The sequence below is a fragment of the Dyadobacter luteus genome (assembly GCF_003383615.1).
In the GTDB taxonomy this organism is placed as follows: Bacteria; Bacteroidota; Bacteroidia; order Cytophagales; family Spirosomataceae; genus Dyadobacter; species Dyadobacter luteus.
Genome location: NZ_QNUL01000026.1, coordinates 1 through 57671 on the forward strand (window position 1 = coordinate 1; position 57671 = coordinate 57671).

General features: G+C 42.6%; 50 protein-coding genes (1 of these 50 running past the window's edge). 17 read left to right on the forward strand and 33 right to left on the reverse strand.

Translation table 11 applies throughout. From position 1 onward, the window contains the following. Window positions 1–265 precede the first annotated feature (265 nt). Window positions 266–4081, forward strand: a complete 3816-nt coding sequence (locus tag DSL64_RS23025; RefSeq protein WP_115833305.1) for a PVC-type heme-binding CxxCH protein — start codon at window positions 266–268, stop codon at window positions 4079–4081. A gap of 82 nt (window positions 4082–4163) precedes the next feature. Here the strand turns inward: DSL64_RS23025 and DSL64_RS23030 are convergent, their stop codons facing one another. The 5 genes from DSL64_RS23030 to DSL64_RS23050 form a co-directional block, all read right to left on the reverse strand. Next, window positions 4164–4592, reverse strand: a complete 429-nt coding sequence (locus DSL64_RS23030; protein WP_199539479.1) for an organic hydroperoxide resistance protein — start codon at window positions 4590–4592, stop codon at window positions 4164–4166. A gap of 29 nt (window positions 4593–4621) precedes the next feature. Beyond that, window positions 4622–5059, reverse strand: a complete 438-nt coding sequence (locus DSL64_RS23035) for a MarR family winged helix-turn-helix transcriptional regulator (RefSeq protein WP_115833306.1) — start codon at window positions 5057–5059, stop codon at window positions 4622–4624. Window positions 5060–5170: 111 nt separating this feature from the next. Continuing rightward, a complete protein-coding gene (locus tag DSL64_RS23040) occupies window positions 5171–5695 on the reverse strand; it encodes a ferritin (RefSeq protein WP_115833307.1) in 525 nt (174 codons plus the stop codon). A gap of 117 nt (window positions 5696–5812) precedes the next feature. Further along, a complete protein-coding gene (locus DSL64_RS23045; RefSeq protein WP_229217198.1) occupies window positions 5813–6070 on the reverse strand; it encodes a hypothetical protein in 258 nt (85 codons plus the stop codon). Between the two features lie 526 nt (window positions 6071–6596). Beyond that, complete coding sequence (locus DSL64_RS23050; protein WP_115833308.1) at window positions 6597–8270, reverse strand: glutamine--tRNA ligase/YqeY domain fusion protein; 1674 nt, start codon at window positions 8268–8270, stop codon at window positions 6597–6599. A 160-nt stretch (window positions 8271–8430) separates the two neighbouring features. On the opposite strand from DSL64_RS23050, the gene truA reads away from it, so the two are divergent. Then, window positions 8431–9180 (forward strand): tRNA pseudouridine(38-40) synthase TruA, encoded by a 750-nt coding sequence (gene truA / locus DSL64_RS23055; RefSeq protein ID WP_115833309.1) that lies wholly within the window; start codon window positions 8431–8433, stop codon window positions 9178–9180. On the opposite strand, the gene DSL64_RS23060 is transcribed toward truA, so the two are convergent. From DSL64_RS23060 to DSL64_RS23080, 5 genes are all read right to left on the reverse strand, one after another. Next, window positions 9173–10129 carry a 3-keto-disaccharide hydrolase gene (locus tag DSL64_RS23060; protein ID WP_115833310.1) on the reverse strand — a complete coding sequence of 319 codons (957 nt, stop codon included), beginning with the start codon at window positions 10127–10129 and terminating at the stop codon, window positions 9173–9175. The genes truA and DSL64_RS23060 overlap by 8 nt on opposite strands. 91 nt (window positions 10130–10220) lie before the next feature. Then, the gene (locus DSL64_RS23065; RefSeq protein WP_115833382.1) at window positions 10221–11810 is read right to left on the reverse strand and encodes an aldehyde dehydrogenase (NADP(+)); all 1590 of its coding nucleotides are present in this window, start codon (window positions 11808–11810) and stop codon (window positions 10221–10223) included. A 100-nt stretch (window positions 11811–11910) separates the two neighbouring features. Continuing rightward, a complete protein-coding gene (locus tag DSL64_RS23070) occupies window positions 11911–12873 on the reverse strand; it encodes an AAA family ATPase (protein WP_115833311.1) in 963 nt (320 codons plus the stop codon). A 67-nt stretch (window positions 12874–12940) separates the two neighbouring features. Further along, window positions 12941–14311, reverse strand: coding sequence for a peptidylprolyl isomerase (locus tag DSL64_RS23075; RefSeq protein WP_115833312.1), 1371 nt, complete (start codon window positions 14309–14311; stop codon window positions 12941–12943). 84 nt (window positions 14312–14395) lie between these two features. After that, window positions 14396–16690 carry a peptidylprolyl isomerase gene (locus DSL64_RS23080; RefSeq protein WP_115833313.1) on the reverse strand — a complete coding sequence of 765 codons (2295 nt, stop codon included), beginning with the start codon at window positions 16688–16690 and terminating at the stop codon, window positions 14396–14398. 348 nt (window positions 16691–17038) lie between these two features. On the opposite strand from DSL64_RS23080, the gene DSL64_RS23085 reads away from it, so the two are divergent. Further along, window positions 17039–17515, forward strand: a complete 477-nt coding sequence (locus tag DSL64_RS23085) for a hypothetical protein (RefSeq protein WP_115833314.1) — start codon at window positions 17039–17041, stop codon at window positions 17513–17515. On the opposite strand, the gene aqpZ is transcribed toward DSL64_RS23085, so the two are convergent. The 6 genes from aqpZ to DSL64_RS23115 all read right to left on the reverse strand — a co-directional run bounded on the left by aqpZ (window position 17512) and on the right by DSL64_RS23115 (window position 23752). After that, a complete protein-coding gene (aqpZ, locus tag DSL64_RS23090) occupies window positions 17512–18195 on the reverse strand; it encodes an aquaporin Z (protein WP_115833315.1) in 684 nt (227 codons plus the stop codon). The two genes, DSL64_RS23085 and aqpZ, sit on opposite strands and share 4 nt — an antisense overlap. Window positions 18196–18287: 92 nt before the next feature. Next, window positions 18288–18677 carry an SMU1112c/YaeR family gloxylase I-like metalloprotein gene (gloA2, locus tag DSL64_RS23095; RefSeq protein WP_115833316.1) on the reverse strand — a complete coding sequence of 130 codons (390 nt, stop codon included), beginning with the start codon at window positions 18675–18677 and terminating at the stop codon, window positions 18288–18290. A 47-nt stretch (window positions 18678–18724) separates the two neighbouring features. Continuing rightward, entirely contained in the window at window positions 18725–19909 is a 1185-nt protein-coding gene (locus DSL64_RS23100; protein ID WP_374755843.1) for a DUF5009 domain-containing protein, read from the reverse strand. Window positions 19910–20038: 129 nt separating this feature from the next. Beyond that, the gene (locus tag DSL64_RS23105; RefSeq protein WP_115833318.1) at window positions 20039–21757 is read right to left on the reverse strand and encodes a GMC oxidoreductase; all 1719 of its coding nucleotides are present in this window, start codon (window positions 21755–21757) and stop codon (window positions 20039–20041) included. A gap of 91 nt (window positions 21758–21848) precedes the next feature. Then, on the reverse strand, window positions 21849–22448 hold the full coding sequence (locus tag DSL64_RS23110) for a gluconate 2-dehydrogenase subunit 3 family protein (protein ID WP_115833319.1): 600 nt from the start codon (window positions 22446–22448) through the stop codon (window positions 21849–21851). Between the two features lie 233 nt (window positions 22449–22681). Then, on the reverse strand, window positions 22682–23752 hold the full coding sequence (locus DSL64_RS23115; protein ID WP_115833320.1) for an acyl transferase: 1071 nt from the start codon (window positions 23750–23752) through the stop codon (window positions 22682–22684). A gap of 110 nt (window positions 23753–23862) precedes the next feature. On the opposite strand from DSL64_RS23115, the gene DSL64_RS23120 reads away from it, so the two are divergent. Beyond that, the gene (locus DSL64_RS23120) at window positions 23863–24447 is read left to right on the forward strand and encodes a hypothetical protein (protein ID WP_115833321.1); all 585 of its coding nucleotides are present in this window, start codon (window positions 23863–23865) and stop codon (window positions 24445–24447) included. Window positions 24448–24452: 5 nt separating this feature from the next. Here DSL64_RS23120 and DSL64_RS23125 read toward each other — a convergent pair whose 3' ends face one another. Next, a complete protein-coding gene (locus DSL64_RS23125) occupies window positions 24453–25667 on the reverse strand; it encodes a sensor histidine kinase (protein WP_229217199.1) in 1215 nt (404 codons plus the stop codon). Window positions 25668–26084: 417 nt separating this feature from the next. Here DSL64_RS23125 and hemA point away from each other — a divergent pair, with 417 nt between their 5' ends. Continuing rightward, window positions 26085–27344, forward strand: a complete 1260-nt coding sequence (gene hemA / locus DSL64_RS23130) for a glutamyl-tRNA reductase (RefSeq protein ID WP_115833323.1) — start codon at window positions 26085–26087, stop codon at window positions 27342–27344. A gap of 399 nt (window positions 27345–27743) precedes the next feature. Here the strand turns inward: hemA and DSL64_RS23135 are convergent, their stop codons facing one another. Next, window positions 27744–27971 carry a hypothetical protein gene (locus DSL64_RS23135; RefSeq protein WP_115833324.1) on the reverse strand — a complete coding sequence of 76 codons (228 nt, stop codon included), beginning with the start codon at window positions 27969–27971 and terminating at the stop codon, window positions 27744–27746. A gap of 106 nt (window positions 27972–28077) precedes the next feature. Next, window positions 28078–28269: a hypothetical protein gene (locus tag DSL64_RS23140; protein WP_115833325.1), complete on the reverse strand. Its 192-nt coding sequence runs from the start codon at window positions 28267–28269 to the stop codon at window positions 28078–28080. A 280-nt stretch (window positions 28270–28549) separates the two neighbouring features. Here DSL64_RS23140 and DSL64_RS23145 point away from each other — a divergent pair, with 280 nt between their 5' ends. Next, window positions 28550–30160 carry a sensor histidine kinase gene (locus DSL64_RS23145; protein WP_115833326.1) on the forward strand — a complete coding sequence of 537 codons (1611 nt, stop codon included), beginning with the start codon at window positions 28550–28552 and terminating at the stop codon, window positions 30158–30160. A gap of 39 nt (window positions 30161–30199) precedes the next feature. Next, on the forward strand, window positions 30200–30952 hold the full coding sequence (locus DSL64_RS23150) for a LytR/AlgR family response regulator transcription factor (RefSeq protein WP_115833327.1): 753 nt from the start codon (window positions 30200–30202) through the stop codon (window positions 30950–30952). Window positions 30953–31054: 102 nt separating this feature from the next. Here DSL64_RS23150 and DSL64_RS23155 read toward each other — a convergent pair whose 3' ends face one another. The 8 genes from DSL64_RS23155 to DSL64_RS23190 all read right to left on the reverse strand — a co-directional run bounded on the left by DSL64_RS23155 (window position 31055) and on the right by DSL64_RS23190 (window position 39168). Further along, the gene (locus DSL64_RS23155; protein ID WP_115833328.1) at window positions 31055–32392 is read right to left on the reverse strand and encodes a DEAD/DEAH box helicase; all 1338 of its coding nucleotides are present in this window, start codon (window positions 32390–32392) and stop codon (window positions 31055–31057) included. 156 nt (window positions 32393–32548) lie between these two features. After that, window positions 32549–33199, reverse strand: coding sequence for a porin family protein (locus DSL64_RS23160; RefSeq protein ID WP_115833329.1), 651 nt, complete (start codon window positions 33197–33199; stop codon window positions 32549–32551). A gap of 195 nt (window positions 33200–33394) precedes the next feature. After that, a complete protein-coding gene (locus DSL64_RS23165) occupies window positions 33395–34729 on the reverse strand; it encodes an APC family permease (protein ID WP_115833330.1) in 1335 nt (444 codons plus the stop codon). Window positions 34730–34769: 40 nt separating this feature from the next. Beyond that, the gene (locus tag DSL64_RS23170; protein WP_115833331.1) at window positions 34770–35846 is read right to left on the reverse strand and encodes a hypothetical protein; all 1077 of its coding nucleotides are present in this window, start codon (window positions 35844–35846) and stop codon (window positions 34770–34772) included. 35 nt (window positions 35847–35881) lie between these two features. Then, window positions 35882–36796, reverse strand: a complete 915-nt coding sequence (locus DSL64_RS23175; RefSeq protein ID WP_115833332.1) for a hypothetical protein — start codon at window positions 36794–36796, stop codon at window positions 35882–35884. Between the two features lie 14 nt (window positions 36797–36810). Beyond that, complete coding sequence (gene purN / locus DSL64_RS23180) at window positions 36811–37380, reverse strand: phosphoribosylglycinamide formyltransferase (RefSeq protein ID WP_115833383.1); 570 nt, start codon at window positions 37378–37380, stop codon at window positions 36811–36813. 116 nt (window positions 37381–37496) lie between these two features. Beyond that, entirely contained in the window at window positions 37497–38192 is a 696-nt protein-coding gene (locus DSL64_RS23185) for a TapB family protein (RefSeq protein ID WP_115833333.1), read from the reverse strand. A gap of 94 nt (window positions 38193–38286) precedes the next feature. Then, on the reverse strand, window positions 38287–39168 hold the full coding sequence (locus DSL64_RS23190) for a geranylgeranylglycerol-phosphate geranylgeranyltransferase (RefSeq protein ID WP_115833334.1): 882 nt from the start codon (window positions 39166–39168) through the stop codon (window positions 38287–38289). A gap of 192 nt (window positions 39169–39360) precedes the next feature. Here DSL64_RS23190 and bshA point away from each other — a divergent pair, with 192 nt between their 5' ends. From bshA to DSL64_RS23205, 3 genes are all read left to right on the forward strand, one after another. Next, window positions 39361–40497: an N-acetyl-alpha-D-glucosaminyl L-malate synthase BshA gene (gene bshA, locus DSL64_RS23195; protein ID WP_115833335.1), complete on the forward strand. Its 1137-nt coding sequence runs from the start codon at window positions 39361–39363 to the stop codon at window positions 40495–40497. Between the two features lie 49 nt (window positions 40498–40546). Further along, a complete protein-coding gene (locus DSL64_RS23200) occupies window positions 40547–41866 on the forward strand; it encodes an NAD(P)/FAD-dependent oxidoreductase (protein ID WP_115833336.1) in 1320 nt (439 codons plus the stop codon). Between the two features lie 129 nt (window positions 41867–41995). Beyond that, entirely contained in the window at window positions 41996–42238 is a 243-nt protein-coding gene (locus tag DSL64_RS23205) for a DUF4834 domain-containing protein (protein ID WP_115833337.1), read from the forward strand. A 64-nt stretch (window positions 42239–42302) separates the two neighbouring features. Here DSL64_RS23205 and DSL64_RS23210 read toward each other — a convergent pair whose 3' ends face one another. Further along, window positions 42303–42764 carry a GNAT family N-acetyltransferase gene (locus tag DSL64_RS23210; RefSeq protein WP_115833338.1) on the reverse strand — a complete coding sequence of 154 codons (462 nt, stop codon included), beginning with the start codon at window positions 42762–42764 and terminating at the stop codon, window positions 42303–42305. Window positions 42765–42897: 133 nt separating this feature from the next. On the opposite strand from DSL64_RS23210, the gene DSL64_RS23215 reads away from it, so the two are divergent. Then, window positions 42898–43818 (forward strand): DUF4886 domain-containing protein, encoded by a 921-nt coding sequence (locus DSL64_RS23215; protein WP_115833339.1) that lies wholly within the window; start codon window positions 42898–42900, stop codon window positions 43816–43818. Window positions 43819–43888: 70 nt separating this feature from the next. Here DSL64_RS23215 and DSL64_RS23220 read toward each other — a convergent pair whose 3' ends face one another. From DSL64_RS23220 to DSL64_RS23235, 4 genes are read right to left on the reverse strand one after another with little or no spacing between them, the layout of a single operon-like run. Beyond that, window positions 43889–44350: a YMGG-like glycine zipper-containing protein gene (locus tag DSL64_RS23220; protein WP_229217200.1), complete on the reverse strand. Its 462-nt coding sequence runs from the start codon at window positions 44348–44350 to the stop codon at window positions 43889–43891. A gap of 37 nt (window positions 44351–44387) precedes the next feature. Continuing rightward, complete coding sequence (locus tag DSL64_RS23225; RefSeq protein WP_115833340.1) at window positions 44388–44807, reverse strand: DUF6157 family protein; 420 nt, start codon at window positions 44805–44807, stop codon at window positions 44388–44390. 16 nt (window positions 44808–44823) lie between these two features. Next, window positions 44824–45030 (reverse strand): YwbE family protein, encoded by a 207-nt coding sequence (locus tag DSL64_RS23230; RefSeq protein ID WP_115833341.1) that lies wholly within the window; start codon window positions 45028–45030, stop codon window positions 44824–44826. 24 nt (window positions 45031–45054) lie between these two features. Continuing rightward, window positions 45055–47292, reverse strand: a complete 2238-nt coding sequence (locus tag DSL64_RS23235; protein WP_115833342.1) for an FUSC family protein — start codon at window positions 47290–47292, stop codon at window positions 45055–45057. Window positions 47293–47519: 227 nt separating this feature from the next. Between DSL64_RS23235 and DSL64_RS23240 the strand changes: the two genes are divergently transcribed. The 6 genes from DSL64_RS23240 (at window position 47520) to ppk1 (ending at window position 56525) form a co-directional block, all read left to right on the forward strand. After that, window positions 47520–48101 carry an HPP family protein gene (locus DSL64_RS23240; RefSeq protein ID WP_229217201.1) on the forward strand — a complete coding sequence of 194 codons (582 nt, stop codon included), beginning with the start codon at window positions 47520–47522 and terminating at the stop codon, window positions 48099–48101. 12 nt (window positions 48102–48113) lie between these two features. Next, window positions 48114–49376, forward strand: a complete 1263-nt coding sequence (locus tag DSL64_RS23245; protein ID WP_115833343.1) for a chloride channel protein — start codon at window positions 48114–48116, stop codon at window positions 49374–49376. A gap of 77 nt (window positions 49377–49453) precedes the next feature. After that, window positions 49454–50008: a GNAT family N-acetyltransferase gene (locus DSL64_RS23250; RefSeq protein WP_115833344.1), complete on the forward strand. Its 555-nt coding sequence runs from the start codon at window positions 49454–49456 to the stop codon at window positions 50006–50008. A gap of 150 nt (window positions 50009–50158) precedes the next feature. Continuing rightward, complete coding sequence (locus DSL64_RS23255) at window positions 50159–51847, forward strand: EpsG family protein (RefSeq protein ID WP_115833345.1); 1689 nt, start codon at window positions 50159–50161, stop codon at window positions 51845–51847. A 252-nt stretch (window positions 51848–52099) separates the two neighbouring features. After that, window positions 52100–54055, forward strand: coding sequence for a DNA topoisomerase (ATP-hydrolyzing) subunit B (gene gyrB / locus DSL64_RS23260; RefSeq protein WP_115833346.1), 1956 nt, complete (start codon window positions 52100–52102; stop codon window positions 54053–54055). Between the two features lie 163 nt (window positions 54056–54218). Further along, on the forward strand, window positions 54219–56525 hold the full coding sequence (gene ppk1, locus DSL64_RS23265; RefSeq protein ID WP_115833347.1) for a polyphosphate kinase 1: 2307 nt from the start codon (window positions 54219–54221) through the stop codon (window positions 56523–56525). Between the two features lie 60 nt (window positions 56526–56585). On the opposite strand, the gene DSL64_RS23270 is transcribed toward ppk1, so the two are convergent. Then, on the reverse strand, window positions 56586–57671 hold the 3' end of the coding sequence (locus tag DSL64_RS23270) for a bifunctional UDP-N-acetylmuramoyl-tripeptide:D-alanyl-D-alanine ligase/alanine racemase (protein ID WP_115833348.1). Its footprint extends 1386 nt past the window's final position; 1086 of the gene's 2472 nt are visible here — the last part of the coding sequence; its start codon lies beyond the right edge, outside the window — the gene reads right to left on this strand; it ends in the stop codon at window positions 56586–56588.

Here is a 57671-nt window from a genome sequence, read left to right on the forward strand (position 1 = left end):
CGAAACACGGGCTGCTGTCCAACCCTGTTAAACAGCTATCTCAAATTTGCACTTTTCCCAACAATTTCAAAGATATGTGCGCGGCGGACCGTCCCTCCTAGGAGGGGATTTCGCTGCCAACTCCCTCCAGCCCAGGGTAGCAGACGCTTAACTCCTCTCTTTAGGGGTAGGTATTTACACACCAAACTATTTTGTAATATCTATAATTAAAATCAGATAAAAATTAACTTTATGAAGTATTGATTTCTATTTTCCACATTCCAACATGACTAAATCCTTACCCTTTTTAGTACTATTCCTGCTACTGAATTTAAGCTACCTTTTCCGCCCGACAGGGGAAAAAGGTATGAAGACATCCGATCCGGAGGTGGAGCTTCATATTATTCAGGATACATCTGCTGCAACAATCAGTGTTTTCAGAGGCAAAGAATCAAAACCGATTCTGGTTCAAAATGCCAAGGCTAATTTCAGACCTTATTTACATCCGATTATCTCGCCCGATGGCAAAGGTGTATTGACCGAATATAGTCCGGGGCATCACAAGCATCAGACAGGTATTTATTGGGGATATACAAGGGTGAATGGCAGAGATTATTTTCATCATCCGGAAGGCGATTATTGGAAACGTGTATCTGCTACAGTTACTGAAGATAAAGGGGAGACTGTAAAGTGGCAAACCGTATATAACCTTTTGGATTCCACAGGTAAGGCGGTTTTGACCGAGACGCAGAATTGGTCTATGCGACAAAAAGATGGCAAATATTTGCTTGATCTGGAATGGAATGGTGAAGCGCAGACTGACGTAACAATCGGTAAATATGATTATGGAGGATTGTTTGTACGTATGCCATGGAAGCAGGGAATAAAGGGTGAGGTAATCAATGCAGCCCGCCAGCGGAATGAAAAAGCGGAAGGTCAGGCGGCGATGTGGGTGGATATTGGTATGCAGGTGGAGGGACGCGACGATCTGGCGCATATTGCTATTCTGGATCACCCGGAAAATAAAGGTTATCCGCAAACCTGGAGAGTCGATGGACAATTGGGTGCAGGGCCAGCTCGCGCCAGAAAAGCTGATTGGCATATCAAAAAAGGGGAAACGGAAGTCATCAAGCATGAACTTGTAATCTATACGGGCGAACTTAATGATGTGACGTTGAATAAGACTTTTGGCGAATTCATCGGAAATAATGGTCAGTATAATACGGCAGCGCTTTGGGCGATTGCGCAAAAGGAGGGGAGAGAGGCGAAGTTTTTGAGCGCACAGGAAGCTGTTGCTGCTATGACGATAAAGGACGGATACACAGTCAATGCCTGGGCCTCTGAACCCATGATGACACAGCCTATGGCGTTTTGCTGGGATGATCGTGGACGTATGTGGATTGCTGAAAACAGAGACTATGAGTCGAGAGGAAAAGGATTTTCCAATGCAGGCGATAGTCGCATATTGATACTGGAAGATACTGATCATGATGGTGTGGCAGACAGCCGTAAGGTTTTTATGGAGGGTATTGCATTTCCTTCAGCTATTGCAGTTGGTTTTGATGGTGTGTTTATAGGCGCCCCACCTAATTTACTGTTCGTTCCTGACCGGAATAAGGATGATAAGGCCGATGTGGATGATATTGAGGTTCGGTTAACTGGCTGGGGGATCCGGGATCGTCATGAAACCATTAATAGTTTTCATTGGGGGCCAGATGGCTGGTTATATGGCTTGCAGGGATTTGCAACTCCCTCGAAAGTGGGGAAGCCAGTTGGAAAGGGGAAATTGTATAAGCACAAAGATCCGTTTCCTGAAGAAATCCTGAAAGATGGAGTTGATATCAATGGTGGTGTTTGGAGATACCATCCGACTAAGGACAAATTTGAGGTTGTTGCACATGGTTTCAGTAATCCATGGGGAATCGATTATGACGCAAAAGGTCAGTTGTTTATGACGGCCTGTGTCATTCCGCACCTTTGGCATGTGGTTCCCGGAGGTATTTACCATAGGCAAGGAGGGCAACATTTTAATCCTTATGTCTATAGCGATATCAAAACAATTGCCACACATAGTCATAGGTCTGCGCATGGTGGAGCACGGATTTATTTGTCCGATGCATTTCCGGAAACGGAACGGGGAAGAATATTTATGGCCAATATTCATGAGCACGGCATTTTATCTGATATTCTTGAAAGAAAAGGTTCTGGATTCACTGGAAAGCATGGTGACGATTTCATGATGGCGAACAACGCACAGTGGGTGGGATTCAGTATGGAGATAGGTCCGGAAGGTGGGTTGTATGTGCTTGATTGGCACGATGCTGATATATGCGGATCTGACGTCCTGAATTCTGAGACAGGAAGGGTTTTCAGGATTATGCCCAAAAACTCACTGGCAGAAAATTGGGCTGGCAGATATACTGATTTGGACACATGGAGCGACGTGAAACTCGCCGATCTCCAGACAAGCAAAAGTGACTGGCATGCGCGAAGAGCACGTATCATTCTCCAAAACAGAGAATCAAAAGGAAAATTATCAGAGGAGGCCGTCCATAAATTGGAAGCAACTTACACCTCCAGCGACAACGCAGATTACCGTCTTCGTGCGATGTGGGCGCTGCAAGTGACAAACAGATTGCCAGAGAAGACACTTCTGACAGCGTTATCTGATCGTGATGAATATATACGGGCATGGGCGATTCAGTTTTTGTGTGAAAATGAAACTCCTTCGCCGGTTGCTCTCTCCCGTTTTGAAAAAATGGCAAAAGATGATTCGTCGGCTCCTGTAAGATTATACCTCGCCTCTGCTTTACAGCGGATAAAACCAGAGTTACGCTGGAGTATTGCAGACGGATTGCTGGGACATGGAGAAGATATCAGTGACCACAATTTACCGAAAATGATTTGGTACGGTGTAGAACCGCTGGTAAAGATGAATTCTGTAAAAGCGCTCGAACTGGCTTCAAAAGGCAAAATACCGATGGTAAGTAATTTTATCGCACGCAGGGTAATGGATGCGGATGCCCATGAGATATTATTGGCGGCGATTGCAAAAAATCCAGCCAATCAAATCGACTTGCTTGAAGGTATGCGGGATGGGCTGGAAGGGCGCTCGGATGTGAAAACGCCAGCTAACTGGAAACCAGTCTACACAAAGCTGAAACAAAACGGTGGAAAAATTTCTGCGTTATTTACCGAACTGGCGCAGCATTTTGGTGATTCAGAAGCGGCGAAAGCAAATCTGATCACTTTAAAAAATGTCAAGGCACCAACGGCTCAACGGCAAAAGGCGTTGCAGTCTCTGGCTTCCCGGCAACGACCTGAACTTGTGAAAGAATTGCCTGCATTATTGGGAACAGCTGCTTTACGCTTCGATGCGATCAGAGCTATTGCTGGTTATGATCAGGAATCATTAGGGAAATTGCTGCTGGAAAAATATCCTGAGTTCAATGAAAGAGAAAAAGCAGAAGTAATTCAGACGCTGGCGTCGCGACCAAAATATGGCTGGCTACTTACACAAGCTATTGCTAAAAAAACGATTGCAAAAAAAGAAGTGCCAACTTACGTTGCCCGTCAGCTGCGAAGGGTGGTAGGAAGTGGATTTGTTGAAGTATGGGGGCCGATTGATCATGTGTCATTTGATGAAAAGGCATATACCAAATACAAAAAACTGCTTACTGATCAAGCGGTTGCTGGTGCCAGTACAGTCAGTGGCAAGCTGATATTTAGCAATACATGTGGTCCATGTCATAAAATGTATGGAGAAGGTGGAATTATCGGGCCGGATCTGACAGGATCTAACCGGGCAAATCTGGATTATCTGCTGGGAAATATATTGGATCCCAGCGGAGAAATTCAGGACGATTACAAAATGGTAGTAGTCACAACGCGGGATGGAAGGACCTATGTTGGTAACGTTGCCAAAGAAACGGAACGGCAACTGACGCTCAGAATAGTCGGACAGGATGCAGTACTAATTAATAAGTCGGATATACAGACAAGGGAAGTGACGCCTACCTCTATGATGCCATCTGGCTTACTGGAAGCGTTGTCAGATAAAGAGATTACAGAATTGGTTGCCTTTTTGAGAACGACCAAATAAAAGAAATAGTTATTGTGAAATAAAAAAGCTGCTCCGCCTCAGAATTGGTCTGAGGCAGAGCAGCTTTTACTACTAATGCCTCTTAACTGTTTGTGGTAGTTTTTAATGTTACCTCCACATTGCCACGTGTAGCGTTAGAGTAGGGGCACACCTGATGTGCTTTGGCCACAAGTTCTTCAGCAGTAGCCTGGTCGGTATCCGGAATATTTACTTCCAGAGTGATTACCAGACCGAATCCATCGGCCTCGTTTTTGCCGATACCAACATGAGCGGTAACAGTCGTAGTTCCGGTTTTTACTTTTGCACCACGTATTACAAGAGATAAGGCACTGTCAAAGCAGGCTGCGTAGCCGGCAGCAAACAATTGCTCCGGATTTGTATACGCTCCACCAGCTCCTCCTAATTCTTTGGGCATTCTTACTTCGAGATCCAATACGTTATCGGATGAAACAACCTTTCCATTTCTTCCACCGGTTGCGGTTGCAGCAGCGGTGTACAATGCATTTATCATAATTTTTGAAATTTGTTTAAGTGTTACTTTTAGGCCGGCTCCAACTGATTGAGTTTTTCCAGCATTCCCGAGGCGAGTTTGCGCATCTGATCCATTTCTTCGATAGATATTTGAAGGCTGCACATAATATCGTTGGGCACACCTGTTGCCATGTTTTTCAAAGACAAGCCTGTATCTGTCAACTCAATCAAAACCACACGTTCATCTTCCCTGGAACGGGTACGAGTCAGCAAATGCTTTTCCTGAAGCTTTTTCAATAATGGAGAAAGTGTTCCGGAATCAAGCATGAGCCGCTCCCCCAGCTCTTTTACAGAAAGCTTATGTTCATCCCACAAAACAAGCATCACCAGATATTGAGGATAAGTCAATCCCAGTTTTTCAAGTATGGGAAGATAATGGCTCGTTATCTTACGGGACAACGCGTAAAGTGGAAAGCAAAGTTGGTTTGAGAGCTTTAAGAGTTCCATGACTTGTTTTTTTATTGTGTAAAATTAAATTGTATAAAATTTAATTGCAACTAAAGACATAAAAAAACTGCTCCGTGAGAAGCAGTTTTACAGAATATGGTGAATATCAGCTTATTCGTCTGATCCGATTTTAGCAACAGCCTTGTCAATTTGGTAACGACCTGTTCCGTCTTCGCCAATTACATCGAAAAGTTCAATTGCACGACGAGCGTTATCTTCTTCTTCGATTTGCTCGTTTACGAACCATTGAAGGAAGTTTTCAGTTGCGTAATCTTCTTCTTTACGGCTTTGCGTTACGATTCTGTTGATCGCATGAGTTACAGCGATTTCGCTTTGAAGAGCTGTTTCAAATACGTTTCTGAATGAACCGAATTCTTGCTTTACCGCTGCGACTTCAGGAGAAACTGCAGTTCCGCCAACAGTCATGATGTAGCTGAAAATTTTCAACATGTGCTCACGCTCTTCGTTAGATTGCTTCATGAAATAAGCAGCACTGTTTTTGTATCCGTTGCGGTCGCACCATGATGCCATAGCCAGATATTTAGCAGAAGCTTCAGCTTCCAATTTTACCTGGTTGTTCAATAATATTTCTATTTCCTCTTTAAGAGAAGTCCGTTGTCTAAGTAGGTCTTTCATGATATATGTTCTTTATTTTTGCTTCGTATTGATAAGCACAAATATCAGAGGAAAGTTCAGTATTGCAAGCGACCAAAGAAAATTTGGAATTGGTCTAAAATGAAGGGAATGAGCTATTTAGACTAATTCTGACTCTGAATAGAGTACTTCATGCAACATAGAATTCAATTCAATTGCAAAATGAGTACCGTTTACAAGTTCGCGTAGTTGAATGAGCTCACAAAGTGTGAGTTTCTTGTAAATATTCACTTGAGGAGCTTCAACAAACTCATAATCAGATTCGTCAGAAAGATCAAACAGTCTGCTCTGGATATCAATCTTGTTAATAAATCGGCGGAAGTTGAGGAAATCATGGATACGGAAAGGGGCTTCCATATCGGCAAATCTTAAAACAATCCGTGAACTGTTGTCACACTGATAGCTAAAACCTTTGGAGGTACTAAACAATTCGTTTGGGAAACTCACTTCAATCCGGCGTTTGTATTTTGAACACTGAGTGACAAAGATATAGCTAAACTCCGAAGTTGTCAAGTTTATTTAAAAACATTCTAATTATATTTTGGTTAGAAAAGGTTGCGACGTGTGAATATAGACTAGTGTTCCTTGTAAGCTGAATGAGTGATTACATGCCTACGGCATTTATGCTCATTTGTTGTCATTGGTTTTCTACCAATATGGTATCCCTAACGGGATTATCCATCCGAACCTGCATTAGCAAGTTGTATTTCCTCAACCATGCGTCAAATCCCTTTAGGGATAAAATTTCAGTAGGAAATAGGTAGGTTAAAAAGATTCAGAAGTGCCGTAGGTACGTAACAACCTTTCATCAAAAAAGCACGCAATCCAATCGTTGCGTGCTTTGCGTAAATCTTAATTTCTTTGCGTGAGATACTTGGTAAACCTATTTCTCAGCCGCTTTTGCCCAGTTATCCCGTAGCGTTACCGTGCGGTTGAAAACAGGTTTTTCAGAGGTGCTGTCCGTGTCGGTTGCGAAGTATCCCTTACGAAGGAACTGGAACGAATCTCCCGCGTTCGTATCTGCCAATGCTGGTTCAGCATAGCCGGTAATGATTTCAAGAGATTCTGGATTGATATAATCTTTGAAGTCTCCTTCTTCGATAGATACATTTTCAACAGAAAATAATCTGTCATAGAGTCGGATTTCCACAGGTACTGCATGCTTAGCAGATACCCAGTGCAAAGTGCCTTTTACATTAATTCCTGTTGTATCCTGTCCGCTCTTGCTGTTTTCTATATATGAGCAATGAACTTCAGTAATTTCACCATTTTCATCTTTTACAAAAGTCTCACATTGAATGATGTATGCACCCTTTAGTCTGACCATCTTACCGGGTGCAAGCCTGAAATATTTCTTGGCGGGCGTTTCCATGAAATCCTCCTTTTCAATCAGAATTTCTCTGGTGAATGGGATGTCACGCACTCCTGTTGAGATATCTTCGGGATTGTTTTCAGAATGGCACATCTCGGTAACACCTTCTGGGAAGTTGGTAATAACAACTTTCAGAGGATCCATCACGACCATACGACGAAGCGCTTTTTTATTCAAATCCTCGCGGACACAGAATTCAAGCAATCCTACGTCAATCATATTTTCACGACGGGCTACTCCGATACGGTCACAAAAATCGCGGATACTTGCTGCCGTGAATCCTCTTCTGCGCATACCACTGATCGTAGGCATACGCGGATCGTCCCAACCATTTACATGACCGTCCTGTACAAGTTGCAGTAACTTTCTTTTACTTGTAACAGTATAGTTCAGGTTGCGGCGAGCGAACTCATATTGATGCGAGGGGTAAATTTCCAGCTTAGCGATCAACCAGTCATACAACTCACGGTGCGGAGCAAATTCTAATGTACAGATAGAATGAGTAACAGTTTCAATTGAATCACTTTGCCCATGCGCGAAATCGTACATCGGATAAATGCACCATTTATTGCCCGTACGGTGGTGGTGCGCGTGTTTGATTCGATACAAAATCGGATCGCGCATCAGCATGTTGATGTGTGCCATGTCGATTTTAGCACGTAACGTGCGACTCCCGTCCGGAAACTCTCCGTTTCTCATTTGCTCGAAAAGTGCAAGATTTTCTTCCACCGAACGATTACGATATGGACTATCCTTACCAGGCTCCGTAGGAGTACCTTTAAGTGCTGCAATCTCTTCAGAAGTAGAGTCGTCAACGTAAGCCAAACCCGCATGAATAAACTTCAGTGCAAAGGCATAAAGCTGATCGAAATAATCGGAGGCGTAAAGCTCATTTTTCCATTCGAATCCCATCCAGCGTATGTCATTTTTAATGCTTTCAACATACTCTGTATCTTCTGTGACGGGATTAGTATCGTCGAAACGGAGATTAGTATATCCGGGAAATGTCTTTGTTAAGCCAAAATTGAGACATATACTGGAGGCGTGTCCGATGTGCAGGTAGCCATTTGGTTCAGGCGGAAAGCGGGTTATAATTTGCTCGTATTTGCCTGACTTTAAGTCTGCCTCAATAATTTCTTCGATGAAATTCAGGTTCTTCTCTTCTTTTTTTTCTTCCGTGATCATACTTGGCTTGCCATTTTTCGATTGACAAAGTTAATGTTCTTAAGTTCAACCCGAAAATATTTTATTTCGTTGCATTCAGAAGAGGTTTTGCAGATCACTTCTGTTGAACTCATATCTCCGTTTTATACAATAATTGACGCCATTCTTATACTTTTGTAACATGCGTTATTTTATTGAACTTGCTTACAAAGGAACTGCCTATAATGGCTGGCAGAAGCAAAACAATGCACTGGGTGTGCAACAGGTTATAGAGGAGGCACTTAGTATGGTGTTGAGGATACCTATTGAGATTATGGGAAGCAGCCGCACGGATACAGGAGTACACGCAGAGCAGCAATATGCGCATTTCGACTTTGAAGAGATACGGGATACAAAATCCCTGGTTCACAAGTTAAACGGAGTTACGCCTTACGACATAGCCATCAAAAGAATTTTCGTAGTACCCGATGATACCAATTCGAGGTTTATAGCGACACACCGCCGCTATGAGTACAGAATTTGCAGAAACAAAAATCCCTTTTTGCAGCATATGGCCTATACTACACAGGCTGAAGTGGATCTTATAAAAATGAACGCAGCCGCGGCTCTTTTGTTGAAGCATGTTGATTTCGAGAGTTTTAGCAAGATTCATACAAATGTCAACAATTTCAGATGTAGTATTTCTGAAGCGAAGTGGGAGGAAACAGGGGATATGCTGATTTTCAGTATTCAGTCGAACCGGTTTTTGAGAGGAATGGTGCGTGCGCTTGTCGGCACATTGCTGGAAGTAGGAAAAGGGAAGAGGTCTGTAGCTGAATTTGAAGAATTGATTCTAGCGAAAAATAGAAAAAAAGCCGGCGCACAGGCACCGGCTGAAGGACTTTTCCTAGTAGAAGTAGGCTATCCCGCGGAATTGCTTCCTGTTACTTAGTAGGAGTGATCACGATGTTACGGTATTCGACAGGCCCGTGGTCGCCTTGAATAAGCAATGGGCCAGGTTCTCCTTCATTGCTGTCAATGGCTCCTCCGGTAATGCCAGGTATTTCCTGATTAGTAATAACCTGTTTGCCATTAGCAACGAGTGTAAGCATGCGGCCAACAAGGGTAACATCAAGTGTATTCCATTCTCCTGCGTCTTTAGCAACCATTTCACTTGGTAGCAAAAAGCCATATATGGCACCCATCTGATCCAGCGCCGGCTCCATTCCTTTGCTATCTGTTACCTGTACCTCATAACGACCTCTCAGATAAACACCGCTGTTACTGCCCTTGGGAATACGGAATTCAATGTGCAGTTTGAAATCGTCATATTTGGTTTCGGTGATCAGGTTCGCGCCGGATTTAGGACTTTCAAGAACACCATTTTTAACAATCCATTGGTTTTCTCCCAGTGCTTTCCAGCCTGTGAGGTCTTTACCATTGAAAAGCGTTACCGGTTTACCCCAAACCGGCGCCTTTGTTCTTTTCAGTAAAGGAGCGCGAACTCCTGTCCAGTTATAAGTTTTGCCTTCACTGGTAGTAAGCTTCCCCGAGAGTTTGTCGTCGGCTAGTGTGCCTTCTACGCGAAGGTCCTCCGAACCTTTTTCCCACTGCGGAGGAATGGCGAAGCTAACTTTTCCATCTTTAAAATTAACTCTTGAAATGGGACGTGCACTTCCTGAAATGCCGGTGAACTGCCCGATCAGCATACTGTGACCTGAATGGCGTACTTCCAGCCATGAAGGTGAAGGCTTTCCATCCACGTCAATAGTGATATCCCAACGACCTTCAATGGGATTAGCTGCAACAACGGCTTCTGTTTTATTGTCTGCGTAAACATGGTTCGTCTTAGCTGCCAGAAGAGAGAGACAGACGAGTGCGGTACCCAATTTTTGGTTCATAGTTTTGGTTAAAAAAGTTTAGGTCTACAAATTACTTAAATTCAATATCACTTCTGTTGCCAGAGCGATTAATTAGTTGTGATCCCTATTTCTAGGCAGGATCTTTGGTCAATGTGTTATTTACGAGCCTGTAAATATCCAGTGGATTGGCTCTTTTTAATTCCTGTGGAAGCAGTGTTTCCGGCCAGTCCTGAAAGGATTGAGGACGTACGAACCGCAAAATGGAATGCCGTCCCACAGAAGTGAATTGACTGATACTTGCTGCCGGAAAAGGTCCTCCATGATGCATGGAAGGGCAAACTTCGACACCGGTTGGCACTCCGTTCATAACAAACCTGCCGGATATTTTACTTAACTGCATGATAATATCAGGATAATTGCTTGCCTCGTCCTCTGTTGTCATGAGTGAAGCAGTAAGCTGGCCTTTGAGTTTTGATATGGCACCAAATACTTCCTTCGCATCTCTGCAAACAACCAGTAGTGAGAAAGGACCAAATACCTCTTCCTGTAGCTTCGGATTTTTGATAAATGCCTCGCCTGAAACCTGCAGTACTGTTGCCTGAGATTGATTATGCAGATTAGAAGTTTGATCGGATTGGGCTAATATGCTTACCTGATCTTCTTCTTTTGCTTCATTTTTAAGTTTATAAAAAGCTTTGCAAATACCGGCAGTCAGCATAGTAGTTGGCGCTGTAACCGCGATCTCTTCAGCATATTTTGTCTTAAACTCCGTGAATCCTTCACTGTCCGTTACGAATACAATGCCCGGATTGGTACAGAACTGCCCTGCTCCCAGTGTAACAGAAGATGCCAGCGTTTTTGCCAGTTTTTCAGCATGCTCTTTGAGATATTCCGGCAAAACCACGATGGGATTTATACTGCCCATTTCAGCATAAACAGGGATTGGTTCTTCTCTTTCCTGAGCTAACCGGTATAGAGCCATTCCTCCCTTCAATGAGCCTGTGAAACCAACGGCTTTGCTTGCGGGGTGTTTTACCAATTGCGTACCGACTTCGAAACCATTGTCATAGAGCATTGAAAATACGCCCTCAGGCATACCAGTTCTTTGGGCAGCTTTTACTATAGCTTGCGCAGTAAGATCACTCACGCCCGGGTGGGCAGCATGTGCTTTTACGATCACCGGATTTCCCGCAGCTAGTGCAGGTCCTGTATCTACACCCGCAACCGAGTAAGCAAAAGGGAAGTTACTGGAACCAAAAACAATGACTGGACCAATAGGAATATGCATTTTACGGAGGTCAGGTTTGGGAGCGGGAGAACGATCAGAAATGGCCGTATCGATGGTGGCATCTACCCATGATCCTTCACGGATCAGTTCTGCAAACTGCGTGAGCTGTGTAATGGTTCTGGCTCGTTCTGTTTGCAAGCGCGCAAGTGGGAGGCCTGTTTCCAGATTAGCCCGGTTAATTAACTCGTCTCCAAGTGCCATGATTTCTTCGGTGATGGCGATCAGGAAATCTGCACGTTGTTGTGAAGGGATTTTGGAGTATTTATCAAATGCCTCATCTGCAAGCAGAAGTGCTCTGTCTGTTTCTGCAATGGTAGCTGAATAAAACTTTTCCGGAAGGTATTGATCCTGCGCGGGTATGTAAGACTGAAATGTTTTTTCTCCTTCAGCAGATAGAGAATAGCCTATGTAATTTTTTCCCTGAATGGACATATCAAACTGAATTTTGAATTTTAAAATACTGAAAAAAGAAAATGCCAATCTGTGGGAGATTGGCATCAACGAATTAAATATTTATATGCACATCACCTGCTTACACAAGTCTTGCGATGATATCTTCTACTGAAATTCCTTCAGCTTCTGCTTTAAAGTTGCGTATGATACGGTGTCTTAAAACAGGAAGTGCTACTGCTTTTACATCTTCAACATCGGGAGAGTATTTTCCGGATAACAATGCATTACATTTTGCAGCCAGGATAAGTGCTTGTGAAGCACGTGGACCGGCACCCCATTCCAGGTAATCGCCTGTTTCTTTCACTGCATGCGTAGAACCCGGCCTTGTTTTATGAACCAGTTTTACGGCATATTCAATGACGTGGTCAGTCACGGGAACACGACGCACCAGATGCTGGAATTCCAGAATTTCTTCCGCAGTAATCACTTCATTCACCTGCTTGCGTACATCATTGGTTGTATTTTTAACAATACTAACCTCTTCCGTATAAGAAGGATAATCCAGCTGAATCATGAACATAAAACGGTCCAACTGTGCTTCTGGTAGTGGATAAGTCCCTTCCTGTTCAATAGGGTTTTGCGTTGCAAGAACAAAAAACGGACGATCCAGCGGATGTTTAACCCCGGCTATCGTGACCGAATATTCCTGCATCGCTTCCAATAAAGCGGATTGCGTTTTGGGAGGCGTACGGTTGATCTCATCCGCAAGAATGATGTTTGCAAACACAGGGCCTTTGATGAACTTGAAATTACGGTTCTGATCTAAAGTCTCTGAGCCAAGTATGTCAGAAGGCATCAGATCCGGCGTAAACTGTATACGGTTGAAGTTAAGATCAAGCGATGAAGCAATCGTTTGAATAAGCAGTGTTTTGGCCAGTCCGGGAACTCCTACCAAAAGGCAATGTCCCTGGCAAAAGATGGCAGTCAGTAGTTTTCTGACTACATCGTCCTGTCCTGTGATCACTTTTCCTATTTCACCACGAATTTTTTCGTAAGCTACTTTCATAGCTTCAGCTGCTTCAACGTCCGATGAGTACTTCACAATGTTTAGATTTAGTTATCTTACAATTGGTATTAATTCAGGCTCTGCAGGGTTTTTAGGGCGAATGTCAGGTGTCGTCCCCATTTTCCAGACCCAGTATTTTACAGTCTTTGTACTCCGGTTCTACGCTAATAAACACGTCACCCTGTGCTTTTGTGAACCACTTTTCCAGGGCGTTGTTACGTTTATTACTTAAAACAATGTCCGCAATTTTTTCGTAGTCATCCTTTAGATTCGCCGTATGTGGTTCCGTTTTGCTCTTATACCACAAGATACGCATTGCACTGGATCCGTCATCCATACGGTAGGAAATTGGCATGCTGATATCACCCACTTTCATGGTATCAATAGCAAAGTAGAGAGCCGGATCCATAGAAGCATCCAATGTCAGGTGAGCCTGGCCTGTGTTACGATCCTGAAGTAATCCGCCTGCTTCTGCATTCTCTTTATCTTCTGAATTGTCACGTGCAGCTCTTGCGAACTTAAGCGTGTCTGTCGTGATGAGTGTACGCAGGCTATCCAGTGCACGCGTCGCAGTACTCATGTCAGTGCCCTTATTGTAATCGGGTCTTAACAGGATGTGACGGGAATGGTACTCAGCACCTCTGGTTTCAATCAGTTTGATAAGGTGAAAGCCAAATTGAGATTCAATAATTCCGGACATTTCACCAGGTTTCAAAGCCAGTGCAGCTCCTTCAAACTCAGGCACCATAGCTCCACGTTTTGAAAAACCAAGATCTCCGCCATTTTTAGCAGAACCTAAATCTTCCGAGTAGATCTGAGCAAGCATAGCAAAATCTTCACCTTTTTCAGCTCTGGTTTTCAGATCTTTCAATTGATTTACGAGTTTATCCTTCTGCTCCTTTGTGACTGTACCCTTTCGTACGATGTGACCTATTTCAACCTCTGCGGGGATGTAAGGCAAACTATCCTTTGGAATAGAGTTGAAGAATTTACGAACTTCATTCGGCGTGATTTTAACTTCACCTGATATAGTACGTTGCATTTTCTCAACGATTTTCTGATCCTTTACCTGATTTCTCAGTTCAGTTTTCAGGTTTTCAATGCTTTTCCCATAAGCTTCTACAATATTCTTTTCTGAACCGAATCTTTGGATCATGTATCCCATCTTTCCATCCAACTCATTGTCAACCTCCTTATCATCCACAGTCACTGAGTCAATCTCAGCTTTGGCAAGAAGCATTTTGTTGATAATCAGAGACTCCAGTAACTGGCATTTTTCTGGTGGTTTCTGGCCGTTTGCTTTGTAGCTGGCGTACATTTCTTCCAGTTCCGAGCTGAGAATATAGTGGTTGTCAACCCGTGCAATAATTTTGTCAATCGTGACACCTTTTTGTCCTTGTCCATAGCTCAGCAAACCTGAACCGAGGGAGAGAATTGCAAACAGACTAATTGCAATCAGTTTATTTATATTCATATTGATTATTAAGTTCTTCTCTTTTTAAAGGAGTGTTTCGGGCTAAGCTTTTAGTATTTCCGATTCAAAATGCTAAAATACATTTTAACGCTTGATTTTTTGTAATTCTTCCTGATTCACTTTTACCGGATATCTTTCATGGAGTTGTGAAAGCCATTGTTTTTCCAACTCTTTTTGATACCCATTGATCACGCTGCCCCGGGCTTCCATAAAGGTTTTGATCCGGGCAGGCTCGATTGCATCAACTTTAATCCACAGTGCTTTGTTATTTCCGGAGATAATCTGCTCGCCGGTTTGCCATTTTACATTGGTTAGCAAAGGATTTTCTTTGGAGAAATAACCATCGGAAATAATAACGTTTTCAGCTCCTCCGCCATTGTAGGCCTTTTCTACATCTTTGTGTGAGTTACTGAAAAACTGAAAACTGATACGTCTGTTTCTTGCCAGTTCTGTGGACGGACGGAACGAACCATAATCCTTTTCAATAATGCGTATCAATGAAATATTCTTCGAGCTCAGGTATTTTACCACATTTTTGATACGGCTTGCCGACATCGACTCTGGTTCTGATGCTGACCTGTAACCTGCAATTTCTACCAGATAATCAGGATTGGCTTTCATTACCGCAAACAATTCGGACAGCTCATCATTTTGCTGCTTACTCAGGTCATTAATTCCTTCTGCGAACAGCAATTCAATTCCTTTTCTTTCCAGTTTGTAAGGACTTTGTGCAAGCGATTTTTTGATTGCATTGATCGTCTGTGTATCAGGTGCAGTTATTAAGCTCGCTTTCACACGCTCGGGCATAGGAAAATTCGCTTTGTTTTTTTCATAAAAACGAACTTGTCCAAGTGAATCCGTCAGTGATTTCTGCCATACGTTCTGCTCCATTACTTGTGATAGCAGTACACCTTCTTTGATCTCATTGATCAGACTGCGGAACTCCGGGCTGGATTCTTCCAGATGAGCTCTTTCATATTGAGCTAGTTTTGCTGTCAGATAGTCATCATAATACTTTTTGAAAACAAGTTCAAAAGAAGATCCTTTCTGTTTATTTTTCTGGATGCGTTTTACTTCATTCAGAAATTCCATTGCGTAATAAGGTTGTTGTTCGATTGTGAAGAGCTTGGTTGTGGACCAGTCGGCACCCACTGCTTTTGCATAATCCCATTTCCCGGTCAGTAAACTACTATCGGCCAAAGATGAAACCGACTTAAGGGCGTCTGCAAATTCCTCAGTTTTGAATTTCTTACGTAAACGTTGTGCATTGGATAGATCCAGTGCTTTTCCACGTGTGTCAGTAACTACTTTCTGGCGTAACGAAGGTGCCATGTTTGCGTAGCTTTCGATATTTTTCTTTTCGATAAGCCTGATGATATGCCAGCCGTACATTGTTTTTACAGGCCTGGAATAGCTACCTGGCTTACTTAATGTAAAGGCGGCTTCTTCTACTTCCGGGACCATTTGTCCTGTACCGAACAATGGAAGCAAGCCCTGATTCCTTTTCGACTGCATATCAGTGGAATACTCATCCACAACACTTTGCCATTCGACTCCTTTTTCCAGTTTTGCATACGCATCCTGAATTGCTTTTTGAGCCACTTCTTTCTGTACAGGGGTAGCTGTTGAATCCATCCGGATCATGATATGTGCAACCTGCACCATTCCGCGACTATTTCTTTTGTCAGTTACCTTGATCAAATGATAGCCGGTTTTACTGCGGATAGGTTGAGATACCTTACCAGTAGAAAGGTTATATGCAGCGGTCTCGAACGGATAGATCGTTTGAAAAGCTGTGAAATAACCCAGATCGCCCTTATTGGTTTTTGCAGATGGATCCGCTGAAAACCGGGAAGCCAGGTCTCCGAAGTCTGAGCCTTCTTCCAATCTGCCTCTCAATGCAATTGCTGCTCTGTAAGCCTGAAGTGTGTCGGCAGGAGAAGCGTCTTCAGCTACACTTACCAAAATATGGGATGCTCTTACTTCTTGCTTTAACCGGTTATAAGCTTCTGTAGCCAGTTTCTCGACCATCGGTTTATCCACCAGGAAGTTTTTAGCGAGTTGCTCCTTATACGAACTGATTTCTTCGTTGAAAGCTGCGGTAGTATCTCTTCCCTCATTTTTGGCCTGTAAAACTTTAATTTTTAAGTCTGTATACAAAGGAAGGTATTCTTCAGGACTCAGTGTTTTTGATGAATCCGTAGCTGATTTGTTTTTTTCGTAGGAGTCAGCAAAGTCTGATGGTGAAAAGTTATTCTCTCCGATTTTTACCAATGAGGGGATTTCTGAAGTTGCCACTGCCTGATTGGAGGCAGGTTTGCGGCAGGCAGTAACGGCACAGGTAATAATCAGAGCGTGTATTAAGCGGGGTTTAAACATATCAATCCGAAATTCGTAAACTGGTAATAGCCTTATCAAGTAATATAAACTCATATAAGGGATTTCTATTATAAGAAAGAGGACAAAGTTAGCCTGTTTCCGTTCAGTTTAAAAATGTATACAGGGTATGGCATTTATAAAAGCGAGATTCGTGAGCATCAGATCACCCATTTACTCTTGGTTATGGATACGCATTCAAGAGGTAAACTGTTACAAAATCAGTGCTAAGTTTTTTATTTATGGAGAAAATAAATGAAAACTTATACTTATCCAATTTGTAGCTACTTTCAGGTATTTCGGGTACAATTATATTGTAACTTAAGGTGTCATTTATAACGCCCGACAGATATGGAACATGCAGCAGCAAGAGAGTTTGTCAGCAAAGTCGCTTCGCTATGGAAAGCGCAGCAAAGAAGAGCATTTTTGTACAAGGAGGCCCTGAAAAAAGACAACGTCAGCTCTTTGCGTAAAACCCTGAGCCAGGGGTACTTCAGTGCTTTATTGTTTCAGAAGGAAATACAGGGCGTTTATGATTATGTGAAGTGCCTGCTTACAGATGAAGATCTGGAGAAACAAGGGGCGGAGGTAATGATTTCTGATCAGCTTTCTGATACAGAGGAGGAGAGCCAGATCGTAAACCGGTTAATCACGGTGGAATCTACGATACTAGAATCTTACCATTCACTGGAAGGGCATTTGGAATATGCAACAGAGACGAAATCTATTCTGAGTGATCATTTGGAAAGGATTTCTGACTTTTACAGAATCCTTTCCAAATATCAGCGGGAGCATACAGGTAATTTACCTATTGCCGGAGCGGCCTAGTTATTTTCTGTATTAATGAATTTATAAACGATAGCTGCCACTGCCGCACCGGCGATTGGTGCTACAATGAAGAGCCAAACCTGCTCCAGTGCCCAACCGCCTACAAATACAGCCTGACTGATACTACGCGCAGGATTAACAGAGGTATTTGTAACAGGAATACTGATAAGGTGGATGAGCGTAAGTGCCAAACCTATAGCCAATCCTGCAAAGCCAGGTGAACTTTTGCGATCAGTTGCCCCGAGAATGACAATCAGAAATATAAAAGTCATGACAAATTCTGTAATGAGCGCAGCATTCATACTGTACTTACCAGGGGAATGAGCGCCATATCCGTTCGCTGCAAAATCACCTATCGCGCTTCCGTTGCCGGTAACGATCATTTGCAAAACACCCGCTGCAACAAGAGCACCAAGAATCTGAAAGATGATATAAGGAACCAAATCTTTCGCGGAGAACCGGCCTCCTAACCACAAACCCACAGAAACAGCCGGATTGAGATGAGCGCCTGAGATATGTCCCAGAGAGTAAGCAATAGTAACTACGGTGAGACCGAAAGCCAGGGAAACCCCCAGTAAACCAATACCTACTTCGGGAAATGCTGCTGAAAGTGCTGCACTACCACAACCGCCTAAAACAAGCCAAAATGTTCCGATGAACTCTGCTAAATACTTTTTCATATTCCCTATAGTGTTTGTGATTAATTTCAGCCTAGACGCTGAGTCTTGCTGATAGTCACAATTTCTACAAGAAATTTGGAGTAGAATTTTATCTATAATTCATATAGTTCTATGGGCAGATCATCGGGATCGGAGAAGAAAGTAAACTTCCGGCCAGTGAATTCGTCAATTCGGACGGGTTCTGTAATCACACCTTTTTCGTTGAAATAGGCTATGGCCTCGTCAATGTTGTCAACAGCAAAGGCAATATGACGAAGTCCGCAAGCTTCCGGGCGGGAGGGACGAGCAGGAGGATCGGGAAAAGAAAAAAGTTCGATGCAGTACTGACCCTGAAGCGAGAGATCCAGTTTGTAGGAATTTCTCTGTTCACGAAAAACTTCTCTGTCTATGTGAAAGCCAAGAATTTCAGTATAAAACTGTTTTGATTTTTCGTAGTCAGAGCAAATAATAGCTATATGATGTACCGCTTTTAAGAGTTGCATATTCGATGATTGACTGATTGATTTGTCAAATATAGACCTTCCGGAAATCAGATTTTTATAAAAATTTTCTTCCTGTACATGCTGCGTAATATCAGGAACTCAATCAGTAGTACCAGAATTCCCGTAACCAGAGCCTGATAGCTGACCCCGAAAATCTGGTTGTACTGTGCACCAAGATGTATTTCAAGTGAATGAGAGAAAAATCCTGCAAGTGTATCTGCCATGAGATAAGCAGCGATTGAGTTACTTCCAATGATGATTAATGGTGTAAACCATGAAACACGTTGTTTGAGATCGACTACATAATGAAATGCTGCGAGTAACAGAAAACACCAGCCGGCGCTGAAAAGAGTCCATGCGGGAGTCCAGATACGTTTTACGATAGGATTGATTCCTGTAAGATCCAGCAGTATACCAGCCGCGAGAAGAAGGGCAGCAGCAACGATAAAGTTTTTGAGTAAAACGTATCCTGCATTGAGCTGTCTGATCCGGCTGCCTGCAATAAGTCCGAAGATCATGGTGCCCAATGTGGGAATGAAACTAAGCGTGCTATAGCCGCCACCATTATATTTGAACTCAGCCTCCCGTGGGAAAAGATTCATAAACCAGCGGTCAAAAGCCCAGGCCGCATTGGTATTCTTGTTCCAATGAGCGGCAAATCCATGCAGATGGTGCTCCCAGTCGGCAGTAACGCCGGCCTCCGCCCAGTTAAAGTCAGGACCTGGCAGAGGATAAACAGCAAATAATAACCAGTAACCCACCAGTATTCCAACCAGAGAGATAACACGCTGGCGGGTAGTTGCAAATCCCAATGCAAACAGAAAGGGATAGCCGAGGCCAATTTGCGTCAGTGTATCTTCGAATGTGAAATTGGTTTGCTCCTTATGCATAGAGCGAAGAAAAATACCCAATAAAATCAAAATCAAAGAACGTCTCAATGTATGCATCCACATAACACTGCGGCTTTGCATTTGAGACGACCTGCTTGATATGGAGAAGGGAAGAGCCACACCCACCAAAAATGAAAATGAAGGCTGTATCAGATCATGAAGTGAACATCCTACCCAGGGAACATGACTTTGATGGAAATCTAAAAACTGCCAGAATGAGCTGGCAGGCAAAGCTTCAGCAACATCTCCAAATCTTAGTATTTCACCCATCATGAGCAACATGACAAAACCACGGTAGGCGTCAACTGAAGATATGCGCTGGGATAGGGCAGAAGTTTTCACAGGATCTGTATTTTAAAGATATGTTCTGGGTACTACCATCCTTATCTGATGAAAGGCTATACGTACAAAGAAAAAACCTCACCAGTTTTACCTGATGAGGTTTGACAATGATATTGAATTTTATATGAACTACAGGTTCATTTTTTTCAATTCCTTCACGGCGTGATCCGCAGCGCGTGCAGTCATGGCCATATAGGTAAGTGATGGGTTCACACACGAAGCAGATGTCATAAATGCACCATCTGTAATGTATACGTTCTTAGCATCCCAAATCTGGTTGTGCTTGTTCAGTACAGAAGTTTTAGGATCATTACCCATACGTGCAGTACCCATTTCGTGAATACCAATACCAGGATGTTTCGACTCGTCGTTGTAGGCAGTTACGTTGGTAAGACCAGCCGCTTCCAGCATCTCTGCTGCATCGTTCATCATGTCCACACGCATTTTCTTCTCGTTGTCGCCATATGCAGCGTCAAATACCACTACAGGTAATCCCCATTTGTCTTTTTCGGTAGGGTGTAATGTGAAGCGGTTCTTTTCATCCGGAAGCATTTCCCCAAATCCTCCCAAATTCATATTCCATGCACCTGGTTCGGTCAGTTGCTTTTTGAAGTCAGCACCGAATCCATCCATGCCGGCACCACGTCCCCAGCTATCGCGGCTTGCGCCTCCCTGGTAACCGAATCCACGAACGTAGTCACGTTTGTCGGTACCCCAGTTGCGGTAGCGAGGTACATATATACCATTCGCACGGCGTCCGAAATAATATTTGTCTTCATAACCTGGCATCGTACCACGGGCACCCACAGCAAGGTGGTGATCCATGATGTTACGACCCAGCTGATCGCTTTCATTCCCAAGCCCGTTTGCGAAGCGCTTCGATTTTGAATTCATCAGAATTGAAGCAGAAGCGATTGCCGAAGCGTTCAGGAATATGATTTTTGCATAATATTCTCTCGACTCCATGGTGTTCTGATCGATAATACGAACGCCGGTTACTTTACCTGCTTTTTCGTCGTAAATCACTTCAGAAACGATCGCGTCGTTAATTAGTGTAAGATTTCCAGTTTTACGTGCAGCAGGAAGTGTTGCCGATTGTGTACTGAAATAGGCGCCGTATGGACAACCTCTCATACACATGTTACGGAACTGACATGCAGCTCTGCCCAATTCAGTATGGAATCCCTGCGGTTGCGTAAGGTGAGCAGCGCGACCCATGATCACATGGCGACCTGCAAATTTTTTCTCAATCTCGCCTTTTACAGTTTTCTCAACGCAGTTCATCTGCATAGGAGGAAGGAAGTTTCCATCCGGCAATACATCCAGACCGTCCTTTGCTCCGCTGATACCTGCAAACTTTTCTACGTAGTCGTACCATGGAGCAATGTCGCTGTACCGGATTGGCCAGTCAACAGAAATGCCGTCTTTGGCATTTGCTTCGAAATCAGCTGCATTCAGGCGATAGCTTTGGCGTCCCCACAAAAGCGAACGTCCACCTGTATGGTAGGCACGAATCCAGTCGAATCCGCGTGTTTCTTTGTACGGGTTTTCTTTGTCGTTTTCAAACAGGTATCTGTGCTCTTCGTTAGCAGTGTAACCTGTTCTCATTCCTGCCCAATATTCTTCCTTTGCTACAGTAGTAACACGACCTCTATGTTCCAGCTCCCAGGGAGCAAGGGTTGCAGTTTTATAATCTTCGATATGTTTGATATCCCTTCCTCTTTCAAGCATCAGCACTTTGAGACCTTTCTCAGTCAGTTCTTTTGCAGCCCAGCCTCCGCTTATTCCGGAACCCACCACGATTGCATCGTAAGTGGCTTGTTTTGTCGCCTTTATATTTAAATTCATGATGAATGATTTCAGATTTTTTTGAATTGATTAATTAGCGGAACACCCCAACTCTCCGGTCTCTACTCAGGTATTCCATCAATTTTACTAATTACATAGCCCAGTTTTTCTGGCCTGGTTTCAGGTCTATGCAACCGTCGTAGCGACCTGGTACGGCCACGTATTCAAGAGCCTGTGTAGCACCTGGCTCAGAAGTGAAATACCCCAGTAAAGTAAGTTCTTTCATCAAACGGAAGAACGGAACACCACCGTCAGTATATTCTTTACCAGCCTCTGTATATTTCTTTTTCTCCTCACCTGCTTTGGCCGTTTCTTCCTTGGCAGCAGTTTGCATTTCAGTAAGAATTTTTGTTTGCTCTTCCGGCGTAGCTTTCAGGAAATCCTTTTTCTCCAGTTCCTGTAAGCCTTTGTTGAAGCTTGCCTGGTCTTTTTCCGGGTAGCACTCCTTTAACATCATCTCTATGAATTCACCTACTTTGGCATCCTTAGCACCAGGCGTATCCGTTTTAGGGATAATGAGTTCCGCAACTTCTGAAACAAGATTTTTTCTTTCTGCAGGAAAAGGAAAGGTAATTCCGGTAGCAGCATCACCAGCTTGTTTGCAACCTTCCAAAAAAGCCAGCATGGTTGGAGCAGAAAGCGCGCCTCCCATCAAAAGTGCAACACGACCTATTGCATCACGTCTTTTCATTTTAATATCACATGTAAGGTTAATAATCCCAAAGTGTAATAATACATTCGATAAATGCAATTACAACAATTTGGCTAATTTAGGAAATATTCTCGCTGATTGATTTTTAGAACAATTCTATATAGTGCAGTCCGGCGTATCTGGCTCTATATCAGTTTTCTATAATTATTAAAAATAAATTAAAGTTGAGGCCGGAAAGAGCGGTGTCTTTTACAAGGTTGGCATGAACGACCTTAAATCACCATCAGGTTACAACCGCGTATATCTGAATTATCGAAACGCCCCATGATATAAAAGGAATCTTTTTGCTGCCCGAATCTGCCAAGGTCCTGTGTTTCAATAAAAGAGCAGGTATCCAGATTGGCCAGGTCGACAACATTAACACCTCCTGTTTTAGAAGCTGTTATATTGTGATCGTAGACCGAGAAAGGATCGTTTACGTCACGTAGCAACACACGCATGGAATAGCCCGGGTTGAAAATTCCGTGTCCGTTGGAATAAGCCTGAGAAAGTAGTTCGGTCATTCCATATTCTGAGTGGATCACTTTTGTGCCAAAAGCGTTGGTGAGGATATCGTGTACCTCTTCACGGAGTAATTCCTGGCGCCGTCCTTTCATTCCTCCGGTATCCATAATCTGCAGATCCGGAATGTTCACGAGAAAAGAAAGGTCAGTATCGCTTTCCGCGAGATCGAGCAAAGCGAATGTCACACCCATCAGCAAAATCTTCTTCCCGTCAGGATTTGCAGCCAGCATCCGGAGGCGCTCCAGCATGTCGTTGGTATTGTGGAGGTAAAAGCCTGATAATTCTGAGCCTGTTTCCTTAATAAAGTGATCCAGCATATATACCAGAGACGAATTATTTCGTTCAAGGTAGGAAGGAAGTAGTGCCAGAATATGGAAGTTATCCAGTGCACCGTAGTGTTCTTCAAAAATGCGTTTGGAAACGGATTTGTACAGTTCAGCATCGAAGAGCGTGTGGCGACTCGCGACAGGAGGTATTCCTTTGATTTGAGTGGTGCCGCTGCTTTCAAAAGTTACAACCGGATCGGATAACCGGCCACTTGTAACAGGATGGTATTTGAAAAACTGAATAGGGAGAAACGGAATGTCAGTCAGTTGCTGAACACGGGAAATATCGACATTCAGATTGGTCAGGTAGCTGTTGTAGACAGGATTGTTGGCTGCCTGGTACCGAAAAATTTGTAAAGCCAAATCAGAAAAGCCGGAAGGCTGCAGCTCTATGATTTGCTGACGTAAATGGTTACGTTGTTCTGAAAAAGATTTGTTGCTTGACAATTCCAATACTGTTACTTTCGTGTTTGAAGGACAAAGTTAGATGTAGAAAGTCAGAAATGCGAAACAGCGTACAAAGTTTACCACGATCCTTTTCTTTCATGTTAATATAGAAATGTATGAATTTTAAATTACCCGCCTTTTTGTTGTCAGCAGCAGCCCTTAGCGGATGCGTGGATATACCTGACTTTGACAATGCACCAAAGATTTATTACAACGGTGTTAGTCAGTATACCGAGGTTGATACATTGAATCCTGGAACTGGAGCCGAAGTAATTCAAAGACGGGAAGTTGTAGTTGTATCTGTGAGATTTGAAGATGGTGATGGCGATTTAGGTGTAGATCCAATAGATTTACAGGGAGAGAGGGGCGAAGAGCTGCGTAGGGCTTATACAAATGTGCCAGGTTGGGGTATTCCGGCTAATTACGAAGTGACAGTACTTACGCAACGGACGGACGGCTCATGGGAGGAGAGAGTTTTTGCTGAAGATAATGCGAACTTTTTCCCCGTACTTAAACCAGATGGCAAGCCGGGGCCAATAAAAGGAATACTGGACATGAACATTGACAACAACTACTCTAATTCTACTGTTATGCGAAAGAGAAGATATAAGGTACGTATCATAGATCGCGCTTTCAATATAAGTGAACAAGTAGTGATACCAGAGGGAGATGAGGTTACGGTTCCGACTCCAAGAGATTAACTTGATTAATCCTCAATCACCTGAGCTGGGAGTATAATCCTGAAAGTGGTGCCCTTTCCCAGCTCAGAGCTTTTTACAAACAATTTGCCGGAATGGTAATTCTCAATAATCCGTTTCGCCAATGTTAATCCTAATCCCCAGCCCCGTTTTTTCGTGCTGAAACCAGGATTGAAAATCTTGCTCATGTTTACCTTCGTCATACCTTTTCCTGTATCAGAAATATCAATCAGGATTTGATTTGTATTTGGAGGCGACTGCAAGGTGACATTGATATCACCTATTCCCCCCATTGCATCTACTGCATTTTTACAGATATTTTCGACAACCCACTCGAAGAGGTTTTTGTTTAAGGATGTGGTTTGTTCTGGTGCCAATTGATTATCTACTGTGAAATTCACTTTTGACGAAACCCTTTTTTGCAAATAAGTGATGAAGTCAATCACAATTTCTGCAACGGGCTCCTCTTTCATGGTCGGCACAGAACCGATATTAGAAAAACGTGTTGTGATCATTTCCAGCCGGATCACGTCTTTCTCAATTTCTTCCGCAATGTAAGGTTCGATATTCGGATCGCTTCGGAAGTATTCCACCCATGCCATTAAAGAGGATAAGGGCGTACCCAGCTGGTGTGCTGTTTCTTTCGCAAGCCCGACCCAAACTCTATTCTGCTCCGCTTTTCTGGCAGAACTGAAAGCCAGATAAGCCAGGTAACCGATCAAAAGCATTACTGAAAGCTGAATGGCTGGATAGTAGCGCAACTGTGTAAGCAGAAATGAATTACTATAGTATATGTAGCCGGTTTTGCCAGGAGCCAATTCTACAGGGATAGGAGTATGTTCCTGTTTCATGATGGCCAATTGCTCATCAATGATCTTTTCTCTCTGTTGGGGTGTAATGTTCGGAGGGTACTCTCGTTCAATTGTCTGGTTGGCGCGGTTGGTATTATTTTCATCCACATAAATAGTTGGGATTTGATAGAAGTCCACTGCCTCCTGAATCACAGTAAAAATGACATTTACGTTTTCGTTGTTATCTGTGGTGGTAAGTGTACGAAGCAGCTCTGCATAAAGTGTAACCTCTCTCTCTTCTCTTTCTTCCAGTTTGTCTACGAGATTGTTAGTGTAGAACAACGAACCTATGCTCAATAACACAAGGATAACCCCAATCATATATTTGAGGAATATCTTTTGGTCATATACATCCGTCATTGATCGCTTCAATCGGTCACTGTTGAGGAGAGCGACAGGTTGTAGCCGGAATTTCGGTTTTTGTTTTGAGGTACCAGAATTCATTAATCTCAGGATCTGATCGTATAGGTGTATAAAAAACAAACGAAGTTACATCACTTCTGTTTTAATCTTGGCTGCTTATCGCAAATAGCGTGTCCCGAACTTACAAGACGCCTTAGGATAAACTGAAAATATCTGTGCCCCGTGTCGGACTATATAGCTCCGGAAGGCCTTTAGGATCAGTTAAAATCATGATAATGGTCATGAAACCAGCGAAGTAAGCTCAGGAAATTTGTAGAGCAAAGTCGGGATTTATTTATATAACTTCTAAATAGACCTCAGGCCTTTCAATCACTTTCCTATTGTAATTTTTGTGCCGTATTTTTGTAATCAGAATTAGAAACAGTGATGTATAATCAGTTCAAATCAATAAGTTTATCACACCGGAAAGCCCCTCTCGCGATAAGGGAACAGCTTGCTCTGAATGAGGACAGCGCTAAGGGTATAATGCTGCGTTTGAAGGATTTTTTTGATATTACAGACGTTCTTACAGTTTCTACCTGCAACCGTACTGAGATTTACTATTCTTCTGCTGAAGACCTCAATGAGGAAATCATCAAGCTTTTACTGATAGAAAAAGGTATTTCTGATGTTCAGCCATTTGTAGATTATTTTGAAACATTTTCTGCCGGCGAAAACGCAGTTCAGCACTTGTTCGAGGTAGCTACAGGATTACATTCCCAGGTTGTGGGAGATATGCAGATTCCAAATCAGATCAAGCATGCCTATCAGTGGACTGCGGATCTGAACCTTGCAGGGCCTTTCCTGCATCGTCTGCTTCACACCATATTTTTTGCCAATAAAAGAGTTGCACAGGAGACATTCTTCCGTGATGGAGCTGCATCGGTTTCTTATGCTGCTGTAGATCTGGTAGAAGGGCTGATGCCGAATCCGAAAATTTTGGTGGTAGGTTTGGGAGAGATAGGAAGTGATGTTTGCCGTAACCTGGCACAAAAACAGGATGCAGATGTTACCATCATCAATAGAACGAGAAGTAAAGCAGATGCCCTGGCAGATGAGCTCGGTTTCCGGGTTGCCGACGTATCAGATATCGAATCAGAAGTTGCAAATGCCGATGTGATCATTTCATCAATAGCACGTGATGAGCCTTTCTTTACCAAAGAAATGATGGTTCGTCTGCGTGGAATGTCCTTTAAGTATTTTGTAGATCTTTCTGTGCCGCGTAGTGTTTCTCCGGAAGTGGAAGAAATTCCGGGAGTTATGCTTTACACGATCGATTCAATCAGAAGCAGAGCTGATGAGGCTTTGAACAAAAGATTGGAGTCTATTCCTCAGGTGCGTGAAATCATCGATGAAGCCGTTCTTGAATTCAATGACTGGTCGAAGGAGATGATTGTCTCACCCACTATTCAGAAATTGAAAGGTGCGTTGGAACAGATCAGAAAAGAGGAGTTAACCCGCTTTACTAAAAACCTGAACGATGCAGAGCTGGAAAAGGTCGAAAGAATCACAACCAGTATGATGCAGAAAATCCTTAAACTGCCGGTACTTCAATTGAAGGCTGCATGTAAGAGAGGAGAAGCGGAAACGCTGATTGACGTATTAAACGATTTGTTCAACCTTGAAAAGGAACAGGTACGTCACTAACAGAGAATAATTACTATGGCTTATATACGCCCCGGAGGACTTGTTTCTTCGGGGTTTTTTATTGGTTGACCGGATGTGCATAAAGGAAAAGAGCGGGACTCTGTCTGAATCCCGCTCTAAGCATTACCTTACCCTCCACAATAATCTAGAATTTCTTTTCATTTTTTCAAATGATCTTCATTCCAAATCTATGCTATTAAATATTGGAAACGTGATTACATTGACCAACACTAATATTCAGACATACGTTGTAAAGGATATTTTGGATCGATGAATCTGAAAAAAAATTATTTTTTTTTCAGATTCATCTTTTGAAGAGATTATTCCAATGGAAGAGATTATTCCAATGAATGATGGCTAATATTGATGCAAATGAGGTATTATTTTAGGAGGTATTATCTATGGTTGTTGCGTAATCTGATTTTTACCTGCTGAGAAACCAGTCCAGAAACCGTCTATCATATCGGCTCCGTGAGCATAAAGGGCAAATCCAACGAAGAAACCTAAGCCAAATTGGCCTGCAAGTCGGAGTCCTTTGCGAAGCTTAACAGAAAGACCGAACGAATTTTTATCAGTTCTGCCAAGAACGATTAAACAAAGGCTTACTAAAAGGACGATGATTAACATAGTTGTATTTTTATAGGTTGGGTTGATTAAAACTAAATGTCGGAGTGCGATATCTTTTTTGTCTTGCTTGTCGAAGCATTCCTGACAGATGTCGAGCTTCCATCAATTATTGAATCGCTTCAAAGATTTGAGGAGCACCAGCCTCCGGACGAGCTGCAGGTGTGTTCTCATAACCGCCACCCGGTGCAATACTTTCCTCAATACTTTGTGGAGCTATCGGATTTACTTCTTCAGACTGGCAGCTGAAAAGAACAGATGATGTAAGCAACAGAGCGAATAATTTGATAGTCGTTTTCATAATTCCGGTTTGTTATATGTTTTGAATAATTGGATTGTCGCTGATGACATGACAAAGGTGGTGGATGAAAACCGGGATGAAAATTTGTTATGACCAACCGGGATTGTTGGATGACGAACCCAAAATGAAGTGGGATAAGTCTGTTTTTAAATGGTATTTTGGGATTTTTGATTTAGTGAGTTAGCTTCGTCATCGACGAGAACAGGTTCGTCACAAAATTTAGTGTATTGGCAGGAGCAAGGATATTTTTAATCCATTAAACCGGCTCAAATTTTCTTACATGGCACAGTTTCTCAGTCGATATGGCAAGGCTGCTTTCTTTTTAGGGGTATTCACTATCCTGATCATTATATCTTCCTGGGACTATCCTGGTTTCTATCCCAAATGGATATTTGTAGGATTACCATTGACAGTCTCAACAAGTCTTGTTTTGTATGCTGTGATTTACTTTTGGCTTTATCCAATATTCAGAATTGGTAAATCCGGCATAAGAAACTGGGCCTTACTGCTGGGAATATTGGTTTTATTTGGTGCCGGTTTTTATTTTGCCGGACGTCTCTCAATATCTGACGAGGAATATAAAGCCTCATTTAAGAGAATTCACAACTCGATGCAGTCTACCTATGTAGAGGCTACTACCGAACGTGTACAATCAGAACTGATTGGAGGTACAACGGTTACCACTTTATACTTTTTCGGGATCAGCTGGTTATTTGTCTACTGGCACCGCAAAAAAAATCTGAAGAAACGTTTCTCCAAATGGTGGAAACAACAATCCCGTAATACTTCCGGAGTCCATATTCTATACCTATCCATGGGTTGGATTTTCTGGCTGTTTTTTACCCTTTCACCCGTACTGGTTAGTGGTAAAACTGTAGTGTGGGAAACGACACTGTTGATGATGGTGCCATCTATTCTCTTCTTTTATATCAACCTCAAGACGAGCTTCGATTTGTTGGCAAACAGCAAAATTCTTCTTGCATTGCTGGTTACGCTTTGCTGGTGGGGTATACTACTTTTTGTAAAAGCATGCTGGTTTTTGCTGATTACGAAGGGGCTTGGCATGCCACCCATATTGGATGGAAAGGATGTGTATAAAGAGGTTGCCAAGGTAGGAGACAAGAATAATGTGTATTATATAATGGGCAAAGCAATCGGTATGATTGTGGCGTCAACGGCTTTTAAAGAGCTTATTATTCTGATGGCCAGCTTTATTTACGGGTATGACCGGACCATAACCAGGTATCGGAAACAGATGGCTGTTATTGCAGAAACGCGTCAGCGCGAACAGCTCAAACAAAAGGAAATGGAGAAAGAGGTAGTGGATGCAAGGCTTCAGTCTTTGAAATACCAGATCAATCCGCATTTTTTATTCAATAGCCTTAATTTCCTGTATTCCCAATCGCTTCCTTTATCAGAAGATTTGGCAAGAGCTACAATGCTTCTATCCAAAATGATGCGCTACGGTTTGCAGGAAAACAGCGAAGAGGCTAAAGTCTCGCTGGCAGGAGAGGTGGAACATTTGCAGAACTTTATAGAGTTTAATCAACTTCGTTTTTCAAACCAGTTGCAAATTGATTTTGCAACAGAAGGGCAGGTAGCTATTCGCAGGATCATGCCGTTGTTGCTGATCACGTTCGTCGAAAATGCTTTTAAATATGGAGAGTTGCATCAGGCGGAACATCCATTGCAGATTCATTTGAAAGTGGATTCACAGAAACTTATATTCTTTGTCAGAAATAAAAAAAGGAAAGGTCCCAAAGAGGACTCAACAGGAATTGGGCTGGAAAACATAAAGCGTAGGCTCGCCCTGGGATATCCCGACCGGCATAAGTTGACGATTTCAGACGAAGAAGATTTTTATACAACTGAACTCACAGTTGAGTTATAATCCGACAGCTATTTTAGATACCTACTTTACAACTATATTATGAATTTACGTTGCCTTATCGTTGATGATGAGCAAGCTGCGCTCAATGTACTGACGAATTATATTTCAAAAACTCCTTTTCTCGAATTGGCAGGAGCCTATACCGACCCGATTGCCGCACTTGATGTGATTAACAGGGAACACATTGATATTGTTTTCCTGGACATTCATATGCCGGAAATATCAGGTTTGGACTGGATTAAATTGCTGAGAGGGAAAGCCAAGGTGATTCTGACAACGGCCTACAGCCAGTATGCACTGGATGGTTACAATCTGGATGTGGTCGATTATTTACTTAAACCCGTTCCGTTTGACCGCTTTCTGCATGCAGTTCGAAAAGTACAGGATTTGGTGGAGCAAAAAACGGCACATGTCAGCAGCTTAGAACCTGCACCTGTTGCGGTGAATTCCTCTCAACCGGTATTTGATCATGTATTTGTAAAGGTCGACAGCAAGATCGTGAAAGTGCGTTTTCAGGATATTCTTTATATTGAAGGGCTTGGAAACTATGTCAGTATTTTCACGGATACGGGTAGGTTGGTCACGCTTTCAACCATGAAAGAGGTGGAGGAATATCTTTCAGACTTGTACTTCATGCGTGTACATCGTTCCTATATTGTGGCTTTCAATAAGGTGGAGTATATTGAAGGGAACCAGATTTTTCTGGGCAAAAATACTAACATTCCGCTCGGAGAAACTTACCGCGAAAAGTTCTTTAAAATGTTGGAAGAGAATATGATGAATAGAAAATAGGTGAGGAATTAAGAATTAAGAATGGACAGTTAAGACCGGGGCGCTGTTATAGGAAGGGTATGTTAGTTGTTAATGCTTAACGCATTAACAACTAACAACTAATCATTTTTTCGGTTTTTGACCTGAACGCTTGATAGGACGGCCGTATTTCATCATTTTTTCTGCGGCATGGTCTCTGCGAACATTAACCTTAAGGTTTTTGGCAATTTTTTCATGGAAGGCCGGACCTGTACTTTCTCTTTTTTGAGGTGTAAGGTCAATGTTTTTCATAAAAATCTTTGGCTCTTCATCAGGTGTCAGAATCTCCGAGATTTTAAGATAATCAGGAAGAGGCAGCACCGGAATTTCGTATTGCATAAGTTCTTCGATCACCTCACGGAATTCTTCTTCTTTTTCGGTAACGAACGAAATGGCTTTTCCTTTCCTGTCCGCACGACCTGTTCTTCCGATCCTATGAATATAGTTTTCAGGAATTTCAGGTATATCAAAATTGATAACGTGTGACACTTCGGCCACATCAAGGCCGCGGGCAATAATATCCGTTGCAATCAGAATCCGGTAGTTACCTTCATGAAACTGATTCACAGAATTGAAACGGTGATTCTGATCTTTGTTCGAATGTATTACGCCGATCTTGTTGAGGTATCCCAGTTCCAGCTGATTAAAAAGCTGATCGGCTAATTTCTTTGTAGCAACAAATATCAGCACTTTACTCATTTCTGAATCTTTTTCAAGAAGCAGGTCCAGTAAATTTACCTTCGTATAAAAGTTGGGAACTTTATAAGATGATTGCTCAATATTATCAAGAGGTGTTCCAACAGGCGCTGCCTCAATCCGCACAGGGTTGTTGAAATACGTATGCATTAGTTGTTCCACTTCCTGTGTAATAGTTGCAGAAAAAAGCAAATTCTGCCGTTTCTGGGGAAGTAAATCCAGGATATTTTTGAGCTGCGTCCGGAAGCCGAGGTTCAGCATTTCATCCACTTCATCAATCACCAGTTTTTTGATCGCCTTTGTTTTGAGCGATCCGTTCATGGCCAGATCTACCAACCTTCCGGGTGTAGCTACAACAATATCTGCGCCTTGTTTCAGCTCGGCCATCTGTACCTTGATATTGCCACCGCCATATACGCCAACAGCTTGCAAGGTCATGTAAGCGCTTAGTTTTCTCACTTCCTCCACCACCTGAACAACCAGCTCGCGGGTAGGGACAATAATAAGTAATTGGGGTAATCTGTCTTTGGAAAAGCTAAGCTGGCGGAGAGACGGGAGCAAATATGCAAATGTTTTTCCAGTACCTGTCTGGGCAATTCCACATACATCCTTCCCCGACATCATGACAGAAAAGACTTTTTCCTGAATGGTTGTCGGTGTTGTATATCCTAAATCAGAGAGTGCGTTTAAGAGGGGTTTGGTTAGATTCAGTTCGTCGAAAGTCATACCTATAGAGTAATTATAAAGTACAAAGGTACTCTAATCTTTCGTAGCAAGGAATTCTAAGTGAGACAGAAGGGCAAAAAGCGAAAGAGGACACCTGAAAGGCGCCCTCCGATTCTATAGTGTATGAAGTGCTTAGTGTGTGAAATATAGTTGTATCTATCTGGTACGTAGCCGCCCGGTATTTTTATTGTAAGTGCCCAAAGGGAAACTCACACCTGCATTGATACCCCAGTTTTGATTGGTCATCCTGTTGTTATCAGCAGATACGTCGAGTAGTCCCAGTCCGTATCGTGCATCCAGGTTCAGCCAGATTTTTTCTACAAGTTTGATGTTTACACCTGCTCCGAAAGTCAGTCCGAGATCGAATGGATTATAAACCCTTGGTCCGGATTCAGGATTCAGACGGTTTTTATCCTTGTCGTGCGCACCCACCAGAAAGTTCAGAGAGGGACCAAGAAATAGTTTCGGGCGAACCGGAGCACCATACTTGCCAAAGAAGAATGTAGCAAACAAAGGAACCTGAATGTAGCTCAGATTAATTTCATTGGTTTTGTTGTAGACCTTAGCGCCCATTTGGGTAAAAAGCAATTGTCCGCTAAAACCAAATCTGCTTTTGGAGCTGTAGTTGTAAAAACCACCAACGGTAAGGCCGGGCTTCCAATCCGTATTTGATCCGATGGCACTTGTGTTACCCCGAAAGTTGGCGATAGATACACCGGCAATAGGGCCGATGGATACATTCTCCTGAGCTTCCGCACGGAAGATGGAGAATGTAACTGTCAGTAAAAGAATAATGCAATTTTTCATGTAGTTCAGGTTAAATATTACATGAAAGAAAATATCAATTCTTATACCAGATCAATAGAAAACAACCAAACAGCGCAAAATGCTATCGTTCAGGTCAATATAAGATCATTGCAATTTTTGAAAGATGATCAATTGCGGTAAACATGTGGCATCTTATCTACAGAATAGAGTAAAATGTAGCAATTCCTGATAAAGTCAGGAACGGTTCCCCAGCTTCTGGAGCAGAAAATACAGCGGAGCGCCACCCAGGAACAATCCCCAGCCTACGATAGCGGAAGATGGGTCGGTTACAATCACATTGATAGCGATTATACACAGGAAAAGCACAAAAAATGCGGGAAGCCATGGGTATCCTTTCATTTTAAAGCCTGTGTGAAGATCAGGATTGCCGGCCTTTCTTCTAAAAACAAACAGGGTAGCGGCAGAGCTGGCCAGTGCGATGCTGTCGACAGACATGACATAGTTGACAATTTGCTCGAAAGTATCGAGCATCAGCAATGACAGCAGCGTAGTCACAATCAGAAATGTCAATGCAAATTCCTGCACCTGTGTTTTGGAGTTCACTTTTTTGAAAACTCCGGGTAATATACGGTCGTCTGCCATGGCATAATAGACCCTCGGAAGTGACAGCATGGTCGCATTGATGAAGCCGAGTACCGACAGAAATATAGCCACTGAAAAGAAGATCTCACCACCTGATCCGAAAAGTGCCTTGGCTGTATCAGCCGCTATCAGGTTTGATGATTTCAGTCCTTCAAACCCCAGTACCTTATAATAGGCATAGTTGATAGACATATACAGAGCGATGATCAGAAACATACCCAGCAGAATGCCCCGGGGCGTACTTTTAACAGGATTTTTAATATCAGCTCCAAAATTCAGCGTTTGCTGATAACCCCCGAATGTGTAGAATACCGCGATCAGGCTTGCCCCAAAAGCAGCTAGCCAGCCACCATTTTGAACCGGTGCTATCACTTCTTCTGACGAATGATTAGTCGCGAAGAATATACCCGTACACAGAACCAGCATCATTACGATTTTCAGAGAGCTCAGGAGATTTTGAATACGTGAGCCGGACTTAATTCCCAGCATGTTCACCATATAGAAAAAGAGGAGCGTAATCACAGCTGTACCCTGTATGCCTATTCTCGAATGTAACGCATCGGGCAGTAGCGGATTGATATACTCTGATCCGATCAGCGCTACGCCGGCCATTCCGGCTCCGTAGGTAAGCACGATCACCCAGTTGATCATAAATGAGTAAACAGGATGAAAGGCGGTCGATATCAACTTATAAAACCCACCGGGAAAATGATGACGCGAACCAATCTCGGCAAATACCAGGGCGCCGATCAGACTTACCAAACCGCCCGCAGCCCAGGCTAAGAAAAACACGTCTTCGCTTCCGGCTTGTCTTGCGACAATAGCCGGAGTCCGGAAAATACCTATTCCAATAACCAGACTAACGACAATCATTCCGAGATCAAAGATTCCAATTTGCGGACGAATATTGTTGGCTGGTTCGGTCATGGTTAAGAGGTTAGGTTTTTATTTTCAATATAAGGAATAATCAGTCTTCATCATCATCTGAATGTACTTCATTCGGAATCTGATAGGTTTTTAGATATGCTTTTAAGACTGACGGTGTTTTCCATTGTTTGTAAACGAGTTTGATATTCTTTATCTCAGACTTCATCTCGTTTACGTTGGAGTTGAATTTAACAACGGCCGTGATGTAGGAATTGATATGCTGATAAGGAAGTCCGCAAAGTGCCGAGATCTCTTTTTGTACTACTTCCTTTTTCGCTTCCAGGTCTGCGATTTGCTGAGAAAGAACCTTGTTGTAATAATTAAGCTGATTTTTGGTCAGTTTTTCAAGATGCTCCTCGCCGATCTGATCGAATTCAATCTGAAGTTTAAGTAGCGTCATCAAATCGTTCTGCTGATAGGCTAGCGTTACACGCTGCATGATTTCAGTTTTTCGCACCTTTTCCGCTTCATCACTTTCTCGATCCGGATGAAATGCTTTCACCAGATCCATATACACTGTTCTTACAGATTTGGTCGTTTTTTGCTGATCAAGTTGCTGTTTCGCTTTTTGAATCCGCGCCTGAATTTTTTCGGCTCTTCTTTCTTCTTTGTATCGTTGCTGCTCAGCATCATCCCATTCGTGAAAGTTTTCAGGAAATTCGGCCACTATAGGATTGTCTTCTTCAAGCAGAAATGCGGGATCTGTTACTTTTTCGGGCTGTTGGCTGGCAAGGAGCAATGCCTTTTCAATATCAATTTCAGAATACTTATTGTATACCGGTTTTAATTCGTCGAAACCATAGTTTGCAATGAGTTCGAAAGCACCTTCTGTTATCAGATAAGACAGCTTGGTAAGGTAGATTTTGCGGTAGAGATCAGCTTCATAAGTCCTGTCCATTAAATGAATAATGTCTACCCTTATCCCCTGATATTCCATCACCAAAGGATTCAGATCAATCGGAATCCGGCGAATGATTTCGTCTCTGGCGTTTTCCAATTCAGGAATTTGTTCGTCCAGCTTTGCGATTTTTTCACAAAGCAGATTGAATTCTTTTTGTCGTTTATTGAGGTCAGAAGTAGATTTTCCTATACGTAATAGTGGAGCTGTATTTGTCATTTCAGGTAATTGATGCTGTATTGGTAACGGGGTAATTACAATCCCAGTTCCTGATAGGAGATGAGCGCTATGGCAGCCACTGCAAGTAATAACCCTATCCTGTTGTAAATATTGAGTCTCTCTTTGTAAAAAATCCATGCAGCAAAAGAGGAAACCAGCATGGTGAGAATATTGTAAACCGGGAAAACGTAGGCAGCACTGTTACCAAACGCTGCCAGTGCTTTCAGAAGAAAATACAAAGACAAAAAGTTGGGTACCCCAAGGAGAAGTCCGCCCAATACACTTCGTGCCATCAGTTTTTCTTTTTGAACCAGTAGCTTATAAATAAGTAAAGCTGTGCCGATCAGGACTGCACCTACGCAGGCAATGATCATGAATACCGTGGATTGCCCTGGAGGGTAATAGGTCGCAGATAAATAATTGATGAGTGTATTATTGGTGCCGCTTCCCAGAAAAGTCAATACCGGTAACAGCCACATCAGATAGCCGGCAGAGTTTTTCGGAGAGGTTGTATTTGTTTGTTTATCCGAAACCTGAACTGCCCCCAGTGCCAAAGCCACCAAGGCTACGAGAAGGCCGGTATAGTTGAGTGCTGTGAATTCTTTATTGTTGTTTTTAAATATAAATAAGCCAAACAGTACCGGGATGACCAGCGACATATTACCGGCAAGAGAGGCGGCAGTCACGCTTACTTTTTGAGCAGTAAGACCGATGAACATAAAGGCAATTACGAACATGGTTCCAAGCGACAAAGTGAGCAGGGTGCCCATAGAGGTAGCAGAAACCTGACTGAAAACGCTTAAATCCGGTGTAAGCAGCAAACCTGTAGCAACACAGGAATAATAGTTAAATACAATGGCGTGAAAAGAGTTGACCTTATACTGAGGATACGCCCTCATGATCAGGTACAACGCCACGGTAAAAAGTACGGCCAGTATGAAATTGATCATATCAGTGCGTTAGCTCAGGCCTGTGAAATAAGTTGATCAATTACCTGTGGAAAATGAGCATGCTCCAGCACATGTATTTTGTTAGCCACATCGTCCGCAGTGTCGGTAGGAAGTACTTCGCAGCTGGTTTGGAATATAATGTTGCCTTCGTCGTAATGCTCGTTTACGAAGTGAATTGTAATACCTGATTCCTTCTCCTTTGCTGCCACAACCGCTTCATGTACAAAACTTCCATACATACCTTTGCCACCATATTTCGGAAGAAGCGCAGGATGAATATTGACCATCTTGTTTTCGAAACCATTGACCAGATAAGTAGGAATCAGCATCATAAAACCAGCCAGAACAATCAGATCAATATTGTTATTCTTAAGAATTTCCAGGATTCGTTCCGATTCGTAGAATGTTTTTCTATCGAATACCAGCACAGGAATGTGAAGTTTGCGGGCACGGGCGATAACTCCGGCCTGCGGATTGTTTGTCAGAATGAGAGAAACCTCCACATCGGTCCGGTCTGAGAAATAAGCTGATATTTTTTCGGCATTGGAGCCGGATCCGGAGGCGAAAATGGCAATACGTTTCATTGATATTGAGCTGATAATTGAAAAACATGCTTCGTAAAATTGAAGCATCCGGCAAAGCTATAAAAAAGAACGGCTCCCGATTCACCGGAAGCCGTTTAGTTACCGGTAATAAGCGATTAGTATATTTTGGTCAAAACAGAAGATGCCATCAGCTTTCCCTTGCGATAAGTCTCTGTTTTTAAATCCCAAAGCACGCCGTCAGCGCGATAGGATATAGTCTGCATGTCAATTTTGATCTTGATTCCCATTTGGGTTTCCATCAGCATATCGGAAGAAACTTTATGTACATCGAACGTTCCGGCAGGTATAGTCAGTTTTTCCTGTTCTCCCACAACACGATTACTGATCAGCATATTCATGGTCATTGTCAACGGACCTGAAGCACCTTCACCTTTGAGCGTTGCATCTTTCAGCTTTTCTCCTGCTTTCAGTTTGGCAGGGTATTCAATATCGTCTGAAGTGAATTTCATCTCAAAGTTTTCAAGAGATTTCATTTGCTCCTGGCTTATCAGTGACTTGGTATCAAGGGCAAGCACATTTCCTTTGCAGCGCATTGTATAGGTATTCTTAAGCTCAGACTTTCCTTTTGTACTCAGTGATTCGAAATCAATTGTATATACAACAAAGCCTCCTTCATTTGCAACATTCGCAATTTTGTAAATGAGTTTGCCCACCGACTTTCCTTTGCCATCAAAATTTTCCATCTCAAACCCGCTGCCGGCCTTCAGATTAAACCCCATGCAGTCTTGTGCGTTCAGGGAGCGGGTCACTGCGACGATTAGCAGTAGTATAACAAGTATATTTTTTTTCATTTTGAAGAGTGATTAAGTTTCGACAGGATAAATATAGGATTTGAAATTTTGTAGAAGACCAATCCTTTCCACTATTGAGCAAACGGAAAAATGGTTAAGCCCAAAGCATGGTCAGCAACCCTAGCAGCATGATGATTTTGCAGAGGTTACTGATCTCTTTAAATTCTTTTTTTGTGTCCGAACGGCTCAATTTAAAGATCATATGAGCGATCGGAATCAGCAACAGCAGAAACAGCCAGATCAGTACAGGATTATCGAGCACCTTCGCCATCAAAAATAATGTGAAGACAAATAGGAATATGACCCCGTAAAGAAAAGTACGGGTTCGTGGAATTCCCCATACGATCGGAAGTGTTCGGCAGCCATGGGCAGCATCTCCTTTGATATCTTCCATATCTTTCACAACTTCTCTGATCAGCGAAATAAAGAAAGAAAAAACTGCATAGATAAAAACCAGGTGCCGATTATCCGGGAAATAGACAGTCAGGATGAGTAAGGACAGGCCCGTCAACAGGGAAACGATAAAGTTTCCTATAAATGCTTTTCGTTTAAACCTTTCGGAATAGAACCAGAGTAGGGTGATTGAAAAAACATTTACAAGGAAGATCCACGGACTTACCAGAAGGCCCAGCAAAGCGCCCAGCACATTAAGCACCTGGTGCGCACCCATCGCCCAGCGTCTTTTGAGATACCGGCCAACAACCACGCGCTCGGGTTTATTGACAATATCGATTTTAATATCGAAGTAATCGTTGATGATGTATCCTGCTGCTGCTATACAAACAGTAGAAAGAGACAGCACAAACATTTTTGGGTCGGAAATGATCTGTTTCCATTCATGCCTCGGACCAATCAAAAGAATTCTTGTGAAATATTGGGTGAGGGCCAATATCACAAGGTTAGTCATACGAACCAGCCGCACGCTTCCTGCAACAAAATCACGTATGGTTACCTTAGAGCGCGCAGACGCATTCATTGTAATTCTTTGTAAAATATGATTGAGACGGTAAAATTATTCATTTTACCGCAGTATTGACAATTATTAGAATGTTTCTCATTCCGTTTGAGATAAATTGGATTTAATTTGTGTTAGTGATTTGTCATCAATGGAAAATCCGAGGAGATTTCTCCATTTTTCCAACATATCACCACGATTAGAAAAAAACTTATGAAAATTGGAATTGTATGTTATCCTACTTTCGGAGGAAGCGGTGTGGTGGCTACCGAACTCGGTAAAGCGCTCGCCAAAGTAGGTCATCAGGTTCATTTTATTACCTATTCTCAGCCTCAGAGGCTGGATTTCTTTAATGAGAACGTATATTATCACGAAGTAAATATACCTACGTACCCACTTTTTCAATACCCGCCTTATGAGTCTGCTTTATCCAGCCATATGGTGAACGTAGTACAGAGTGCCAAGCTTGATTTACTTCATGTACATTATGCTATTCCACATGCTTCGTCGGCTTATCTGGCCAAGCAGATTCTTGCGCAGCAGGGCATAAATATTCCCGTTATTACAACATTACATGGTACTGATATTACTCTGGTAGGAAAAGATGAATCCTATGAGCCCGTTGTTACATTCAGTATTAATCAGTCTGACGGCATCACGGCTGTTTCTGATTCGTTGAAAAAAGATACCTACAAGCATTTCAATGTAACGAAGGACATTGAGGTCATTCCTAATTTTATTGACCTGAGCCGTTTTAACCGTCAGAAGAAGGAGCATTTCAAACTGGCAATTTGTCCCAACAATGAAAAGCTGATTGTACATACATCCAATTTCCGTAAAGTGAAACGGATTGATGATGTGATTATGATTTTCAATAAGCTTAGGAATTTACTGCCAAGTAAGTTATTGCTGGTAGGGGATGGCCCGGACAGAGCGCGTATTGAGCGGCTTTGCAAGGATCTGGATATGCTTTCAGACGTTCGTTTCCTGGGCAAACTGGATGCTATTGAAGAGGTATTATCTGTAGCTGATTTGTTCCTGATGCCTTCTGAATCGGAAAGTTTCGGATTGGCAGCCCTGGAAGCATTGGCTTGTGAAGTGCCATTGATCACCTCCAATGCAGGCGGTTTACCTGAATTGAATTTATCCGGAGTTACCGGATTTTTGAGCGACGTGGGCGATGTAGATGATATGGTGAAGAATGCAGCTTATATTCTGCACGACGACAACCTTCCTACATTCAAAGCTAACGCGCTTGCAAGAGCAAAAGAATTTGATGTTGCTCGTATTTTGCCTCATTATGAGTCTTATTATGAGCGAGTTGTTGAGAGTGCTAAGGCGCTTATATAATTTGGGTATGGTTATTTTAACCACCTGAATGGAAATAACCTATTGATATATGTTACCGAATATTCCAGATACGAATTTTAAAAGAGTGGTGATTGTAGGTGCAGGCTTTGGTGGCCTTGCCCTTGCACGTGAAATCGCCAAGAGAGACGACTTACAGATTGTTCTGATAGATAGAAATAATTTTCATCAGTTCCAGCCACTGTTTTACCAGGTGGCTATGGCTGGCTTGGAGGCGAGTGCAATTTCTTTTCCGCTAAGAAAAGTATTTCAGTCAAAAAAGAATGTGCACATCCGTATTACGGAAGTATTGCAGATTAACCCGGATCGTCAGTCTATTGATACTGAATTGGGAGAGATTACCTACGACTACCTGGTAATAGCTACCGGTGCAAGCACCAATTATTTCGGGATGAAGGAAATTGAGGAGAGAGCTATTCCGATGAAAACGGTTTCTGAGGCAATCGGGTTGAGGAACAGGATTCTTCAAAACTTTGAGGATGCGCTTTGTGCCATTACAGACGATGAACGTGAAGGTTTAATGAGTGTGGTTGTTGTAGGCGGTGGCCCTACTGGTGTGGAGCTATCAGGTACACTCGCTGAAATGCGCTCCTTTATTCTTCCGAAGGATTATCCGGAAATTGATTTTTCAGGAATGCAGATTCACCTTTTGGAAGGTGCTGATAAGTTGCTCGGAGCGATGTCTAAGGAATCTTCTGAAAAGTCTAAAAAGTATCTGGAAGATATGGGCGTAGTCGTTCATACGGGACAGGTTGTTACCGGCTTTGACGGAAAATATGTTACCACTAAACAGGGACTGAAATTACGCGCGGACAATCTTGTTTGGGCGGCAGGTATCAAGGCAAGCCCATTGAATGGTCTCAATCCGGAAGTGATTGCACGAGGAGGAAGGATTAAAGTCGATCGTTACAACCGCGTGGAAGGTTATGAGAATATTTTTGCGATGGGCGATGTGGCCCTGATGACCGAAGGAAAGTGGGAAAACGGGCATCCTCAGCTGGCACAACCTGCGATGCAGCAAGGTAAAGCGCTGGCGAGGAATGTGTGGAGAGTGCTGGATGGTAAAAAGGCAATTCCTTTCGAGTATAAAGACCTTGGATCGATGGCAACAGTGGGAAGAAACCGTGCTGTAGTCGATCTTCCGTTCTGGAAGTTCCAGGGCTTCTTTGCCTGGCTTACGTGGATGTTTGTTCACCTGATGTCTATTGTCGGTGTTAAAAACAGAGTGTTGACCTTGATCAACTGGGTATGGAGCTATGTTACCTACGATCAGTCTTTGCGCTTGATTTTACGACCGAAAGCAATCGCACAGGTGGCAGATAAAGAAGCCAATAATACGGTGGAAGTATAGTTGGAAAGTCGTTGAAACCTGATTTTATCCGTTCAACTTCGAATTGGGTCTTTCAACAGGATTTGCCTATATTCGTGTGCTAATTAGTGCGAGGTTTACGTTATAGAAAGAGCAATAAACCATTGAAAGATGAAAATTATACTTAATATCCTTTTTATATTTATGCTTCTGCTGGCTTTCGTGCCGGTTTTCAGAAGATTTATATTTCACTTATTAGTAGGTCGTAAACTCGTAAAAGAGCAGGAAAGACAATATAAAGCGCAACAGCAACGTGCAAAACAAGCGGGTGTACGTGTAGATAATGTGCCACCTGATATCAACCGCTCCCGTTTTCAGGGAGGTGAGTATGTGGACTACGAGGAAGTGAAGTAGTACGCTCTCAGGAAATATAAGGGCCGGGTTTCATAAGATTCCCGGCCTTTACATTTAAAAATTATTATTTGGTTCTTCCCGCAAGCTTGATATCTACTTCCATATGATATAAGTCGTAGCCTGCATCCCAGTAATCCTTTACAATTTCCTTCACTACAAGCCCGAATTTTTCGTAAAAGGGATAGGCCATTTGGGATGTCCGCACAGAGAACACCTGCACGGTTTCAATTTTCCTGATTTCTTCCAGACGATAAATTGTGAGGGCAGAGCCGATCCCTTTTCCTTGCGCAGAAGGATGCACGAAGTCCCAGGATAATCCTCCGATCCGACCATCCTGGGAAATATTGAATCCGGCGCAGCCCAGAATAACGCCATCTTCCTCAGCAACAAAGTAATTTCCGGCGTGTTCATCCAGATAGTAAATGAGATCCTTTTCTTCATTTGGTGAAAAATATTCCGGCGTATTAAGCTGCATAATCTTCATAATGGCTGGCCTGTCACTTTCCTTATGTTTTCTTATTTCCATGGCATTGTGTTGTATGAGCTGCAATTGTACTAAATCATTTTCATTTACCATTCATGAACCGTAGAATTGTATTTTGAATGCTTTATGTATTAAGCCTAAAATGAATTTTATACTAAACCTGTAAGAATTAAAAATGAAAAAAACGGTAATCAGCCTCCTTTTACTATTGGTTCTGGTGCTTCTTAAATCAGGGGAAGCCAGATCTATGGGAATGAAGGGAGATTCACTCCGACTATTTCTGATTGGAAACAGCTTTTCCCAAAATGCCACAAGATACCTGCCTAAGCTTGCAGAAGAAGGCGGGCATCCTCTTAAAATAGGCCGTGCAGAACTGGGTGGATGTTCGTTGCAACGCCATTGGGAAATTGCCGAAGCCGCAGAGAGGAATCCGGAGGATCCTAAAGGAAAGGCTTACAATGGAAAGTCGCTGAGAGAATTACTATCGGCTGGTAAATGGGATGTCGTAACTATTCAGCAGAATTCAATGAACTCGGGTGATTCTACGACTTACATGCCCTATGCCCGCAAACTTGTTGCTCTTGTGAAATCTATTCAGCCTGATGCTAAAATCATTATGCAGCAAACCTGGGCATATAGGGTTGACGCCAAAAAGTTTACCCAAACTGCCAATGAAGTGTTTGCGGCGGACGCAAAAGAAATGTGGGAAAAGTCGAGAGCGTCTTACCACAAAATTGTAAAGGAACTGGGCATAAAACTCTTTCCGGTCGGTGATGCTTTCTGGCGTATTAACTCCAATCCTAAAACAGCCTATGTGCCGGATTCGAAATTTGATGTAGCGAATGCAGTTTACCCCAATTTACCTGAACAGAAAAATTCCCTGCATGTCGGTTATAAATACAACAACAGTCAAAAGCTTGATTTTGATGCCAACCATGCTAACGAAGCAGGATGTTATCTGGGCGGGTTGGTTTGGTATGCTGTGCTGTTTAAAGAAAGTCCTGTGAAACTACATTTTCATCCGGAGCAGGTTTCGGATGAGTTTGCCAAAGTTTTAAAAAGCACTGCCGATCAGGTTGTGAAAAACAGCAAATAGTCCGATCAGAAAACAGAAAAGGGACTACACGAAGCAATCCCTTTTCTGTTTTTATGTGTTTGTAACAACACTAGTTGTTCTTCTCTTTCTTTTTCTTCTGAGCGTCAACAATCGCACCTGTACCTACGCCAACGCCAGCTCCGATCACACTACCAATAAGTGCACCCTCTGCACGATTTTTATTGATAATGGCTCCGGTGACTGCACCAGTACCAGCACCTACCACAGCTCCTTTGGCTTTATGGTTCCATTTCTTCTTAGCTGGTGCTGCTGCTTGCGCCTGTCTGCTGTTGTTATTTGCTACAACTTGTTTGCTGTTTTCCTCATTTTGTTTCTCTAATTCCTGCTCTTTTTGAGCCATTACATTGTTCATAGAGTCAATAATGGCCTGTTTGGCAATGACCGCCTGCATAGAATCGATGGTTGTTTGCTTGGCTTTCAAAGCAGCTTCCTGCTTCTTTGATTCACTGTTACAGCTTGTTAGGAGGATTGCTGCAACTCCTACTGAAAATAGCGATTTCATGGTTTTCATAATGTTGTTTGAAATAGCTATCTCCAAAAGTGTGCCATTATTTAACCCTCGCCGATCTCATTGCTTTCACTGTTTTAATCTCCTGGTCGTTTTTAAACTTTTCATATTTTTCGGTACCCAAACCATATAATGCCACTTTTCCATCGTGGTCGTGATGAATACCCCAGCCATATTTTTTAGGTAAGGGAGATGCCCTCAGGCAAGCTTGTCCTTTGCTGAAGAATTCCTTTCTGGCTTCTTCCAGCTCGCTTTCGGTAAGGTCTTTTTTCTCTGCAAAAATTTTAAAAAGTACATCATCAGAAGTGAATTGGTAGGGGTTGCGGCTGATAAGATCAAACTGCCTATTAGCAATCGTTTTTTTGTCACCCTTTGCAGGCGGAACCTCACTGCCGGAGACGATGCTGTCTTCAGCCACTTCTATAAAAGTGTCGATATAGTTGGTTGTGTGTACTTTCATGACTGTAATTTAAGGTTTAGAAATCTTCGGTCTCTATTTCTTTCACTCTGCCTACTTCTCCCGTCGTGAGCCGCACTTTGATCCCATGCGTGTGTACAGGAGCCTTAGTTAAAATATCCTTCACAATACCATGCGTAAGTTTTCCCGAGCGCTGGTCTTGTTTGAGTACAATCGCAACAGCCAGTCCGGCTTCTATATTCTTTCTTTCAGTTCCTGATAACATATATTTTTTTGATGTGAAAAGGCATTAGCCTTTCGTAGCTACAATTTTTTGTAAGATTTTAATTTCATCAATCGTGATGGTGCTGATCAGCTCAAAAAGACCATTGATCGTTTTTAATTCTGAAAGCGCCTTTCTTTCCGGTGATTGTGCCGACAATTCAATACCTATTTCTTTGATCTGTTTTTTTCTTGTGTTGAGTAGTTCAATCAGCTTCTGATTCTGAGGAAGTGATTCCCTCGTGATATCCAGATTACCCTGAATAGTTCCACCCAATACATCGGCCGCTGCCTGAAACTGCCGGTCTATTTGTCTGATCATCAATTCAAATTCTACTGCATAACCTGTATGCGCATTATTTTGTGCATAGGTAGACAATGATGCAATATAAGATGTAAGCATGTGGCTGGTCGCAACAAACTGATGGTATTCTTCCATTTTGAGCTGGCGACGCTTCGGTTCAGAAAGCATTTTCTGAAAGTTGTCAGACAAGTTGGCAAGTGCGATAATGGCATCTTTCCGGTTTATCTTCATCTCATTTACATCCAATGCTCTGCCCGCGAATTTGGCTGCCACCGTATCAAAGTACTTTCTGTTCGATTTGATGGCTTCTTTGATATACTGATTGATTTGAGAATGCTCCCAAACCGGCAGTACATAGGAAGAGACAAAGTAAGCAATAACAGAACCTATTACTGTATCTATAACCCGATCCTGAAGCACAGCTGTAATATGAGCCGGATTCAGAATATTAAACCATAAGAGAACGTATAAGGTAATACTGATGGAGGCTACAAAGTAGTTGATTTTAATAAAGGTATAAGCCAGTACCATGGCTACCATCATCAGAATGAACAGAGCTGTTCCGTCATTGATGAAGTAAAGAATAAGGAAACCGGATACTGCGCCTATAATCGTACCCGCGATACGATACAGGTTGCGCTGCTTGGTAATACTGAATGCCGGCTTCATAATTGTAACTACTGTGAGCAAAATCCAGTATCCGTGTCCGAAATCGAAGAAAAGAGAGGCTGTATAGCCAATCAGCAAGGCAAGTGTCACTCTTAAAGCATGTCTGAAATGGCTTGATTTGAGCGATAAATTGTCAATCAGCGTTTGTGGCTGGTATTCCTGTTTTGGAATAAAATTATCGACACCGAAGTCCACATGGTAATCCTTACTCAGGGATGCGTCGTAGGTGGTGGCTCTGTGCAATTTTTTTATACGTTCGGTAATATCCTGGAGGCTGTTCAAAATCTGACGGAGCATGATATAATCCTCCATGTTTTCGTGCGTCATGCGGTCGCGGCGTGTTCGCTCAAAGGCTGACTGGCATTTGTTATAGGCTTCGTCCAGGTCATGTCTGGAGTGTGAAGGAAATCCACTCTGAATAGCCAGGCCAATCTGTTGAATATCACCGGCAAGCCAAGTAATATAGGTTCCGAAAAGGCGAAGCACTTTGGTGTCGTCAAAAGCCCTGTGCAGATTGGCGTAATTCTGTTGTGAGTTGAGAATCCTTTCAAACAGGTCAATACTATCCAGAAACATCAGCATCAGAATCCGGCTTTTGTTAGTCGATTCTGTTACCAGTTCACGGGTTTTGAAAATGATTTCCCGAAGAGTTTCATGGTTTTCGCGCAGAATTACCTGCTGATGAATCATTTGAGTGAACAGATCATCGTATTTCGGTTTAGCAAAATAATACCCGGCTTTGATCGAGAGTAATTTGCCAAGCTCCACAAAGTTTTCTCCTAACAATTGCTGTATAAGCAGATAGGGGCGCAGTGTCTGAATAATCAGAAATAGCAGCAGATACCAGATTCCACCGGCAGAGAAGATGAGTGCGTTGCGTAGTACGGCGTCTCCGCTCAGGTGATCGTCAATATTGAATACGAAAACGAGCATGGCAATGAGCCCTATACTATTGGCTCTGTTGCCATATACGCCGATGAGCGAAAAAAACAAACCGAAAACAATGATTTCGGCAAAGACTATAAAATGAACATGTCTTAGAAAACCTGTAATACAAGCTACTGCGAAACACGCAAGTATCGCAATCATGAGTGCATTGCGCCGCCTGTGAAAAGGACCGGGATTGTCTGTACTTCCAATAAGTAATGTGCCCAGCGGGAAAGCAATCATTTCACTTAATATTCCGAAATGATGGAATATCAAACTTGGAATGACCGCTCCGAAGGTTAATCTCACACCTGTCGAGAGGTAATGGCTGGATAGAAATTTTTTAAATTCGTCTAAGTAATTCATGCTGGTGCTGAAACCGCTTTTTCAATGCTCCCAATATAGATTTTTAACAGACATAAAAGATATACCATCATCTCAATTCTTTCATTTTCTATGTCAGTTTGCACAAATTCTAAATACTCTGATCAGTATTTAACAATTTTTTTATCATCTAAATTTATAATTAAAGAACCATAAACGCACGGGACGGGTTCTCTATTAGGAGTTTGGAAATATAATTATTTTAAGTTTTGAAAAAGCGCTTCAGAAAACACATACGGATAGCCCGCTATGTTGTATATAAAGAGACTTTGATCGACTTCAGAGATCATGTTTGGACTTTCATTGGCTCTTTTTTGGGAATCGGGCTTATAGGGCTTCTCAACAGGGAAAGTTTCAGTGCAACAGATAATGTTTTTCTGATCGGCTCATTCGGCGCCTCTTCGGTTTTGATTTACGGCATTGTGAATAGCCCCCTTGCGCAGCCCCGCAATTTGATTGGCGGCCATGTAATTTGCGCAATCGTGGGAGTTACCGTTCATTACATCATTCCGAACGAAATATGGCTTTCATCTGCTTTTGCTGTTTCGCTCTCCATCGTTTTTATGCAGATTACCAAAACGCTCCATCCTCCTGGTGGTGCTACTGCATTAATTGCGAATATCGGATCTGAAAAAATTACAAGTTTAGGTTATCTATATGTGTTAAGTCCGGTACTGAGTGGAGTGCTTATATTATTGCTTGTCGCAATTATGGTCAATAAATGGGCTGCGCACCGCAATTATCCGGCTAATAAAAACTGGTACAAACTCTGGGAAAGAAGATACCGGTAATCATCAGAAATCATGACAAATCGAATTTACAGAATAAAGAAGGCTGAAAGAGTAGGGGCGGTATTAGTGGCAGCTGCATTCACCGGTGTTTTATCCGCGCTGATCGCAGATACCTTGAAAGTAATGACTGAGCACTATGAGGAAATGTTCTTTCATCAGATGCACCTCAATAAATATCTTGTGTTTGCTTTGCCGTTGATCGGGCTTTCTACGATCCACATATTGCGTAAATACTTATTCAGAAATAAGGCAAACAAGGGAATTAAGGAAGTACTCGATACGATAAACAAGAACGACTCGACGCTACCCGCCTACAAAATTCCATCTCACTATTTTAATGGATTTTTGACTGTCATCTTTGGTGGTTCTACGGGAATAGAGGTGTCTACGGTTGTTGCGACGGCCTCTGTGGGTGCGCTATCCAGCAGAAAAGTAAATTTTCTGCGGAAATACCGGACGGATCTGGTATGTGCAGGATTGGCCGCAGGTGTGACGGCTCTTTTTAATGCGCCTATTGCAGGTTTTTTGTTCGCATTCGAGGTTTTTACAAACCGAAGAAGTAAACTCCATACTGCAAGTGTGATCACCGCTATACTTGCTTCCTATTTACTGACAAGGTTCTTTTTTTTCAAACAGATCTTTAGTTTTCAAGTGAGTGGCTGGCAGCAGCATGCTTTGCCATACTTTATTTTGCTTGGTATTGTGGCTGGCTTTTACTCTGTCTATCTGACGAGAAGTGTGCTGTTCTTTAAAACGTATTTCGGCGGTATTCCGAAGAGCTATATCAAAGTTATTTTAGGAGCACTTATTATTTCATCCCTTATCTTCTTCTTTCCGAGTTTATACGGAGAAGGCTATTCGGGAATAAAGGATCTCACCAAGCTCACCACGCAATCCGCAATGTTGGTGATGGCGTCTCTGTTTATGGTTCTACTTCTAAAGCCTATCATTACATCAGTAACACTGGGAGCTGGCGGAGATGGGGGAGTTTTCGCCCCAAGTTTATTTATGGGGGCGTTTCTGGGACTGATCATGGCCACTCTGCTTAATCACTTTTTCCATCTGAATGTGATTCCTGTGAACTTTATGTTAATTGGTATGGCTGCAGTACTGAGTGGAAGTATACATGCCCCCCTCACAGCTATCTTTCTGGTGTGTGCCATTGCTGATAACTACCTTCTTTTCGTTCCTATCGTAATTGCATGTCTGGTGGCAAAAGTTGTGGCTCACTTTATCTTTCCACACACTGTATATACCTATAAAGCAGTGAAATAATAGTGGGGGATTAAGTGTCTGTTTTCATGCTATACAGATTGTTTTTCGTATAATGGTATGTCAAAAACATCGGGTTCATGCTCAACACTGATTTTAATCCGTTTCCCGTATTGGAAACAGAACGTCTTGTTTTATATCAACTCACGCCTGGAGATATAGCTGGTATTTTTCGGCTCCGAAGCAATCCGTTTGCCATGCGCTATATAGGTAAACCTGTCTTACAAGACCTTTCCGAAGCAGAAGCACTCATTGTGCATTATCAGGATCATCTGCGGTCTGGCAACGGCATTACCTGGGCCATTCGCCTGAAAGACCAGGATTCAGGACTGATAGGAACTATAGGATTTCACAGGTTAGAGAGACAGAACTACCGGGCTGAAATAGGGTATATACTTCAACAGGACTTTTGGGGAAAAGGATTAATGCACGAAGCCATTCAGGTAGTTCTGAAGTACGGTTTTGAATCCATGAAATTGCATAGCGTGGAGGCGCGTATAAATCCGGATAATGTGCAGTCTGCCAGTGTTTTGGTCAAAAATAAGTTTAGAAGAGAAGCTTGTTTTAAAGAGGCATTCTATTTTGATGGAAGCTTTTATGATACTGAAGTCTATTCGATTTTGAATACCGAATAAGAAGTTCTTTTGTGACGTATATGTGTTGGTATAGAATTTATACTATTTAAGATTTTGAAATAGGAAACCTAAATCTACAAACTCTCTCAACAGATATTTGATACAGTGTTTCAGCCCCGGAGAGAAGCGGCTGTGTCAAGGCGATTAATTATGAAAGAAAAGCTTGCCCTGGCAGTATCGTTTCTGATCATTCTGCTTTACGCTTCCTACAACTATTTCTTCTCAGTCAACTTTCCATTTCAGGATGACTTTCTGCTCATTCAGTTTATTCAGACAATTAGTGATGAAAGTTTAGGTGCCTGGGATATACTGCGGGAGCTTTTTAAAACTTTCAATGATCATAAGGCAGTTGTTCCCCGTTTCATTGCATTGGTTGAGTATGTACTTACAGGTACACTTAATTTCCGGTTTTACCTGTTCCTGGTTACGGTCAATATTATTTATATCTTCTACTTTCTGTACCTCCAGTTCAGGAAAACGAAGTTGCCTGTTTATTACTTTTTGCCCGCACTTTTTTTGTATTTTCATCCACTGTACCACGATATTTCGGGTTGGGCTCTGAATGGAATGCAGCATACGTTTCTTACTGCGTTTACAGTTACTGCACTTATTTTCGCCGGAAGGAAATCTAACTTTTCCCTGGTATTGGCAATCATTTGTTGCTTTCTGGCTACGTTTACACATGGCAACGGGATTCTGTCGTATCCGGCACTGGTATTCTATTTTCTGTGTATCAAGGATTTCAGGAAAGCAGGGATAATTGTTCTGGCGATGTTCGTTTCGTTTGGCGTATATATGATGGGTTATGAAAGTGGACAAGCAACGCATTTGCCGGATGATGCAGTCACATTTATTACCTCATTATTTGGTTTTATAGGTTCACAAGTCTCGCTGTGGGGAGATGTTGAGCTTTGGTCTACATTGTTTGGTATAGTTATCTGTATTTCAGGATTGCTGCTTGTATTCCGAATCGTGAAACATTACAAGCGCAACAAATCATCTCTAAAACCAGGCGTACTGGAATTACTCTCTCTGCTCGTATTTATCTTTATCACCAGTCTGGTTATTGCTGTGTTCCGGTCCTGGGCAGGAACTACAATCACAAGTCGTTTTCAGTTGTATACATGCATGTCAACCGTTATTTTTTATATTTTCCTTCTCAATTACCTACCCTTATTCAGAAAACGCTTGGTATTGGTGGGCATGATCGGTATTTCTATGTTCTACTGGTTGTATTCTTTTTATAGCTACACCGGGATAGTTGCTAAGAAAAGGATGGAGTATCAGGCGGATCTTTACAACTGGCTGTATACGCGCACGATGTTTTCGGTTCCGCGTCCCTTGTTGGAAAATGCAGATTTTTACATGGCTCCCGCCTATGAAAATGGTATATTTAGTCCGCCTGCACCTCCGGTGAGTAAGCAGGTTGTAGATTCTCTGATCAAACATTCGCCTGAATCGGTGGAACATTATGAAACCTATCTTGAAGTGATGGAACTGGGTAATAAACCGGGTGAGTATGAACGTTATTATTTCTTGTCGGGCTGCAAACTGCCTTCATTTAAGCCATTTTTTGCGGATCGTTATCTTGTGCTTTGGGACCCTGCCACGGGCGAATCCTACTTGAAAAATGGAACGTCAAAAGTGGAGGCAAGGAAAGTGATTATCACAGAAGGTAAATATTACAAACCAGGATTTAGTGCGTTCTTCAGGCCTGATGATCTGCGTCCGGGAACGTACCGTCTTGCCATTTTGGATATTGATCCAAAAGGAGAAATGGTGTTTCACAAAATCGATCAACATCTTCTCCTGAGAGACGGTGCTTACTATGTTGAGTAGATACTGTTCTTAGCCCTTTCACACTGCTTATGCTTCCGAAATACTTACTTCTATGGTTTAAGTCATTCATTTTCAATGAATCTGTAACGATGAATTTAAAATAGGTTTTATCCTGTTTTCAGGATTCTCGTGCCTCCTTGTTATGCGTGCGGTTCGGGTAGGTAAACGCTAGGTTAAACGACAAAAAAAGTGTATCTTTGCACGTTATAAAATGGCTTAAATACTCTTTTATTCTCGGGTAAAACAAAATATATGTCAAACGAAGCAGTGCTGGAAGCGAATTCATATTCAGCCGAAAATATCCAGGTTCTTGAAGGTTTAGAGGCGGTTCGCAAACGTCCGGCGATGTACATTGGTGACACAGGTTTTAAAGGTGTTCACCATTTGATTTGGGAGGTTGTCGATAACTCCATAGATGAGGCGATGGCTGGGTATTGTGACACCATCAACGTCGTTATTGAGAAAAATAATTCAATCACAGTTACTGATAATGGCCGTGGTATTCCTACCGGGATGCACCCGAAGGAAAAGCGGTCCGCACTTGAAGTTGTTTTAACAGTACTTCACGCCGGTGGTAAATTTGATAAGGACACCTATAAGGTTTCCGGAGGTTTGCACGGTGTAGGGGTTTCTTGTGTGAATGCATTGTCTGTGCATTTGAGAGCAGAAGTGCACCGTGAAGGAAAAATTTTCGAACAGGAATTCAGCGAAGGTAAGCCTTTGTATCCTGCACGCGTTATCGGCGAATCTGAAAAAACAGGGACGATCATTCATTTCCTTCCTGATGCTACCATTTTTACGGTAACAGAATATAAATACGAAACTGTATCTACAAGATTACGTGAGTTATCGTACCTGAATAAGGGTATCAAACTTACACTTGTGGACAAACGTGAAGAAGACGAAGAAGGTAAATTCCGCGGTGAAGAATTTTACTCGGAAATAGGTTTGAACGAGTTTGTTCTGTATCTGGAAGGAACGCGTCAGGCATTGATCCCTGAACCTATATACATGGAAAATACCAAAGGATCCGTTCCTGTGGAAATTGCCATGATGTATAATACATCCTACGCAGAAAATGTGTTCTCGTATGTGAACAACATCAACACTGTGGAAGGTGGTACGCACGTACAGGGTTTCAGAGCGGCATTGACACGTACGTTGAAAAACTACGCGGAGAAATCAGGTATTCTTGCAAAAGAGAAAATTGAGATTAGTGGAGACGATTTCCGTGAAGGTCTTACTGCCGTAATTTCGGTAAAAGTAGCTGAGCCTCAGTTTGAGGGGCAAACCAAAACGAAGTTGGGTAACTCAGAAGTGGTGAGTGTGGTGAGCCAGGTAGTGGCGGAAATGCTCGATACTTATCTCGCCGAACATCCAAAGGAGGCAAGGGTAATCATTGATAAAGTGATTCTTGCCGCGAAAGCACGTATTGCTGCTAAAAAAGCACGGGAAATGGTACAGCGTAAGAACGTGATGACAGGAACCGGCTTGCCTGGTAAGTTGTCTGACTGTTCTGAAACGGATCCTGCTATTTGCGAATTATATCTTGTCGAAGGGGACTCTGCGGGTGGAACTGCCAAGCAGGGACGTAACCGTGCATTCCAGGCGATTTTGCCGCTAAGAGGTAAAATCCTGAACGTCGAGAAAGCGCAGGAATATAAGATCTATGAGAACGAAGAGATCAAGAATATGTTCACCGCAATGGGTGTGCAGATCGGTAAGGATGGGGACGAAAGAGCTTTGAATATAGATAAGCTTCGCTACCACAAAATCGTAATCATGACCGATGCGGATATAGATGGTAGTCACATCAGAACGCTGATCCTGACTTTCTTCTTCCGTTATATGAAGGTTTTGATTGACCATGGATACATATACATTGCTCAGCCACCTCTGTATCTGGTTAAAAAGGGTAAAGAAGAACGTTATTGCTGGACAGAGGCAGACCGTGAAGTTGCAGTGAGAGAGCTGGGTGGTGGAAGAGAAGACCTTGTTGGAATCCAACGTTATAAAGGTCTTGGTGAGATGAATGCTGAGCAGCTTTGGGATACAACTATGAATCCTGATCATAGAAGTCTTAAGCAGGTTTCTATCGAATCAGCTGCAGAGGCGGATCACCTGTTCTCTATGCTGATGGGCGACGAAGTGGGTCCTAGAAGAGACTTCATTGAAAAGAATGCTAAATATGCACGTGTGGACGTGTAGCGATTAGCTCCGGCACAAGATTTGAACGGATGACTGATCAGAACAGTCATCCGTTTTTTTGTGAAACTTAACATAAAGTTCACATCAACAAAAAGAATAGGTTTGTACTTTCGTTGAATTCGTATATTTCATACGCTATAATAGATTTTAAAAAGAATTTTATATGCCAGGCCCATCAGATCCCATATACAGTAATGAGAAGAGAGGTAGACTAAGTAATATCTTTTCCTTTTTCAAAAATCCTAAAGAGCCTGTACCTATGGAAGATACGAAATTTGCAAGTTCTGTAGAGAAGGCCAATACACTCGTACAGCAAAGTGATTTTATAAGCAGAGATCTGAGCTGGTTGAAATTCAACGATCGTGTATTGGATCAGGCTTCTGATGAAGAAAGAAATTTGTTTGACAGACTTAAATTTTTGGCGATTACTTCTTCCAATCTTGATGAATTTTTCAGCATCAGGATAGGAAGCTTATACAACTACCTGGATTTTGGTAAGGAGCGACTTGACTATTCAGGACTTCGGGAAATTCCTTTCCGTAAACTGATGATGAGGGAGTTGCATGATTATATCCGCCGTCAGGATGCATGTTACACCAATCAGCTTGCGCCATTGTTCGCCAGTCATGGGTTCAGAATTATAAAGCTGGAAGAAGTGACGAAGGACGAAATTACAGATGTAGAAGAGTATTTCGAGCGGACGGTATATCCGATGCTCACGCCAATGCTTTTTGACTATACCCACGCTTTCCCGGTATTGCTTGCTAAGGTATTGATTTTGGGTGTGATTACACAGGTGAAAGGAACAGACTCCGAGGAAGATCGTAAGCTTTCGTTCGTCCAGTTGCCTTTGAACCTGCCACGTTTCTATGTGATTGAGCGGGAGGAAGAAGTGTTGTTCCTGCCTATAGAAGCTATAGTTCGTGAGTATATACATAAGCTATACCGTAATGTAGATATTGTCTCTACAAACTTGTTCAGAATCATCCGTAACGGCGATTTTTCTCTGGAGGAAAGTGATGATGTAGAATCAGATTTTATTGACGAGATCAAGCAAAAGATCAAAAACCGTCGTTTAGGCAGGGTAGTGCAGGTTTCTGTAGAGGCGGATATTAATCCTGATTTGCTGAACCTGATCAAAAAACGCTGGGAGATTGATGACCACAATGTGTTCCCTGTTGAAGGATTGATTGATTATACTTCCTTGTGGGGTATTATCAAACATCCTGAATTTAAAGATCAGCTTCCGAGCATACATCCGCCCGTTCCACCGCTTGGGCTGGAGAGGGATCGTATTCCTGATATTTTCGAGGTCATGAAGGAGAGGGATATTCTGCTTCATCATCCTTACAACAACTTTGAACCTGTACTGCAGTTACTGGAACAAGCTGCTGAAGATCCGAAGGTACTTTCTATTAAACTGACCATTTACAGGCTTGCCAAGAATTCCCGCGTAACAGAAGCTTTGCTGCATGCAGCTGAGAACGGAAAGCACGTGGCGGTACTGTTTGAAGTAAAAGCGCGGTTTGACGAGGAAAATAACATTAAAGAGGCGCAGCGTTTACAGAAAGCGGGATGTTTCGTAATCTATGGTATCGGTTTACTCAAAACGCATACCAAATTGCTTTTGATTGTGAGAAATGAAGGAAACCGTGTACTTCGTTATGCGCACCTTTCAAGTGGAAATTACAACGAGGATACATCCAGGTTGTATACAGATACTGGTCTGCTGACCTCTAATGAAGAGTATACGCATGATATTTCGGAGTTCTTCAACGTAATCACCGGGCATTCAATGCCGACGGAATACCAGAACCTGATTACCGCTCCGCGTTATATGCGTTCAACACTGATAGAATTAATCAGGCAGGAAGCGGAAAATGCCAAAGCAGGCTTGCCAAGTGGAATTTGTATTAAGATCAACTCTCTGGAAGACAAAGATATTATCCTGGAGTTGTATCAGGCCTCGCAGGCTGGAGTACCTATTCAGCTGATCGTACGTGGTATCTGTTGTCTGCGACCGGGTCGTGAAGGATTAAGTGAGAATATTACTGTGCGTTCACTTGTTGGCGATTTCCTGGAACATTCCAGAATATTCTATTTCCATCAGAAAGGAGAACCGGTAGTGTATGGCGGAAGTGCAGATGCGATGGTACGTAGTTTTGACAAACGTATTGAGTCACTTTTCAAACTGGTAGATCCAAGAGTGCGTCAGCAGGCCATTCATATTTTGTATTTCAGTTTACAGGACAATGTGAATGCGTACGAAATGCAGGAGGATGGATCTTATCTGCATTGCAAAATGAAAGAAGGTGCTGAGCCGCTTAACATCCATAAGGCATTTTATGATGTGAAACTGGAAGATGTGATGCAAACAAAGCTTTTTGAGAAAGAAGAAATTAAAGCAGAAGAAACTGCTTCTGAAGAAGGGGCTGAGCCTGAGACCGAAGCACCTCTCGTAGAAGAATAAATTATTATCAGATGTAAATAAAACGCCTTCAGAACAGAAAACTGAAGGCGTTTTATTTATTTACTCTTTGTAAAACACTCTTTTGACCCGCTCACCAATTCCGGTCAGAATTTCATAAGGAATGGTGCCAATGCTTTTTGCCAGATCCGTAATCGGTCTTTCTTTGCCAAAAACGATTACTTCGTCACCTTCGCTTACATCAGCTTCGGTAACATCCACCATGGTCATGTCCATACAAATGTTACCAATTGTGGGGCACAACGTTCCGTTTACCCATATTTTACCAACCCCATTTCCAAGACCTCTGTCATAACCGTCAGCATAACCGATCGCAAGCGTGGCAATGGCCGAATTATGCGTGATCTGGCCCTTACGGCTATATCCCACAGTTTCACCCGCTGCCAGGTATTTAATTTGAGAAACGACCGTTTTAAGTGTGCCTACGGTTTGTAACGCATCCTGTTGACGACTCGTTGCTTCCACACCATACAGGCCAATGCCCAACCGTACCATATCCAGTTTGTATTCCGGGAAACGTACAATGCCTGCAGAATTAAGAATATGTCGGGTTACAGGATAGCCCAGAGAGGTCTCTATCAGCGCTGCACCTTTTACAAACCGCTCATATTGTAATCTTGAAAAATCGTTATGCTCCCCTTCATCCGCACCAACCAGGTGTGAGAAAATGGATGAAACTTTAATGGCAGGATTGAGTTGTAGTTGCTCCACAAGCCAATCATAATCATTTTCTGTAAAGCCCAACCGGTGCATGCCGGTATCCAGTTTCAGGTGAACTGCCGGAGCTTCGGATGGATCATTTCGTTTTTGGATATAAGCAATCCACTCAGTTAGAATTGCTCTGCTGTAAATTTCCGGCTCTAATTTATATTGCCAAAGCAGATCAAAAGTGGGAGGAGTAGCGTTCATGACCATCACAGGTAGCGTAATGCCGGATTGTCGCAATGCAACGCCTTCGTCTGTATAGGCCACGCCCAGATAGTCGACACGATGGTATTGTAAAAGTGATGCTACTTCCGAACTTCCGCTACCATAGGCAAATGCCTTCACCATTACCATAATTTTGGTTTCGGATCCGATCTTCGATTTGTAGAAATTGAGGTTGTGCGTGAGTGCGTCCAGATTGAT

Bases quoted from the DNA above. Each gene is read 5' to 3' on its own strand.
- DSL64_RS23025 (WP_115833305.1), top strand. From the start codon at position 266: ATGACTAAATCCTTACCCTTTTTAGTACTATTCCTGCTACTGAATTTA.
- DSL64_RS23135 (WP_115833324.1), bottom strand. From the start codon at position 27,971: ATGTTAATCATCGTCCTTTTAGTAAGCCTTTGTTTAATCGTTCTTGGC.
- DSL64_RS23145 (WP_115833326.1), top strand. From the start codon at position 28,550: ATGGCACAGTTTCTCAGTCGATATGGCAAGGCTGCTTTCTTTTTAGGG.
- DSL64_RS23035 (WP_115833306.1), bottom strand. From the start codon at position 5,059: ATGGAACTCTTAAAGCTCTCAAACCAACTTTGCTTTCCACTTTACGCG.
- DSL64_RS23220 (WP_229217200.1), bottom strand. From the start codon at position 44,350: ATGAAAACCATGAAATCGCTATTTTCAGTAGGAGTTGCAGCAATCCTC.
- DSL64_RS23045 (WP_229217198.1), bottom strand. From the start codon at position 6,070: ATGGAAGCCCCTTTCCGTATCCATGATTTCCTCAACTTCCGCCGATTT.
- DSL64_RS23060 (WP_115833310.1), bottom strand. From the start codon at position 10,129: ATGAACCAAAAATTGGGTACCGCACTCGTCTGTCTCTCTCTTCTGGCA.
- gyrB (WP_115833346.1), top strand. From the start codon at position 52,100: ATGTCAAACGAAGCAGTGCTGGAAGCGAATTCATATTCAGCCGAAAAT.
- DSL64_RS23200 (WP_115833336.1), top strand. From the start codon at position 40,547: ATGTTACCGAATATTCCAGATACGAATTTTAAAAGAGTGGTGATTGTA.
- DSL64_RS23080 (WP_115833313.1), bottom strand. From the start codon at position 16,690: ATGTTTAAACCCCGCTTAATACACGCTCTGATTATTACCTGTGCCGTT.
- ppk1 (WP_115833347.1), top strand. From the start codon at position 54,219: ATGCCAGGCCCATCAGATCCCATATACAGTAATGAGAAGAGAGGTAGA.
- DSL64_RS23110 (WP_115833319.1), bottom strand. From the start codon at position 22,448: ATGAAAAGACGTGATGCAATAGGTCGTGTTGCACTTTTGATGGGAGGC.
- DSL64_RS23245 (WP_115833343.1), top strand. From the start codon at position 48,114: ATGACAAATCGAATTTACAGAATAAAGAAGGCTGAAAGAGTAGGGGCG.
- DSL64_RS23165 (WP_115833330.1), bottom strand. From the start codon at position 34,729: ATGACCGAACCAGCCAACAATATTCGTCCGCAAATTGGAATCTTTGAT.
- purN (WP_115833383.1), bottom strand. From the start codon at position 37,380: ATGAAACGTATTGCCATTTTCGCCTCCGGATCCGGCTCCAATGCCGAA.
- DSL64_RS23075 (WP_115833312.1), bottom strand. From the start codon at position 14,311: ATGAATATAAATAAACTGATTGCAATTAGTCTGTTTGCAATTCTCTCC.
- DSL64_RS23140 (WP_115833325.1), bottom strand. From the start codon at position 28,269: ATGAAAACGACTATCAAATTATTCGCTCTGTTGCTTACATCATCTGTT.
- DSL64_RS23215 (WP_115833339.1), top strand. From the start codon at position 42,898: ATGAAAAAAACGGTAATCAGCCTCCTTTTACTATTGGTTCTGGTGCTT.
- DSL64_RS23230 (WP_115833341.1), bottom strand. From the start codon at position 45,030: ATGTTATCAGGAACTGAAAGAAAGAATATAGAAGCCGGACTGGCTGTT.
- truA (WP_115833309.1), top strand. From the start codon at position 8,431: ATGCGTTATTTTATTGAACTTGCTTACAAAGGAACTGCCTATAATGGC.
- DSL64_RS23235 (WP_115833342.1), bottom strand. From the start codon at position 47,292: ATGAATTACTTAGACGAATTTAAAAAATTTCTATCCAGCCATTACCTC.
- hemA (WP_115833323.1), top strand. From the start codon at position 26,085: ATGTATAATCAGTTCAAATCAATAAGTTTATCACACCGGAAAGCCCCT.
- DSL64_RS23030 (WP_199539479.1), bottom strand. From the start codon at position 4,592: ATGATAAATGCATTGTACACCGCTGCTGCAACCGCAACCGGTGGAAGA.
- gloA2 (WP_115833316.1), bottom strand. From the start codon at position 18,677: ATGCAACTCTTAAAAGCGGTACATCATATAGCTATTATTTGCTCTGAC.
- DSL64_RS23050 (WP_115833308.1), bottom strand. From the start codon at position 8,270: ATGATCACGGAAGAAAAAAAAGAAGAGAAGAACCTGAATTTCATCGAA.
- DSL64_RS23170 (WP_115833331.1), bottom strand. From the start codon at position 35,846: ATGACAAATACAGCTCCACTATTACGTATAGGAAAATCTACTTCTGAC.
- DSL64_RS23175 (WP_115833332.1), bottom strand. From the start codon at position 36,796: ATGATCAATTTCATACTGGCCGTACTTTTTACCGTGGCGTTGTACCTG.
- DSL64_RS23210 (WP_115833338.1), bottom strand. From the start codon at position 42,764: ATGGAAATAAGAAAACATAAGGAAAGTGACAGGCCAGCCATTATGAAG.
- DSL64_RS23150 (WP_115833327.1), top strand. From the start codon at position 30,200: ATGAATTTACGTTGCCTTATCGTTGATGATGAGCAAGCTGCGCTCAAT.
- DSL64_RS23155 (WP_115833328.1), bottom strand. From the start codon at position 32,392: ATGACTTTCGACGAACTGAATCTAACCAAACCCCTCTTAAACGCACTC.
- DSL64_RS23040 (WP_115833307.1), bottom strand. From the start codon at position 5,695: ATGAAAGACCTACTTAGACAACGGACTTCTCTTAAAGAGGAAATAGAA.
- DSL64_RS23120 (WP_115833321.1), top strand. From the start codon at position 23,863: ATGAATTTTAAATTACCCGCCTTTTTGTTGTCAGCAGCAGCCCTTAGC.
- aqpZ (WP_115833315.1), bottom strand. From the start codon at position 18,195: ATGAAAAAGTATTTAGCAGAGTTCATCGGAACATTTTGGCTTGTTTTA.
- DSL64_RS23185 (WP_115833333.1), bottom strand. From the start codon at position 38,192: ATGAAAAAAAATATACTTGTTATACTACTGCTAATCGTCGCAGTGACC.
- bshA (WP_115833335.1), top strand. From the start codon at position 39,361: ATGAAAATTGGAATTGTATGTTATCCTACTTTCGGAGGAAGCGGTGTG.
- DSL64_RS23105 (WP_115833318.1), bottom strand. From the start codon at position 21,757: ATGAATTTAAATATAAAGGCGACAAAACAAGCCACTTACGATGCAATC.
- DSL64_RS23255 (WP_115833345.1), top strand. From the start codon at position 50,159: ATGAAAGAAAAGCTTGCCCTGGCAGTATCGTTTCTGATCATTCTGCTT.
- DSL64_RS23065 (WP_115833382.1), bottom strand. From the start codon at position 11,810: ATGTCCATTCAGGGAAAAAATTACATAGGCTATTCTCTATCTGCTGAA.
- DSL64_RS23160 (WP_115833329.1), bottom strand. From the start codon at position 33,199: ATGAAAAATTGCATTATTCTTTTACTGACAGTTACATTCTCCATCTTC.
- DSL64_RS23225 (WP_115833340.1), bottom strand. From the start codon at position 44,807: ATGAAAGTACACACAACCAACTATATCGACACTTTTATAGAAGTGGCT.
- DSL64_RS23250 (WP_115833344.1), top strand. From the start codon at position 49,454: ATGCTCAACACTGATTTTAATCCGTTTCCCGTATTGGAAACAGAACGT.
- DSL64_RS23205 (WP_115833337.1), top strand. From the start codon at position 41,996: ATGAAAATTATACTTAATATCCTTTTTATATTTATGCTTCTGCTGGCT.
- DSL64_RS23190 (WP_115833334.1), bottom strand. From the start codon at position 39,168: ATGAATGCGTCTGCGCGCTCTAAGGTAACCATACGTGATTTTGTTGCA.
- DSL64_RS23085 (WP_115833314.1), top strand. From the start codon at position 17,039: ATGGAACATGCAGCAGCAAGAGAGTTTGTCAGCAAAGTCGCTTCGCTA.